The sequence below is a fragment of the Rhodococcus zopfii NBRC 100606 = JCM 9919 genome (assembly GCF_001895025.1).
Lineage (GTDB): Bacteria > Actinomycetota > Actinomycetes > Mycobacteriales > Mycobacteriaceae > Rhodococcus > Rhodococcus zopfii.
Genome location: NZ_BCXI01000035.1, coordinates 1 through 57671, shown reverse-complemented (window position 1 = coordinate 57671; position 57671 = coordinate 1). Strand labels below are relative to the sequence as shown.

Below are 57671 nucleotides of genomic sequence, written 5' to 3'. Positions count from 1 at the left end.
TCGATGTAGTCGGTGCCGAGGCGTCGCAGGCTGTCCTCGACGGCGCGAACGATCCAGCGTCGGGACAGGCCCGCGTTGCGCGGGTCGGCTCCGATCTGCCCGTTGAATTTCGTTGCGAGAAAAAGACTGTCGCGCCTACCTTTGATGGCCTTGGCGACGATCTCTTCCGAGACGCCCTGGGCGTACACATCGGCCGTGTCGATCGACGAGATCCCGGCGTCGAGTGCGGCGTCGATGATGCGGAGGCCCGCGGATTCCTCCTGCCAGCGGCCGAAGTTCATCGTGCCCAGGGTGAGCGGCGTCAGCCGAACCCCGGTGCGACCGAGTACGCGGGTGGCCTCGATGGTCATTGTGTCCTACCTTCTTGTATGCGGGTGGATCTGGTCATTCATAAGATCGGAGAGCCCCTGGGGGCTGCGGGTATGGCTGTCATTGCGGTGCGGCACGGACTGCTCAAAGGACATGGCCGCCCGCAGCCCTGCAACGACTCGACTGCTGATTGAGAATCGCGATTCATCGCTGCTGTAGGACTGAGCCGGGGAGGCCGTTGTCAGGGGCCCGCACGATCTAGGAACCGTCTCGATCGAAGGGTGGCGCTGGTGCCGAACGAGTTGTGGGCTGGAATCGATATCGGTAAAGAGCATCACCATTGCGTGGTGATTGATGAGACCGGTCAGCGGCTGCTCTCGACCCGGATCGCTAACGATGAGACTGCGTTGACGATCCTGATCGACGAGGTGCTTGCCTTGGCAGATGGTGGCGAAGTGCTGTGGGCGATCGACCTCAATCGAGGTGGCGCTGCATTGGTGATCGGGCTGCTGGCGGCCCGCAGTCAGCCGGTGGCGTATCTGACCGGCCTGATGATGCACCGGGCTTCTGCCGGATATCGAGGTGAGGGCAAGACCGATGCGCGGGATGCGTTCATCATCGCCGACCAGGCTCGTATCCGCCGAGACATCGGCCTGCTGCGGCCCGGCGACGAGGTAGCCGTAGATCTCCGTATCCTGACCGGACGCCGCCTCGACGTGGTCTTCGACCGCACCCGGCAGATCAACCGCCTCCGGGCCCAGTTGCTGGAAGTCTGCCCAGCGATGGAACGAGCCCTGACGTTGACGAACAAGGGCCCACTGATCTTGCTGACCCGTTTCCAGACGCCGGGCGCGATCCGTCGCGCCGGAGTCGCCAGGATCGAGGCGTGGCTGCGTGAACAGCACGTTCGTAGTGCAGCGGTCCTGGCATCTGAAGCCGTCACTGCGGCCCGAGCGCAGCACATCAGTCTGCCCGGAGAAGCAGTGAGCGCGCAGATGATCGCCCGTATCGCGCAGGGGGTGATTGTCCTGGACGCGGAAATCGCCGAACTCGACACCGCGATCGAGGAGCGGTTTCGCCAGCATCACACCGCCGAGATCATCGTGAGTCTGCCCGGTTTCGGTCCCACACTCGGTGCGGAGTTCCTCGCTGCTACCGGGGGTGACATGGACGCGTTCACCAGCGTCGACCAGCTCGCCGGATTCGCCGGCCTGGCACCACAACCGCGTGATTCCGGACGGATCAACGGAAACCTGCGGCGTCCCAGGCGGTACCACCGAGGCCTGCTCCGATCGATGTACCTGTCCGCGCAGATATCGATCAGCACGAGCCTGCAATCGCGCGCCTTCTACCAACGCAAGCGACTTGAAGGCAAGAGCCACAAACAGGCCGTCCTCGCCCTCGCTCGTCGCCGACTCAACGTTCTGTGGGCCATGCTCCGCGACCACACCATCTACCACGATTCACCTCCCTCGGAGTCGGCTATTGCTGCTTGACAACACGATTGAGATGTCCTTTCGGGAGGTGACGGGGGTGAGTCGTCCGGAGGTCAGAAGAGCCCGGAAGTGGGAGGTTCCTCGCCGGTGAGGTGGTATGCGCCGGCAACTGCGGCCTTCCACTGCCGCGGATTGTGGTTCGCGGCAGTGCGCGCGTTTCGCCAGTGGCGATCGAAGCCCAGGCTCCGGTCGGTGATCGAACCGCCACCGACATCGAAGAGGAGTTCGGCAGCGGCCAGCGCCGATTCGATCGCGATCATGCCGGCCTCGGCGACCTGGACCGCCGCCGCGGCCCCGGCCCGGCGTGCGGCTTCGCCGCTCGTCCCACGCAGGTTCTGGAGCGACTCCGCCGCCAACAGCACCACCGCGCGGGCGGCCCGTGCTCGGGCCCCGATCTCCCCCACGGTCTGGCGGATGTAGGGATCTTCGGCGCTCGTCGACGCCGTGCTGTGCTTGATCGGGCGTCCCTTCTCCCGCACGAACCACACCGCATCGTCCAGCGCCCGAGCGGCGATCCCGGCCTGCACTGCCGCGAGATACAGCTGCGGGAAGGCGCCTCTCCACGGGTTGTCGGGCAGGTCCTCCCCTGCCACCACGACCTCGTCGTCGGCGACCGGAAGATCGGTCAGCCGGGTGGAACCGCTCTGGGTCAGTCGCTGTCCGACCGCGTCGAAATCGTCGAGTCGCTCGATGCCCGGCCGGTCGGTGGGCACCGTGAACCGTATGACCTTCTCGTCTTCGGTGACCGCCTGCGTGGAGAAGTACGAGGCATACAGCCCGCCGGTCGAGTAGTACTTCGTCCCCGTGACGACGTACCCGCCTTCGACTCGCCGCGCCGTCGTCGACACGCTCCCGCCGGCTCCGCCGTTGCGCTCGTTGCTCGTTCCCGCGAACAGCGCACCGCCGCGCAGGCGCTCGAGGTTGACGGCGCGATGCGGCACGTCCTCGCGGGCCGCGAGCTGCTCTGCCATCAGGAAGGTCGGTCGCAGCGCCTGAGCGATGTTCGAATCCGCTCGCGCCACCTCGATGACGACGTCGATCACATCCCGGACCGAGCCGCCCGCACCGCCCTCGCTGCGCGCGATGCCTATCAGTCCGATCCTGCGCGCCGCCAGTTCCCGCACCTCGTCGAACGCGTAGTCGCGGGTGTCCTCGCGACCATGCGCCGTGGCGCCGATCCGCTCCAGGATCGGCGCAACGGCGGCGCGGATCCCGGCGACCGTCGGTGCCGGCTCGTTCGATTCCTCCGGCACCGTCTCGCTGATCTCCTCGGAAACGTGAATAGCGGTCACGCCCCCACCTCCGTGGACTCGGGGCGCCTCAGCGCCACCCGTAGTGGTGTTCGCGTCGAAGGTGCCAGGGCCGGGACCACTCGGCGCACGACATCGACGATGCTCGCCGGGTCGCCGGTCGGCGCGAGCACGAATCCGTCGACTCCCGATTCGGATGCCCACTGCTGCAACCGAACCGGATCACCGGAACCGTCGATCCGCGCGAGCAGCGCGACGTCCGCGCGGCTACGCCCTGCCGCCTCCAGCGCGGCGGTGAGGGCGCCGTCCGCCCCGGCGATGTCCGCCTCGTCCACGATCACCGCATCGGCGACCGCGGCGACCCGTTCCCATCCGAGCGCGGCGGTGTCGGCGACGAGCACCGCGGGGCGTCCCTGCGCCGACGCCGGACCGTCCAATGGTCCTGCGACGCGGTAGAACCGGCCGTCGTGGTTGATCGGGCGGATTCTCGCGTCGTCCGCGACCACCGCCGCCTCCTGGTCACCCAGCAGTGCCTCGCGCGGAAACGACTCCCACAGCGCGGTGAGGATGTCGACGTATTCGCTCCACCGCTCCGCCGGTTCCGTTGCCTGTGGATCGGGCGCGACGGCATCGCTCACCTCGTCGCCGGTGCCGGGCCGGAGGACCAGCCCGACACCGCGCTCGGTGGCACGATCGAACGAGAGGACGCGACGGGCCAGGTTGTAGGGGGCGTTGCGGGTCGTGGGTGCGTCGATTGCGTACGCCAACCCGCCGTACCGTCCGGCAAGTCTGGATCCGACGACGGACGGGTCCAGCGCGATCCGCCCGTCGGCGCGGTCCACGAGCCATAATCCTTTGGCGCCCAGCTCTTGTGCTATCTCGGCAATCGTCTCCGCGTCGGCCAGCGACACGTGCCGCGTGTCGGCATGCGGGTCGCCGACCGCCAATTCGATCAGAACGCTCATCTGTTTCTCCTCACCCTGCGCTCACGAGACGGAAGTCGGCCGACGCCGGTGCATCCGGCAGACCCAGGCCGAGGTGCCCCCGCAATGTCGTGTCCTCGTAGTCGGTGCGGAACAGCCCACGACGCTGCAACTCCGGCACCACGTGGTCGGCGAAATCGTCGAATCCCGAGGGCAACACGTCCGGCATGACGTTGAAGCCGTCTGCGGCCCCGTGCCGGAACCAGCGCTCGATGTCGTCGGCGACCTGCTCCGGGGTGCCGACGACGATCCGGTGCCCACCGCCGCCGGACAGCTTCGTCAGCAGCTGGCGGAGCGTGGGATTCTCCCGCTCGATGATGTCCCGCACCACCCGGTAGAAGGTCTGCGAGCCGCCCGCGACGTCGGGATCTCTCAGCAGTTCCGCCGGAATCGGCTCGTCGTCGGCGAGGCCGTCGAGCGAGAACCCGAGCTGGGCCGCCAGGCGAGCCCGCGCGTACGCGTCGGGCAGCAGGGAATCGAGCAGTGCGCGACGCTCTCTCGCTTCCGCTTCCGTGCTCCCCAGCACCGTCGACAGCCCCGGCAGTACGACGATCTCGTCCGGATTCCGGCCGAACTGCTCTGCCCCGTCACGCAGTTCGGACCGGAAGGCCCGCGCCTTGTCGATGTCCTGCTCGGCGGAGAAGATCACCTCGCCTACACGCGAGGCCAGCTTCTTGCCATCGCTGGATCCTCCCGCCTGCACCACCACCGGGCGTCCCTGCGGAGACATGTGCTCGGTGCGCGCCGCCCAGCTCGCTACCACACGCTCCACCAGGGTTGCCGCACGCCGATATCGCAGTGCGTGGTCGGGTTCGTCGTCCCGCCCGAAATTGCGGGCCGCGACGGGCCCCGCCGTCGTCACCACGTTCCAGCCGAACCTGCCGTCGCTGATGTAGTCGAGATCGCCCAGTCTTCTGGCGATTTCGTCGGGATCGTTGTACGACGACGAGAGTGTTCCGATCAATCCGATCCGCTCGGTCTGCGCCGCGACCGTCGCCAGTACCGTCGTCGGTTCGAGATTGTTGCCGGTGCGGTTCCGAATACTCGGGTCGAGGAGCGGACCGTCTGCGAGGAAGACCGCGTCCAGCTTGGCTTTCTCGGCACGCTTCGCGATCGACGTGTAGTGCTCGATGCCGTAGCTCGCCAGCCCGTCGGTGCCGGGAAAGCGCCACGAGCCCCCGAAGACGCCCGCGTTGAGGATGTTGACGTTCAAATGGAGCTGCCTGCTCACGACTGTGTCCTTCCGGTCCGGCCTGCGTAGTAACCCGACACCGGACCATGTGCGTTGACGAGGTAGTCCCCGATGACCCGGGGTTTGTAGACGACAGGGTTGTGCGATGCCAGGGTGCGCGCGTTGCGCCAGTGCCGGTCGAGGTGGACGCCGGACCGGGCCGTGGACGACCCACCGGCGTCGAATGCCCGAGTCGCGGCGTCGAGTACCGCCTCGATGACTCCCCGCTGCGCGGCCGACGTCTCGACGTAGGCGTCGACGTAGGCTTCCTCCGTTCCCGAGGCATACGCGGCTTCCAGTTGCGCCGCGGCGTGCGCGAGTAGTGCCTCCGCGGTCCGCCTGCGCACGTGGAGATCTCCGATGACTGCGAGTACATCGGGATCGGCGGTGGCCTCCTGTGCCAGGGCGTGGCGGCTCGTGCGTGTCCGCGCCCGCACGACGTCGATCGTCTCGGCGACAACGCTGCGTGCGATGCCGACGAGATTCGCCAGGTGCACGATCTGCACGAACGAGTCCAGCCCGCGCAACGCCTCCACTTCCCGGCCGACCTCCCCGTGGTCCTCGACCGGAACGTCGGTGAAAATTGTTGTTCCGCTACCTGTTTGCCGCTGCCCGATCCCGTCCCAGTCGTCGATGTGAACCACCCCGGGATGCCGGGCCGGGATGACGACGAAGGTGCGTCCGCCCTCGCCGTCGGAGACGGCGGCGCGGATGTAGTCGGCGAACCGGGCGCCCGTCGAGTAGAACTTGGAACCGGAGACCAGCCGTTCGCCGGTCTCGGTGCGCCGGACCGTGGTGGTGAGCGGCCCCCAGCCGTCGCCGGACTCGAGGGCGGCGACCTGCGCCGACGGCTCGGACTGCGCGTTCCCGAAGACCGCGCCCTCCACCACCTTTGCAAGCCACGTGCGTCGGACGTCGGGGTCGGCTTCCCTGCGCAGGATCTCGGTGGTGGTGAAATGCCCGCGCCAGATCTGCGTGACGTTCGAGTCCGCCTCACCGGCCTCCGCGAGCAGACCGACCAGCGTCGGCAGGTCGACGTCGAAACCACCGAACTCGCGGGGCACCCGCAGGCGTCCGAAGCCGGCGTCCGCCAGGCGCTGCACCAGCTCGTACGGATGCTCACCGGACAGATCGCGTTCGCCCGCGCCCTCGGCGAGTTCCGCGAGGATCAGCCGGATCCGGACCAGGGCCTCGTCGAGGGTGGCCGGTTGCCCGGCGTCCGCTGCCGGTGCCGGTGTGTGGGGGTGCGCAATGGTCATGAAGGTCCTCCGATGGTGGTCAGGTCACGGCCGGCGACCGCGTCGAGCAGGGCGATCGTGTACTCGTCCCGGGGAGCGGAGAAGATCTCGTCCGCGGTGCCCTGTTCGACGATGCGACCGTTGCGCATCACTGCGACACGGTCGGAGATCGCGGCGACGACCGCCAGGTCGTGGGAGATGAAGACGTAGGTCAACTCGAGATCGTCCTGCAGCTTCTGCAACAGTTCCAGGATCTGCGCGGCGACCGAGACGTCGAGTGCGGAGATGGGTTCGTCCAGCAACACCACCTTGGGCTCCAGAACCAGCGCACGGGCGATCGCGACGCGCTGTCGCTGCCCGCCGGAGAGCTCCCGCGGGTGCCGTCGGGCGAAGTCCGCGGGCAGGGCCGCCGCCTCCAGGGCCGCTGCCACACGTTCGGCGTTGCCCCGCCGCTCCCGGCGCCCCTCCTGGAACGATCGCAACGGCTCCTCGACGACGTCGAAGACGCTGAACCGCGGATCGAAGGACGAGTACGGATTCTGGTAGACGAACTGAACGTTGCGTCGCAACGGCCGGAACTCGCGGCGGCTCAGCCCGGTCACATCGGTGCCGAGGACCGACACCCGTCCCGACGTGGCCGAGGTCAGCCCGGTGAGGATGCGCGCGGTGGTCGACTTGCCGCTGCCCGACTCCCCCACGATCGAGAAGGTCTCGCCCTGCCGCACCTGGAACGAGATGCCGTCGACCGCCGGAATGTCGTCGAATTCCTTACGGAGGTCGGACACTTCGATGACGGTGTCCCGGACCTCCGGGACCGCCGGCTTCCTGGCCCGCGTGGTCCTCCGCGACGGCACGCTGGCCAGCAGGCGCTGCGTGTAGGGGTGACGGGGGTTCGCGAGGATCTCGGCTGTCGCGCCCGCCTCCACGAGGCGGCCGTCCTGCATGACGCCGATGACATCGGATCGGTCTGCGGCGACACCGAGATCGTGGGTCACCAGCACGATGCTCGTCGACGATCTCGCCCGGAGATTGTCGATCAGGTCGAGAACCTGCTTCTGCACGGTCGCGTCGAGACCCGACGTGGGTTCGTCGGCGACGATGAGATCGGGGCCGGTGGCGACCGCGGCAGCCACCAGGACCCGTTGCCGCATTCCACCGGACAGCTCGTGGGGGTATTGGCGGTAGCGACGCTCGGCATCGGTGAAACCGACGAGTTCGAACAGGTCGAGAACCCGCTCACGGCGGGCGTCGGCGTCGAGGTCGGTGTGCAACCGCAGGACGTCCTCCACCTGGTGGCCGACCCGGCGGACCGGATCCAGGGAAACCGTCGGGTCCTGCGGGATCAGGCTCACCGACCGGCCACGCAGGTCACGCCACCCCTTCGGACCCAGTGTGGTGAGGTCCTGGCCCTGGTACGTGATCGACCCCGCGATCACCTCACCGTTGTCGGGGAGTAAGCCCAGGACGGCGTGTCCGGTTGTGGTCTTGCCCGACCCGGATTCGCCGACCAGGGCGAGCACCTGACCGGCGCCGACGTCGAACGTCACGTCGTGCAGCACGGGCCGGAGCTTCCCGCCGGTGCGGTAACCGACGGTCAAGCCGCTCACGGACAACACCGGGCTCTGGCTCATCGTTCGCTCCGTTTCACGAGGTGCCGAGAGATGTGGTTGGTGGACAGCACGACCGCGACGATCGTCAGTGCCGGATAGAGCGTCAGCCATCCCCGGGTCGCGATGTATTTGCGGCCATCCGAAACCAGCAGTCCCCATTCGGGATCCGGCGGCTGAGCACCCAGACCGAGGAAGCTCAGCGACGCGATCCAGATGATCGCGATGCCCAGCTGCAGTGCGATCAGCGACACCGTGGGAGCGAGGGAGTTCGGGATGACATGGCGGCGCAGGATCGTCGCGGTCGATGCACCGCTGGTGGTCGCGGCCTCGACGTAGTTGCTGGTCCGCACCGCGAGCACCTCGGAACGGATCAGCCGGGCAAACGTGGCCGCCGACGTCAGTCCGACGGCGATCGCGGCGGGAACGAGTCCGGCGCTGCCGACCGTCGCGGAGTACAGCACGACGATCGTAATGGCGAGCAGGAATCCCGGGATCGAGAGAACCACATCGATCAGCCGCATGATCACGCTGTCGGTACCGCCCCCGAACCATCCCGCGACGGCACCGAGCGCCGAGCCGACCGCGACCGCGACGGCGACGGCCATGCTCGCGCCCAGCAACGATGCCCGCGCTCCGTATACGGTGCGCGCGTAGAGATCTCGTCCCAGCAGGTCGGTGCCGAACCAGTGCTCGGCGGACGGTGGCAGCAGCTTGCTGCCGTTGTCGATGGCGATCGGGTCGAAACCGGTGAAGGCGCCCGGGACGATCGCCCACAGCACTGCCAGGGTGAACACACCGACCGCCGGCACCAGCGTCCAGTTGCGGGCGAGCAGGCGTGACGCACTCCGCACCCGTGACTCGCGTAGTGTGCTCACCGGCTCGCCGGCGTTGCGATCGCCGGTCGTCGCATCGTGTTCGTCTCGGGTGATGGTCATGGCATCGACACCTCCAGCGACAGTTCACGCGGGGCGGGAACCGCGACGACACCGGTCTCCCGATGTCCGATGACGACGGGGATCGGGACCTTGCGACGGATCCTGGCGGCGGGGACACGCCGCGTCTTCCCCTCGACGAGGATGCGCGGGTCGATGAACGGATAGGCCAGGTCGACCACGAGATTGACCGACACGTACGCCACCGTCGCGACCAGGACGACACCCTGTAGAACCGGAAGGTCTTGGGTGCTCACGGCATTCACCGTCAGCTGTCCCAGGCCCGGTCGGGCGTAGACCGCTTCGGTGACCACCGACCCGGCGATGAGTTCACCGCACGCGAGCCCCAGGAGCGTGAGCACCGGCAGCGACGAGTTCCGCAGGACACCCCGGCGGAAGGCGTAGCTCTCGCTCGCACCCCGGGCGTGCAGGACGTGAACGAAGGGCATCGCACGGACTCTGGCGATGGATGTGCTCAGCACCTGGGCCAGCGGCGCCGAGATCAGGGCCCCCAGTGTCGCCGCCGGTGCCAGCAGCGCCACGAACGAGCCGTCGTCGGTGGACGGAATCAGGTGAAGCCCGAACGAAAGGAACTGCAGAGCAAGCACACCGACGACGAATGTCGGGACCGAACCGAACAATGCGGGTATCGAACCGGCGACACCGCGCAGCCACCGCCACGGCGCGTAGTTGATCACGATCGCGAGAACCGCGGCGACGACGATTCCGAACACCAACGCCAGGCCGGTCAACGCCAGCGTGCTCGGCAGCGCGTCCCCGATCAGTTCGGTCACCGACGTGCCGTTGGTGAGCGAGAATCCGAGATCACCGTCGAAAACGGCGATCAGACTGCCCAGATACTGTTCCCACAGAGGCCGGTCCAGTCCGTAGTACTCGAGCAGCGCCTGGGCCGACTCCGGCGAGATCTGCGCCTCGGGGTTCTGGACCCGGTTGGTCACCGCATCGCCCGGCAGCGCGCTGAGCAGCAGATAGGACAGCGTGTACGCCGCCCACAGGACCAGCACCGCCTGCCCGAGCCGTTTCAGGACATAGTTCCGCATCGCTGACGATCACTCCCCTACTGTGAGATCCAGGTGTCGTACAGCCATGACCGTGCGGTGGACTCGGTGACGAAACCGTGCACATTCGGGCCGATTCCGAAGACCTGCGTCTCGTCGTACAGCGGAATCGAGTAGCCCTCCGAGAAGATGCGGTCCTCGACCGCCTGCAGCGCCGCCTCGCGCCGGCTCGGATCGAACTCGGCCGCCTGCGCGGCGAGCAGGTCCTCGAGCGTGCGGTCCGGCGAGACGTTCCGTGTCACGTTCTGACGGTCGCTGCCGTAGGCGGTCCACAGCACGCCGGGCTCGGCCGTCGAGGTCTGCCCCTGGGCGAAGTAGAAGTCCGGGGCGGAGGCCAGCTGCGACTCGTACTCCGTCAGGGACGGCCTCGTAATCTCGATCTCGACGCCCGCCTTGCGCCACTGCGACTGCAGCACCTCCAGGACCGACTGGGACACCTGGTAGTAGGGCGCGACACGCAGGTCGAACGTCAACCGTTCGCCGTCCTTCTCCCGGATGCCATCCGCGCCGATCTTCCAACCAGCCTCGTCCAGAAGGGAATTCGCCTTGTCAAGGTCGTACGTGAGGTAGCTGCTCGCGTCGCCTCTCAGGGGTGTACCACTGACCAGCGCGCTGGTCGGGACGCCGTAGTTCTGGGAGAGCACCGCCTCGTTGATCTCCTGGCGGTCCGTCGCCGCCTGCAGCGCCAGGCGCACGTTCTTGTCCTGGACGGGCGACTGCGGATCGAAGAGCTGGACGGTCAGGTCGTTGGTCTCGCCCTGAACCGGGATCGCCAGCAGAACGCCGCCGCCCGCAGTCACGGTCTCCTCGTCGTAGGGCGCGATGTTGCGGGCGATATGGGCCTCACCGGACTGCAGTGCGCCGACCCGGGTGCCCGCTTCGGGAACGGACTTGAAGACGACGCGCTCCAGGTATGCCTCACCGGAGTGCCCCGAGCCCTCGGGTGCCCAGTTGTACCCCTCGCGTCGCTTCAGGGTGACTCCGCTGGTACCTGTGACCGATTCGACCACGAAGGGTCCGGTGCCGACCCAGTTCCGCAGGTCACTCTGTCCGTTGAGGTCACGTTCGAGTGTGGACCTGCCGAGGATCGAGCTTGCCCGATAGTTGGACAGGACCTGGATGAAACCGGCATTCGGCTGGGACAGCCGGACCACGACGGTGCGCTCGTCGAGGACGTCGGTGCCCGCGTAGTTGACCCAGAACGGATCCTTGGTGATCCCACGCCCGGGATCGCCGATGCCGTGCTGGTCGAAGTTCAGTTTCACCACGTCGGCATCGAGCGGCGTTCCATCACTGAAGGTGACACCTTCACGCAACGTGAAGGTGTAGGAGAGGTGGTCGTCGCCGACCTGGTACGACTCGGCCAGCCAAGGCTTGAAATCGCCGGTCGACGGGTCCTGCCACACGAGGCGCTCTGCCAGATTGTTGGTGACCTGGCTGTTGGACCAGAGGGAGTTCGTCGGCTTCCAGGCCGCATACTCGACCGGATCGTAGAAGGTCAGCGTGCCACCGGACACCGGAGGGCCGGAGTCGGCGGACGACGACGAGGTACCACCACCACACGCGGCGACGGACACCGCCACTACCACGGCCGACACAGACGACATCGCTGCGCGACGCAATTTCCTGGCGAACAACAGTGCTCATCCTTCTCGGTAATTCGGAACGGAAGACGCATTCGACGACCGGGCGGTCGGAAATGTCGGTACACGCCGCGAGTTCGGCGCCACGTCATCCACCCAAGCAGCCGGGCACCCGGCCGTCATCGATTCGAGTCACTGTGATTACAAGTCCGATTCGCGCCACGGTGATTTCAACTCTGTCGAACATTCCTGTTGCGCACTAATTTCCACCTTGATCCGTGCATCCATCGTTCACGGCACGGGCATTGCCCGACAACGCATCCGAGAGGATCCCGAGCTCCTATGACAGTCTCCGGCGTCACCACCCCGACCGCGGCTCAGGGGGCAACCGCCGCGGACGAGCATCCGTTCGTGTCACGGATCGCCGACTACGCCGACACGATCCTGCGCCCGGCTGCGCTGCTGACCGATCGCGAAGGCGTCCGCGCGGAGCGGATCGCGGATTTTGCGCAACTGGGCCTGCTCAACCATGTGGCACCAGAGCAATTCGGGGGTGCGGCGCTGAACCGCGACTGTGACCGTCGGCTACACGAAATCCTCTCGGGGGCCTGCCTCAACACCTACTTGGTGTGGGCACAGCACGCTCCGATCGTCGGCCGGCTCGCCAAGACTCTCGCCGAAGGTTCCGCCCTGCCCGGCATCGGCTACGAAATCCTACAGGGCCGGGTGCTGCTCGGCGCCGCGATCAGCGACGTCCGCCGGTTTCCGGACCATTTCATCACCGCGACAAGAACTCCCAGCGGATGGACCTTCTCCGGCACCGTGTCCTGGGTCAGCGGCTGGGGGCTGAACTCCGTGCTGACCGTCGCCGCCGTCGAACCGTCCACCCGCACTGTGGTGACCGCATTCGTGCCGGTCGACGACCGCACCCGAGCCGAGCCCCTGAATCTCAGTGCCCTCGGCGGAAGCCGAACCGAGCGGGTCGTTCTCGACGACGTCGCCGTACCGGACGGCAACGTCATCGGTACCCAGCCCCTGGCCGACTGGCGCAACGAGGACATCGGTACTGCCGGTGACGCCCGGGCTCATCATTTCGGTCTCGCCGACGCCGTTCTGCGCGAACTCGAGCAGTCGTCGAATCCGCAGGCGAACAAGGTCGCATCGGTGTGGCGCGTTCGGGTTGCGCAACTGCGCACCGACGCGTACGCACTGGCCGACGAGGCACTGGCGTCCCGCGACGGGCGACACCGGATCGACGAACGGCTCGCGACGAAGGCCGCCTGTGGAGAGGCGTTGACCACGTTGACCAGAGCCCTCGTCGTCGCTCGCGCGGGTCACGGCATCCGCCTCGACGACACCGCACAGCTGTACGCCCGATCGGCCCTCTTCATCCTCGTCCAGGGCCAGACCACCGACGTACGCGAGGTCCAACTCGCCCGGCTCGCACTCTGAGTGCGCCCGTTCACACCGATCAGGAAGACTGATGAGCTCCGAATTCCTTTGGTACATACCAAATCAGACCCATCCCGGGCACCGTGGCGACGACACGACCGACGGCCACAACAGCCTGCAGACGCTGACCTCCCACGCGCAGGCTCTGGAGAAGCACGGCTTCACCGGCGCCCTGATCGGCACCGGCTGGGGGCGCCCGGACACCTTCACCGTCGCGACCGCACTCGCCGCCCGCACAACCACCTTCGAGCCCCTCGTCGCGATCCGGCCGGGATACTGGCAGCCGGCCAACCTCGCGGCGTCGGCCGCCACCCTCGACCACCTCACCGGCGGCCGGCTGCGAATCAACATCGTCTCCGGCAAGGACGATCTCGCAGCGTACGGCGACGCCGAGGGCGACCAGGCCGACCGGTACGCCCGCACCCGCGAATTCCTCCAGCTCGTCCGCAGACTGTGGACCGAGGAGAACGTGACCTACCGAGGCGAGCACTTCCGAGTCGAGAACTCCACGGTGTCACCGCGAATCGTGCCGCGGCCGGGTCGGCGCCACCCGAAGCTGTATTTCGGTGGTGCCTCCGCGGCCGCCGAGCACGTCGCCGCGGCCGAGGCGGACGTCCAGTTGTTCTGGGGTGAGCCTCTCGACGATATCCGCGAACGTATCGATCGTCTCGAAGCGCTCGGCGAACAGGTGGGGCGCGAGCATCCTCCGCTCGAATTCGGTTTGCGCATCACGACATTCATCCGGGACACCACCGAACAGGCATGGGCCGACGCGGAAGCCGCCGTCGCGGAGATGGCCGCCCGCAATCCGGACGGTCCGGGCGGACGCGCCGCGGAGGGCGCCAACCCGCACCGCCGCACCGCCGTCGGTCAGCGGCGGCTGCTGAACCTCACCGAGCGAGGGGAAGTCCTCGACGACAACCTCTACACTGCACCGGGCAAATTCGGAGGTGGCGGCGCGGCTACCACCTGGCTGGTCGGCTCCGCGGAGGACGTCGCGAAATCGCTTCTCAAATACCAGGATCTCGGGATCACGCATTTCGTTCTCTCCGACACGCCGTATCTGAGGGAGATCGAACGCCAGGGCAACCAGTTGTTGCCGCTGCTGCGCGGATGACGGCCGACACCCACAGTCCGACCCTTCTCGCTTCCACCCACCGGCGCCTGCTGGTCGCCGTCTTCTCGGTGACCAGCACCATCGGCTTCGTCGCAATGGTGCAGATCCTCCCGGTGGTCCTCGTCCCGATCGCCGCCGATCTCGGCACGTCGCGCACGGCCGTGGCCGCGGCGTCCACCGTGTCCACACTGATGGGGGCACTGGTCGCGATCCCCGTCGGCCGGATCCTCGACCGTCACGGGGGACGTCTGGTGATGACCGGCGGATCCGCGATCGGAGCGGTCGCGGTGCTGTTGTGGTCCCAGGTGACGTCGCTGGCGATGCTGTACGTGGCGTTTGCGCTGATCGGCCTGGCCTTGGTGATGTCGACCTACGATTCGGCCTTCGCAGTACTCGTCGTCGCAACCGAACCGCACGAACGCGATCAGGCGATCCTTGCGGTGACGATGATCGCCGGCCTCGCCACCTATCTCGTGTATCCCCTACTGGGGTGGACGGTTTCCGAGTTCGGCTGGCGCACCACTCTGGTGATCTTGGCGGTGACGCTGGCCGTGACCTCGATACCGGCGCACCTGTGGGCAGTCCCGTCCCGTGAGACACATCTGAGCCGGGTTCGCAGGCGCGAAGGCTTTCCGGTCGCCGCGGCACTTCGGCGGAAGAGGTTCTGGTTGTTGCTGACCGCCTTTGTCGCGCAGGCCGGTTCGGCCGCCGCCTTCCTGCTGCTCATCGTCGCCTACCTGCTCGACGTGGGGCACTCGACGGCCGTGGCGACCGCGGTGCCGATCGCCGTCGGCGTCCTGCAGATCCTGTCGCGGCTGATCCTGACGACGGTTGCCCGTCGAGTGCCGATCGCGAAGGCGACCGCCTTCGCCTTCGCGGTGCAGGCAGCGGGTCTGCTCCTGCTGCCGCTCGCCGGACTGTCGATACCGCTGACCCTCCTGTGTGTCGCCGCCGTCGGCCTTGGGCAGGGGGTCGCGGTGATCGCACGCCCGTCGATCCTGGCCGACAGTTTCGGTGTCGTGCACTTCGCCAGTGTGCTGGCCGCCATCGCGGTTCCCACGGCACTGGCGCGGGCCGGGTTGCCGCTGGTCGCGTCGTGGCTGGGCGACTGGCGCTTCCTTGTGCTGTGCGGCGTCGTGAGCATTGTCGGGACCCTCGCCCTGGTGCCACTCCTCGGGCAGCGACGCGCCCACGCCGGATGAGTACACCGGCCATATCGCCGAACCACCCTTCGCACAGCACTGTGGCCGCCGCCCGAAGGGCAGCGGCCACAGTTGGTTCCGAACCGAGCGTCAGACGGTCGCCGGGACCGTCTCCTCGACCTCGGCCGGGCTGCTGGTGCGGATCAGGTGGTCGAACGCGCTGAGCGCGGCGGTCGCACCCGCGCCGGCGGCGACGATGATCTGCTTGAACGGGACGGTCGTGCAGTCGCCGGCGGCGAAGACACCCGGCACGGAGGTGCGGCCGTGGGCGTCGATGACGATCTCCCCGCGCGGGCTGAGATCGACGGTGCCGGACAGCCAGTCGGTGTTGGGCAGCAGACCGATCTGCACGAACACGCCGTCCAGGTCGACGGTGTGCGACTCGTCGGTGGTGCGATCGGTGTAGACCAGGCCGGTGACCTTGGAACCGTCGCCGAGGACCTCGGTGGTCAGGGCGCTGACGACGATGTCGACGTTCGGCAGGCTGCGGAGCTTGCGCTGCAGCACCTCGTCGGCGCGCAGCACCGAGTCGAACTCGATGAGCGTGACGTGCGCGACGACGCCGGCGAGGTCGATGGCGGCCTCGACACCGGAGTTGCCGCCGCCGATCACCGCGACGCGCTTGCCCTTGAACAGCGGGCCGTCGCAGTGCGGGCAGTAGGTGACGCCCTTGTTGCGGTACTCGTTCTCTCCGGGCACGTTCATCGAGCGCCAGCGGGCACCGGTCGCGAGGACGACGCTGCGCGAGAGCAGTCGCGCGCCGTTCTCGAGTTCGATCTCGACCAGACCACCCTCGGTTGCGGCGGGCGTCAGCTTCGCGGCGTTCTGCACGTTCATGATGTCGACGTCGTACTGGCGGACGTGGTTCTCGAGCTCGGCCGCGAACTTCGGGCCCTCGGTGTAGGGAACCGACGAGAAGTTCTCGATGGCCATGGTGTCGAGCACCTGGCCGCCGAACCGCTCGGACACGACGCCCGTGCGAATCCCCTTGCGGGAGGCGTAGATCGCCGCGGTCGCGCCGGCGGGTCCGCCACCGACGACGAGGACGTCGAAGGGATCCTTCTCGGAGATGGCGGCGGCGGTGCGCTCGGCGGATCCGGTGTCGAGCTTGCCGACGATCTGCTCGAGGTTCATGCGGCCGGAGCCGAACGGCTCACCGTTGAGGAACACCGTCGGCACGGCCATGACCTGGCGGGCATCGACCTCGTCCTGGAACAGGGAGCCTTCGATCGCGGTGTGCTTGATACGCGGATTCACCACGCACATCACGTTCAGTGCCTGTACGACGTCGGGGCAGTTCTGGCACGACAGCGAGAAGTACGTCTCGAAGTGCAGATCACCGTCGAGGTTGCGCACCTGGTCGAGCAGCTCGGCGGCTTCCTTCGACGGGTGGCCACCGACCTGCAGCAGAGCGAGCACGAGGGAGGTGAACTCGTGGCCGAGCGGAATGCCGGCGAACTGGACCTCGATATCGGAGCCGACGCGGCGGATCACGAAGGACGGGCGGCGCCGGTCGTTGCCGGTGCGCACGTGGGTGACCAGGCCGGACATACCGGCGATCTGGTCGAGGAGATCGGCGAGTTCCTTCGACTTCGGGCCGTCGTCGAGCGAGGACTCCAGCTCGATCGGCTGCGTGACCTTTTCGAGGAGCGCCTCGAGCTGGTTGGCGAGGGGGGCATCGAGCATGAGGATCAACTCCAGAGGTGGAAGAACAGTGACTTGTGAAGAAAGGGAGTCGGCGAACTTCTCAGCTCGAGCCGAGCAGACCCGGACGGTGCCCGGTGGCACGGGACAGCAGTCCCGTGCCACCGGAACGGATTCCGTCGACGAATCAGATCTTGCCGACGAGCTCCAGCGACGGGGCGAGGGTCTCGTCGCCCTCTTCCCACTTCGCCGGGCAGACCTCGCCCGGGTGCGAGCGGACGTACTGGGCAGCCTTGACCTTGCGGACGAGCTCGGCAGCGTTGCGGCCGATGCCCTCGGCGGTGACCTCGGTGAACTGGACGATGCCGTCCGGGTCGACCAGGAAGGTGCCGCGGTCGGCCAGGCCCTGGTTCTCGCGGAGGACCTCGAAGTCGGTGCTGATCTGCAGGGTGGGGTCGCCGATCATCGCGTACTTGATCTTCGCGATCGTGTCGGACGAGCTGTGCCACGCCTTGTGCGTGAAGTGCGTGTCGGTCGAGACGGAGAAGACCTCGACACCCAGGCGCTGCAGCTCCTCGTAGTGATCAGCGAGGTCGCCGAGCTCGGTCGGGCAGACGAACGTGAAGTCGGCGGGGTAGAAGAAGAAGATCGCCCACTTGCCCTTGATGTCCTCGTCGGACACGGTCACGAAGGCACCGTCCTTGAAGGCCTCCGCGGTGAAGGGCTTGATCTGCTTGTTGATCAGCGACATGTAGAGCCTCATTCGTTTTTCGATGGGGTTGACAGTTACCAACGTTAACGTCCAGTGATTGATTGTGCCAATCGATTGTTCCTAGAAGTTAGATAATAGAAACCTATCAAAGATGCGTTTCTGCAGGTAGTAGAGTTGTCCGATTTTTCCGATGTGACAGACGACACAGGTGCGGCTACGCCGCCCGTCCGTCTTACCGGCGCCTCCGCCCGCCCAAAGTGCACACCGGCGGCGGAGCCGCACCTAGGCTCGCGGCATGCGCGCACCGGCAGAGAACGTCGCCTCCCCCGAGGACCTGACGCGAAAGCTCGACCGCACCGGCTACCTCGCCGACGACGGGCTCGCCGTCTCGGCGTACCTCGCGCTGCGAATGGGCCGACCCCTGTTCTGCGAGGGCGAGCCCGGCACCGGTAAGACGTCCCTCGCGATCGCGCTCGCCGAGGCTCTCGAGCTGCCCCTGGTCAGGCTGCAGTGCCACGAAGGCATCGACGCCGCGCAGGCCCTCTACGACTGGGACTTTCCGCGCCAGCTGCTGCACCTGCGCACCCTCGAGGCCGCGTCGGCCGGCGCCCTCGACGCGGATGCCGCGGAACGCTCCCTCTACACCGAACGGTTCCTGCTCACACGACCGTTGCTGCGTGCCCTCACCGAGTCCCCGTGCGTGCTTCTCGTCGACGAGATCGACCGCGCCGACGACGAATTCGAGGCTTTCCTGCTGCAACTGCTCGACGAGAACGCCGTCACCATTCCCGAGCTCGGCGAGATCCGCGCGGCTGTTCCCCCGCTGGTGGTGCTCACGTCCAACCGCACCCGCGAAGTCCACGACGCCCTCAAACGACGCTGCCTGTACCTGTGGGTCGACCACCCGGACCTCGAACGTGAGATCGCGATCCTGCGCCGGCGCCTACCGGGAATCGACGAGACCCTCGCCCGGCAGGTCACCCGGGCCGTGCACACACTGCGCGAGATGGAACTGCTCAAACCACCGGGCGTCGCCGAAACCCTCGACTGGGCCCGGGCACTGCTCGAGCTCGACCGAACCGTGCTGGACGCGGCGACCGCGGCGGCGACCCTCGGCGCGGTGCTCAAGTACCGGGAAGACCTCGAACGGGTCGCCCGCGCCGGTCTCGACCGGCTGCTGGCCAGGTGAATCCACCGTGCCCAGCGCATCGGACACCAGCGGAGTCCTCGTCGGGCTCACCGGATTCACCCGCGCACTCGCCGCGGCGGGCCTGCCCGTCACCCCGGACGCGACCGCCGCGTTCACCACGGCTGTGACCCAGCTCGACCTCGCGGACCCCGGGCACATGTACTGGGCCGGCCGCGCCACGCTGTGCCACAACCCCGACGACCTCGCCCGCTACGACCTGGCCTTCGAAAGCTGGTTCGGCGGAACCGTTCCCACCCACTCCACGGTCGGAGCGGAACTGCAACCGAAGGTGTCGCACATCGCCGCCCTCACCGATGGCACCGCCCGGGACCCGGACGATGCCGCACCCGAGCTGCAGGTCGCCGCCGACGAGACCGAGGTGCTGCGGCACCGCGACATCGCCGAACTCACCCCCGCCGAACGCGCCCACCTCGACGAGCTCATCGCCACCTTGCGGCCGCGGCCGCCCACGCGCGCGGCACTGCGGGTGCGCCCGTCGCGGCGCGGCCCCGTCGACCCCCGCCGCACCCTGCGCGCGATGCTCGCCGCCGGCGGCGAAGCGGTGCGGCCGAGCCATCACCGCAAGACCACCCGCCCGCGTCGCGTCGTGCTGCTGATCGACGTGTCCGGATCGATGAGCCCGTACGCCGACGCGCTGCTGCGGTTCGCGCACGTCGTCACCCGGGCGAACCCGTCCGGCACCGAGGTGTTCTCACTCGGTACCCGGCTCACCCGGCTCTCGCGGGCGCTGCGGGCACGCGACCCCGAGATCGCTCTCGCCGGCGCCGGTCGGGCCGTTCCCGACTGGGCGGGCGGCACCCGGCTCGGTGAAACGCTGCGCGCGTTCCTGGACCGGTGGGGCCGGCGCGGTCTGGCACGCGGCGCCGTCGTCGTCGTGTTCTCGGACGGCTGGGAACGCGGCGACCCCACGCTGCTGGCCGAGCAGATGGCACAGCTGCGGCGCCTCGCCCACGCCGTACTCTGGGTTAATCCGCATGCGGGCGTCGCCGGCTATCAGCCCGTGCAGTCGGGGATCTCGGCCGCACTGCCCTACATCGACCGTCTGCTCGCGGGCCACAGCCTGGCCACTCTGCAGGCACTGCTGGAGGAGGTTCACCGTGCGTGAGGTTCTCGACGAACTCGACCGCCGCTACCGGCGCGGCGAGACCGTCGCCCTCGGCACCGTCGTGTCGACGTTCCGGTCGGCGCCGCGCGGTCCGGGGGCATCGATGCTGGTGGCCGCGGACGGCACCGTCACCGGCAGCGTGTCCGGCGGGTGCGTCGAGGGTGCGGTGTACGAACTGGCGCAGGACGTCATCGGCGACGGCACCCCGGTGCTGCAGCGGTACGGCGTATCCGACGACGACGCGTTCTCCGTCGGGCTGACGTGCGGCGGCATCATCGACGTGTTCGTCGAACGGATCGACGAGACGAGCTTTCCCGCGTTCACCGAGATGGTGGCCTCGGTGAACGCGGGCGAACCGGTGGCCGTCGCGACCGTCACCGAACATCCCGACGCCGCGACCGTCGGCCGGCGCGTGGTGGTGTGGCCGGATCGCGCCGACGGTGCACTCGGATCCGACCGCATGAACGAGGCCGTCATCGACGACGCCCGCGGCCTCCTGGACGTCGGCCGCTCCGGCACGCTGCACTACGGACCGGACGGGCAGCGGCGCGGCGCGGGAATGTCGGTGTTCGTGAACGTCTTCCAGCCGCCGCCGCGGATGCTGGTGTTCGGTGCGATCGACTTCGCCGCGGCGATGGCGAAGCTCGGGTCGTTCCTCGGGTACCGGGTGACGGTGTGCGACGCCCGCGGCGTGTTCGCGACCGCGGCCCGGTTCCCGGCCGCCGACGAGGTGATCGTGGACTGGCCGCACCGTTATCTCGCGGCAGAGGCCGAAGCCGGGCGGGTCGACGGCCGCACGGTCGTCGCGGTGCTCACGCACGACCCGAAGTTCGATGTGCCGCTGCTCGAGGTCGCGTTGCGGATGGATCTGGCGTACGTCGGGGCGATGGGATCGCGGCGCACGCACGACGACCGGCTCGCCCGGCTGCGGGAGGCCGGGATGAGCGAGACCGAACTCGCGCGCCTGTCGTCGCCGATCGGCCTGGACCTGGGGGCCCGCACCCCCGAGGAGACCGCCGTGTCCATCGCCGCGGAGATCATCGCGCTGCGATGGGGAGGCGGCGGGGAACGCCTCGTCCGGACCGAGGGTCCGATCCACGTTCACGAGGTGGCGCCGCCGCGGCAGCACGGCTGAGCCTCTGAACGGCCGGCGATTCCGCGATTCCGGCCATTCCGGCGGTGTCCGTAGAGCACAGTGTCAGTGATCCGGATCACCCGGATGCACGGCACGGGAGGCTCGATGCGCATCACTGTCACCGTCGACGGCACCAGTTACACGGACGAGGTCGAACCGCGTCTGCTGCTCGTCCACTATCTCCGCGACCACCTCGGCAAGGTCGGCACGGTCGTCGGTTGCGATACCAGCAACTGCGGCGCGTGCACCGTCCACCTGGACGGCCGCAGCGTCAAGTCCTGCTCGGTGCTGGCCGTGCAGGCCGACGGCAGCGAAGTCACCACCGTCGAGGGCCTCGCAACCGGCGGCTCGCTGCACCCCGTGCAGCAGGCGTTCCACGACAACCACGCCCTGCAGTGCGGTTACTGCACTCCCGGCATGATCATGTCGACCCTCGACCTGCTCGCCGAGAACCCGGACCCCGACGAACAGCAGGTCCGGCTCGGCCTCGAGGGAAATCTGTGCCGCTGCACCGGATATCAGAACATCGTCGCCGCCGCCCAGGACGCCGCGCGACGACTGCGTGACGCCGACGCGACCGCGGGAGGTGGACGATGACCAGCACCGTCGACCCCGGCACCACCACTCCGGAACCGGAGATCGGGAAGGCCAGGGCACGCAAGGAGGACGAGCACCTGCTCACCGGCCGCACGAAGTGGACCGACAACCTGGTGCTGCCCGGCATGGTGCACCTGGCGATCCTGCGCAGCCCGCTCGCCCACGCCCGCATCACCCGCATCGACGTCACCGAGGCCCGGAAGATGCCCGGCGTACTCGCCGTGTACACCGGCGCCGACCTGGCGGAGGAACAGGGCAGCCTGCCGTGTGCCTGGCCGATCACCCCGGACATGAAGGCGCCACCCGCTCCGTCGCTGGCGGTGGACACGGTCCACTTCGCGGGCGAGGCGGTCGCGGTGGTCGCCGCGCGCAGCGCCTACGAGGCGCACGACGCGCTCGAAGGCATCGACGTCGACTACGACGAACTGCCCGTCGTGCTCGATCTCGCCGCGGCCGCACGCGAGGGAAGCGATCTCGTGCATCCGGATCTGGGCACGAACGTCAGCGCCACGTGGACGTTCGATTCGGCCGAGGCCGGCACCGGAGGCAACGTGGAGGACGCGATCCGCGACGCCGAGGTCGTCGTCGAACGCACGTTCCGGCAGCAACGGCTGATTCCCGCGTTCATGGAGCCGCGGTCGACGGTGGTCGACCCGACCGGGCCGCAGATCACCATGTGGTCGGCGACGCAGGTGCCGCACGTGCTCAAGCTGATGCTCGCGATGAGCCTGGGCATCCCCGAACACAAACTGCGCGTGGTCGCGCCGGACGTCGGCGGCGGGTTCGGCGGCAAGCTTCAGGTCACCCCCGAGGAGGTCGTGACGCTGCTCGTGGCGCGGCGGCTCGGCAAGCCCGCGAAGTACACCGAGTCGCGCAGCGAGTCGATGGCGGCCGCGCATCACGGCCGTGACCAGATCCAGAAGCTCACCCTCGCCGCGCGCCGCGACGGCACCGTCACCGGGCTGAAGGTGGAACTGCTCGCCGACATGGGCGCCTACCTGCGTCTGGTGACGCCGGGGGTGCCGATCCTCGGCGCGTTCATGTTCAACGGCATCTACAAATTCGGTTCCTACCACTTCACGTGCACGAACGTGTTCACCACGAAGGTGCCGACCGACGCCTATCGCGGGGCGGGCCGGCCGGAGGCGACGTTCGCGATCGAACGGATCATGGACGAACTGGCCGCCGAACTGTCGATGGATCCGCTCGAGCTGCGCGAGAAGAACTGGATCCGCCACGAGGAGTTCCCGTTCGCGACGATCGCCGGGCTGACGTACGACTCGGGGAACTACGAGGCCGCCACCGCCCAGGCGACGGACCTGTTCGACTACGACGGGTTGCGTCGTGAACAGGCGGAGCGACGCGACCGCAACGATCCGGTGCAGCTCGGGATCGGGATCTCGACGTTCACCGAGATGTGCGGGCTTGCACCGTCCCGGGTGCTCGGATCCCTCGCCTACGGTGCGGGCGGCTGGGAGCACGCGTCGATCCGGATGCTGCCGACCGGCAAGGTCGAGGTGGTCACCGGGGCATCCGCGCACGGCCAGGGCCACGAGACGGCGTTCAGCCAGATCGTCGCGGACCGGCTCGGCATCCCGTTCGAGGACATCGAGGTGCTGCACGGCGACACCCAGACGTCGCCGCGCGGGCTGGACACCTACGGGTCGCGGTCGCTGGCGGTTGGCGGTATCGCGATCGTCGCGGCTGCCGAGAAGGTCGTCGCCAAGGCCCGGCCCATCGCCGCGCACCTGCTCGAATGCGCCGAGGAGGACCTCGAGTTCACCGAAGGCCGGTTCCGGGTCGCGGGCACCCAGAAGGCCGTGGCGCTGACCGACGTGGCGCTGGCCGTGTTCGCCGCGCACAACCTGCCCGACGGGATCGAACCGAACCTCGATTCGGAGGCCACCTACGATCCGGACAACTTCTCGTATCCCCACGGGACACACCTGTGCGCGGTCGAGGTCGACACCGAGACCGGCTGGGTGCGGATCCGTAAGTACGTGTGCGTCGACGACATCGGGCACGTCGTGAACCCGCTGATCGTCGACGGTCAGGTGCACGGTGGGCTCGCGCAGGGCATCGCGCAGGCGTTGTACGAGGAGGCCGTGCACGACGAGACGGGCACGCTGCTCAGCGGATCGTTCGCCGAGTATCTGCTGCCGTCGTCGGCGGATCTGCCGACGTTCACCACCGGCCGCACCGAAACCCCGGCGACAGGGAATCCGCTGGGCGTCAAGGGCGTGGGCGAGGCGGGCACGATTGCCTCGACCCCGGCGGTGGTCAATTCGGTGCTCGACGCGGTGCGCCACCTCGGTGTCCGCGACATCGACATGCCGTGCACGCCGATGCGGGTGTGGCACGCGATCGAATCCGCTCAGGGAGGTGCCCGATGATTCCGTCCGTGTTCGACTACGTCGCCCCGGCGAGCCTCGACGAGGCCGTCGCCGCGCTGGCCTCCGCCGGTGAGGACGCGAAGGTCATCGCCGGTGGCCAGAGTCTGATGCCGGTGCTGCGGTTGCGGCTCGCGGCGCCGACGGTGCTCGTCGACCTCGGCCGTGTCCCCGAACTGCGCGGGGTGCGCGAGGACGGTGACGAACTCGTCATCGGCGCGATGACCACCCATCACGACGTGATGCACGACCCGTTGGTCGGCGAGCACGCCCGCCTGCTCGCCGAGGCCGCCAGCACGGTCGCCGATCCGCAGATCCGGCACCGCGGCACGATCGGCGGTGCCCTGGTGCACGCCGATCCGGCCGGGGACATGGGCGCGTCGGTGCTGGCGCTGGACGGCACGTTCACCGCCGTCGGACCGTCCGGACGCCGCAACGTCCCGGCCGCCGATTTCTTCGAGGACTACTTCACCACGGCGCTCGCCGACGACGAGATCCTCGCCGAGATAAGGATCCCGAAACACACCGGCTGGGCAGCGCACTACGAGAAGTTCAACCGGGTCGCACACGCGTGGTCGATCGTCGGTGTCGCGGCGACCGTCGCCGTCGAGAACGGCACGGTCACGCAGGCTCGGGTCGCGTTGACCAACATGGCGTCGGTCCCGATTCGAGCCCGCGGAGTCGAAGAGCTACTGACCGGTCGCCCCGCCGACGCGGATACGATCCGAACAGCCGCCGAGCACGCCGCCGAGGGCACCAGCCCGATCGGCGACGGCAACGCGGACGTCGAATACCGCACCCACCTCGCCCGAGTCCTCACGCGCCGAGCCGTGACGACCGCAGCCGGGCTTTGACATCTAGGGGGATCGACCCATGCAACTGGAACACCAACTGTCCGTGCCCGCCCCGATCGACGAGGTGTGGTCGGCTGTGCTCGATCCGGAGAAGGTCGCACCGTGTATGCCCGGCGCGACCCTCACCGGTGTCGACGGTGACACGTTCACCGGCACCGTGAAGGTGAAGATCGGGCCCGTCGCACTGACCTACAAGGGCACCGGCGAGTTCGTGGAGAAGGACGAGGCCGCCCGGAAGGTTGTGCTGCTGGCCAAGGCGAAGGATTCCCGCGGCAACGGCACGGTCGACGCGACCATCACCATCACCCTCACCGAGAACGGGGAGAACACCGACGGCGTGGTGGCGACGGATCTGGCCATCACCGGCAAGCCGGCCCAGTTCGGGCGCGGCATGATCTCCGATGTCGGCGGCAAGATCATCGAGCAGTTCGCGGCGTGCCTGTCGAAGAAGCTCGGTCCGGCCGTCGAGGAACCGGTTCCCGCAGCCGAGCCGGCCGCGCCGGCTGCCGCCGAGGCCGCGGCCCCTGTGGCCACACCCGAGGCGGTCGCACCCGCACCCGCGGCCACCCGGGCACCGGTGGTTCCTGCCCCCGAGGCCGAGCCGCTCGACCTCATGGAGTACGCGCGGGGTTCGGCGATCAAACGCATCCTCCCGGTCGTCGGGGTTGCGGCGATTCTCGTTCTGGTGCTCGTGGTGCTGCGGCGCCTGCTCGGCTCGCGCGAGTGACGCTTCCGGCCGCCACCTGTGCGGTGGCGGCCGGGGCGCCGGGTCGTTCAGGACTCCCCGGCCGGCTCGTTCAGGGCTCCCCGCCCTCGGGTCACTGACCGCCCTTGTATTCGACGACGTACTCGCCGGAGATGATCTTCTCCCGGTACTCGTCGAACAGCGCCATCGCCTCGGGTGAGATCTTGTCGGCGAACGCCGGGTTGATCGCGACGTCGACGCCGCCCTCCGCGAAACTCACGTCGTAGTACTTCGCCGGATTCACGGTTCCGGCCTCCACGTCGGCGACCATCGCCCGCAGCACCTCGTCGAGGTTCCACACGATGGACGAGACGACGTTCTCGGGCGCGAGGGGCGTCTGGTCCATGGCGTATCCGACGACGTCGACCCCGCGCTGCTTGGCACCCTCCACGGTCGCGGCGTCGACACCGCAGCTGGTGAACTGGTCGGCGCCCTGGTCGACGAGGGCATTGACGGCCTCGAGGGTCTGCGCGGCCGCATCGGACCACCCGCCGATGTAGGCCGGTTTCAGGGTGATCTCGCCCGGACCCTTGTAGGTCAGCCTCGCGCCGTCTGCGAACGATTCGATCTGGGCCTTGCACACCGGAATTTCGAACCCTGCTGTGCCACCGAGAATCCCGGTCTCGCTCAGCGATCCGGCGAGAATGCCGGTCAGGAACGAGGCCTCGTAGAACGGCTGGCTGTAGTCGGCCATGTTCTCGGTGATGTCACCGAACCCCCCGGCGTACGCGAAGAGCACGTCGGGGTAGTCGGCGAGGATGTTCTTGATCGGCTCGCCGTAGTTGAAGGAGTGGCCGACGATGAGCTGGTTGCCGTCCTCCGCGAGATCCGTCGCAATCTGGGCGATCTGGTCTGAGGTTGCACCCGAGTCCTGCTGCACCACAGTAAGATCGATGAGACCTTCATTGTCGAGCTTCTGCGCGCCCTCCACCATGCCCTGGTTCCAGCCCAGGTCGTTGACCGGTCCGGAGGTGATGACGGCGACCTTGATCGCCCCGTCGGCGGACGCATCGCTGCCCGAATCCGAGCTCGAACATCCGGCGACGGTCACGGCCATGGCCGCCGCTGCCGCGAGGGCGGTACCCAACTTCTTCACAGAATTCTCCTAACCAGGGGGAAATTCGGGACGTGTGTTGCTATTTCGCCGGGACGAAGGGGGTCCCCAGCGCGGTGGGGGCATTGCTGCGGCGGAACCGCACGGTCGTGACGACGACCGCGATCAGCGTCACCGCGTACGGCAGGGCCTGGAACAATTCGTAGGGCACGACGGTGGCCTGCCCACCGGACGCGGACTGAACCCGGAGCTGGAACGCATCGACGAGACCGAACATGAAACCACCGGCCATGGCACCGAGCGGGTTCCACCGGGCGAGGATCACCACGCCGAGCGCAACCCAGCCGCGGCCACCGGTGATGCCGTCCTGGAAGAAGCCCAGGCCGTCGACGACCAGCGCACCGGCGAGACCGGCGGTGGCACCGGACACGAGCAGCGCGGCCCACCGCGCACCCGGAACCGAGACGCCGACCGAGTCCGCGGCGTCCGGGTTCTCGCCCGCCGCGCGAACCGACAGACCGAATGCGGTGCGCCCCAGCACCCACCACAGAGCGACGACGATCGCGATCGACAGGTAGACGAGAGGGGACTGTGAGAACAGCACCGGCCCGAGCAACGGGAGGTCCGACAGCACGGGGATCTCGATCGGTCCGGTGCCCTGCGTGCGCGGCGGTGTGCCGCTGATCCCGAACGTCTGCAGGTACAGGAAGGAGGCGAGACCGCTGCCGAGGATCACCACCGAGATGCCGGTGATGATCTGGTCGATGCCCATCGTGATGGTCGCGGCGCCCACGACCGCGGCGACCGCCACGCCGGCCGCGGCTCCGATGGCGGCGCCGAGCAGAGGGCTGCCGCTGTAGTAGGTTGTGACGAACGCGGCGACGGCACCCATCATCATCTGCCCTTCGATGCCCAGATTGAGCACCCCGGACCGTTCCGCCAGGCACGCACCGGCCGCGGCGAGAACGATCGGCATCGCCAGCCGCAGGGCAGCGGTGAGCAGCGGCACGAGGGCACCGGCACCCAGGACATCGGACCAGTTCATCGGGCACGCTCCACAATTCGATTCGCCACCAGCACGGTCAGGATCATCACTGCCTGCACCACGGTGCCGATGGACGCCGGTATCTCCTGCGTCCGCTGCACCGCCTGGCCGCCGAGTGTCAGCCCGGACACGAGGGCCGAGGCGAGGACGATCCCGAAGGGGTTCCGCCGGCCCAGCAGCGCGACGACGATCGCTGTGAAGCCGATTCCCGACGAGATCGCCAGGGAGAGCCGGAACTCGCTGCCGAGCAGCATGATTGCACCCGCGATCCCGCCGAGCGCACCGCTGATCAGCGCCGCCGTGACCACGGTGCGGGCCACGCCGATACCGTTGGCCGCGGCGACCGTGGGGCTCTCCCCCACCACCTGCGACGCGAAACCGAACCGGGTGGACCGCATCAGCCACCACACCGCGGGCACGGCGAGCACGGCAACGAGGACACCGAGATGGATCCTGGTGCCGGGGAACGTCGCCAGTTGCGCCCACTCGGGGATCCGTTCCGATTCGGGGGTGAACCCGTTCGGGTTCGCGAGCGGTTTGCGCACGGCCCACGCCAGACCGTAGAAGACCAGGTAGTTGAGCATGAGCGACGAGATGATCTCGTTGACGCCGAGCCGGGCCTTCAGGACACCGGCGACCGCGCCGACGAGCGCGCCGGCCGCCGCGGCGGTGACAGCGACGACCGGGATCGCCACCCAGCCGCTCCCGAGCGGCATGCTCAGCACCACGGCGGCGGCGGTGATCGCACCGACGTCGTAGTGTCCCTGCGCCCCGATGGTGACGAAGCCCGTGCGATAGGCGACCGCGTAGCCGAGACCCATGAGCACGAGCGGGGTCATGCCGGTCAGCAGCCGCCCGAGCTGGGTGTCGCCGCCCAGCGCGGCGTCGAGCATGGTGGCGTAGGCCGCCATTGGTGAACCGCCGGCCAGGAGGATCAGCACGGCACCGACCGCCAGGCCGACGATCACGGCGAGCATCGGCACCGCCGCCGCGGTCGCGGCGGCGCGCACGCGGGAGGTGCCCGGAGCATCCGGGGGTGCCTGCGGGGCGGGCGGAACGGTAAGCGTGCCCGCGCTCACGCGGCGCTCTCCCGAACCTGCCGCCCGCCCATCGCGGAGCCGATGGCTTCGCGGTCGAACGGACCGTCGGCGAACTCGGCGACGATCCGGCCCCGGTAGAGCACGACGACGCGGTCGGCGAGACTGCAGATCTCGTCGAGATCCGACGAGATCAGCATGATCGCGGCTCCCCGCTCGCGGTGTCGTTCCAATGTGTCCCATACGAATTCGGTCGCACCGATGTCGAGGCCGCGGGTGGGCTGGGCGACCAGCAGCACGCTCGGCTCGCCGTCGAGCACACGACCGAGCACCACTCGCTGCGCGTGGCCACCGGACAGCGTGCCCGCTGCCACGGCCGGGCTCGCGGTCTTGATGGACAGGGCCTCGATGATCCGGGTGGCCCGCTTCCGGATCGCCGTGCGCGACACCCGGCCCCAGCGCCGCGCGACCGGTGGTCGAGCGGCGGCGTCGACGGACAGGTTCACGTCGATACCGAGGGTCTTGACGAGACCACGGGTGTAGCGGTCGGACGGGACGATCCCGACACCGGCAGCGCGGACCGCAGCGGGTGAGAGCTGCACGACGGCCTCACCGCCGATCCGGACGGCGCCGTCGGCATCCGGGGCGAGCCCGGACACGACGTCTTCGAGGGTGGACTGGCCGTTGCCCTCGACACCGGCGACGGCGACGAGTTCACCGGCTCGCACGGTGAGATCCAGGTCGTGCAGTTGTCCCGGCACGGACACACCCGCGAGTTCTAGCGCCGCGGTCCCGGGCGGCGAGGTGGCGGCCCGGCGCACACCCAGCCCGACCTCACGGCCGACCATGTCACGGGCGAGTTCGGCGGTGGTGACCCCCGAGACGGCCTTCTCGGCGACCAGTCGGCCGCCCCGCAGGACACTGACGCGGTCGCACGCCTCGAGAACCTCGTCGAGATGATGGGTGATCAACACGATCCCGACACCCAGGTCGGCTGCGAGACAGCGAATCCGGGACAGCAGCGCGTGCACTTCGGGGGGAGCCAGGTTCGCGGTCGGTTCGTCGAGAAGCAGATACCGAGCGCCCTGGTGCAGGGCCCGCAGGATCTCGACGCGTTGCTGCTCACCGACCGACAGTGTGTCGATGCGCGCGCGGGGGTCGCAGCTCAGCCCGGTTTCCTCTGCAAGCGCCTCGATTTCGCGCGACACCTTACGGATCCGCGAGCGGCCGACGACACCGCGGGACCTGCCGAGCAGAAAATTCTCGGCGACGGTCATGTTCGGTACGAGCATGAAATGCTGATGGACCATCGCGATCCGGTCGCGATTGCCGTCGCCGAGTTCCGCGCCGTCGAGTTCGACGGCGCCCTCGTCGGGAGGCAGCAGTCCGGTGAGGATCCGCATGAGGGTGGATTTGCCGGCACCGTTCTCCCCGAGCAGGGCATGAACCTCGCCCGGACGCACGTGCAGCGAGACGTCGCGCAGGACGACGTTGTCGCCGAAGGCCCGTCGGATGTTGCGCATCACGACGCCCGGTTCGGCATGGCGCACACCGGGTCCGGTACCGATCTCCAGTGCCGCGCCAGGCAGGGGTGGAGCAGTCATCATGCGGTGTACGACCTTCCGCGCAATCGCTGGTTGTTGCCATCAGACGATGCAGCCCGATGGTTGAACGGTGATGTCCGGTCGGTGACGATTGTGTTTCGCACGACCGAAGGTGGACTTCGGGAGGTGTGCCGAGTCCGCCCCGACGCATTCGTAACGTCGATCTCACGGGGCGGAGACCGTTCCGCAGCATGACCGAATTCAACTGGGAGCGAAAAATATCCGTCATCCCCGGAGGCTTCATGGACTCGCTCCCCGTCATCGACCTACGTCCGCTGCGCGACGGCAGCGATCCCCTGGCGGTCGCCGGGGCACTCGACACCGCCTGCACCGATCTCGGCTTCTTCGTCATCACCGGGCACGGCCTCGATCCCGCGCTGCGGGCCGCGGCCGTGGATCAGGCGAAACGGTTCTTCGCCCTTCCGCTGGAGGCGAAGATGGACATCGCCATCGCAAAGTCCTGCTGCCACAGCGGATATGTCGCGGCGCGGGCAGAAACACTCGACGACACCGCCGGTGCCGACACCAAGGAAGCTCTCGACATCACCACCGACCGCGGACCGGACCATCCCGACGTGATCGCCGGGACACCCCTGCACGGCGCGGCCCAGTGGCCGGCGACCCTCATGCCCGGGTTCCGCGACGTGGCCGACGCCTACGCGGCCGCCTGCCTGGACATCAACACCCATCTCATGCGGGGACTCGCGCTCGCGCTCGGCCTCACGGAGGACTGGTTCGTGCCGATGTTCCGGGATCCCCTTGCGTCCCTGCGGATGCTGCACTACGCACCGGTTCCGGCGGAGGAGACGGCGCCGGCTGCGGGTGCCCACACCGACTACGGCTCGCTGACTCTGCTGGCACAGGACGATGTCGGTGGGCTGCAGGTCGCGGCGCGGGGCGGCGGCTGGATCGACGTGACGACGCCGCCCGATGCCTTGATCGTCAATCTCGGCGACATGATCGCGCGGTGGACGAACCACCGCTACGTCTCCACCCGTCACCGGGTACTGGCTCCCGTCGACCGCGACCGGTACTCGCTGCCGTTCTTCGTGGCGCCCGATTTCCACGCGGTCGTCGAAGCGATACCGACGTGTGTCGAGCCGGACACCGAGCCGTTGTACCCGCCGATCGCCGCCGGGGAATACATGCTGTCCCGGTTCGACGCGACGCACGACTACCTGAAGGCGAAGGCCTGAAAGACGACGTGAACCCTGCCGGGGCGGAAGGTACGACCTCCCGCCCCGGCACCGGTCACACCGTCATGCACACCGTCTTGTTCTCGAGATAATTGTCCAGCCCGGCAGCACCGTTCTCGTAACCCCACCCGGACTGCTTGTGGCCGCCCTTGACCAGCTCCGGCGAGAAGTACGAGTGGCAGTTGATCCACACCGTGCCGGCCCGGATCCGCCCGGCGACCCGGTGTGCCGTCGACAGGTCCCGCGTCCACACGCTCGCGGCGAGACCGTATTCGGTGTCGTTGGCGACACCGATCACCTCGTCGAGGTCGTCGAACGGGGTGACCGCGACGACCGGGCCGAAGATCTCCTCCCGCATCATCCGCAGGTCCGGCGCCGCGTCGACCACGACGGTCGGCGCGTAGAAGCTGCCGGCCTCACCGACGGCGCGTCCGCCGGACACGACGGTGGCTCCGCCGCGCACCCCGTCCTCGACGTACGCGGCGACACGGTCGCGGTGCTGCGGGCTCACCAGCGGACCGAGATCGGCGTCCGGATCGAGTCCGTGGCCGAGCCGCATCGCTCCGGCGGTCTCCGCGAGTCCGTCGACCAGCCGCTCGTACACCGACCGCGCCGCGTAGACCCGCGACCCCGACACACAGACCTGACCGCAGTTCGCGAAGATGCCCCGTGCCACACCGGGAATCGTCTCGGTCAGATCGGCGTCGCCGAGCACGACCACCGGTGACTTACCGCCCAGTTCCAGGGTGAGCCGCTTGAGGTTGCTCGCCCCGGCCGCAGCGGTGAGCTTCTTACCGACGTCGGTGGAACCGGTGAACGTCACCTTGTCGACGTCGCGGTGCATCGACAGCAGGCGCCCGACGGTCCCGTCGCCGGTGAGGATGTTCACGACGCCCGCCGGCATCCCGGCCTCGCCGAGCAGCTCCCCGAATCTCAGCGCGGTCAAGGACGTGTCCTCGGCGGGCTTGAGCACCACGGCGCATCCGGCCGCGAGCGCGGGCGCGAGCTTCATCGCTGCCATGAGCAGCGGTGAGTTCCACGGCACGATCGCCGCGACCACCCCGACGGGTTCGCGGACCGTGTGGGCGATCACCTTCCGGCCCTTCGGCTGATACGTGATCGATGGGGACACCGTCGTTCCGGTGATCTTGGTGGCCCAACCCGCGTAGTACCGGAACTGCTCGGCTGCCGACGGAATCTCCGCGAACCTCGAGGTGGCCCAGGACTTTCCCTGGTCTAGGGTTTCGAGTTCGGCGAGCTCGTCGGCGTGTGTGTCGATCAGCTCGGCCAGACGCCACAGGATCCGGCCTCGTGCGCTCGGTGTGCAGGCGGCCCAGCTGCCGTGCAGCGCCGCCCGGGCCGCGGCGACCGCCGCGTCCACGTCGGCCTCGTCCGCAGACGACAGCACGGCCAGTTCGCCGCCGGTGGCCGGGTCGGCGGAGGCGAACTCCGATCCCCCGCCGGTGACCCACTCCCCGTCGATCAGAAGCTTCTTCGCCGGACCCGCCAGGAACGCGGTGGCGTGTCGCACGGTGACCGCCGCTGCGGTCGACAGAACGGTCATGCTCGTACCCCTCGCTTCGCGGCCGAGTCGGACGGTACTGTGCCCCAACGTAATCCCTTCGCCCGCAGCCAGCGCCGATAGCCCACCGACGACCCGTCGGCGCGGGTCGGGAACTCGTCGCGCGGCGCGAGCGGCAGCAGCAGCGGACGCTGGTTCTCGACGATGATGCGGTCCTGCAGGAAGATCACCTGCTCGAACTGCAGCAGGTCGGTGTGCTCGGAAACGGGATCAACGAGGTACATCACCGGCTGGGCACGGCACAGTTCCTCCTCGATCGGCTGGATGAACAACGCGATCGCGTCGAGCCGGCTCGGATCCGACGGCGAAACCCGGTACAGCATCACCATGTACGGCGCGGGGACCCGATAGGTCAGCTGGGCGAAGGCGCCGTCCGAGGCCGCCGACACCTGAGGCTGGAAGAAGCGGCAGTTCGTCGCCCACACCTCGTCGACGTCGCGACGCACCTCCCACTCGTACTTGGCGACCTCCGTGTTCGCCTCGCCGCCGAGAATCCCGCTGTGCACGAACGGGAAATGCGCCATGTCCAGGAAGTTCTCGACCACGCGGCCCGGTGAGGTGCGCATCGTCACCCACCCGCACTGCACGTACCGCCGGTCGGGCTCCAGTGCCTCGGCGATGTCGAACACGTCACCCGCGGGGGAACCCATTGTGGTCCACACGAATCCGTAGCGCCGGCGGACCGGGAGGACCTGGCCGTCCGCGCGGACCGACGGGGATCCGTCGACCCCGAGCACGCAGTCGAGGTCGACGCCGAGCAGCCGGGTGGAGATCAGTCCCTCACCGAGTTCGAGTTCGCTGCACACGGCGTACCACTGGTCCAGCACCACCGGGTCGTCACATCTGGTCATGAGAACACTCCTTTCGGCTCTCCGTCGTGGGAAGCCAGCCATTGCGCGCGGCGCGCGAACAATCCGGGAACCGCGGCGCGGGCGCGGTCGATGATCGCGGGAAGGTCGTTGCCCACCAGCATCCCGTCGCGGACCACGACGCGACCGTCGATCATCGTCAGGTCGACATCGCTGCCGCGGACGGCATGAACGAGGTTGTGGTGCAGGTTCGCGAACGGGCCGTCCCGCAACAGCGGGGTCATGCGCGGGATTTCGGTGCGTACCGCGATCAGATCCGCCTTCTTGCCCGGCTCCAGGGAGCCGATGTCGGCCTCCATCCCGAGTGCGCGGGCACCGCCGGCCGTCGCCGCCTCGAGCACCGTCCAACTGTCCATCGCGGACGCATCGTTCGCGGCGAGCTTGCCGAGCAACGATGCGACCTTCATCTCCTCGAACATGTCGAGGTTGTTGTTCTCCTTCTCTCCGTCGGTGCCGATTCCGACCGCGACGCCCGCGTCGAGCATCGCGGCGACCGGTGCGATGCCGCTCGCGAGCTTCATGTTGCTCACCGGGTTGTGCGCCACGCCGACACCGCGTTGCGCGAGGTGCTCGATCTCGGCGTCGTCGAGCCACACCGCGTGCGCGAGCAGCGTGCGCGGGGTGCCGAAGAAGCCGAGGCGTTCGAGCGCGAACATCGGGCGGCACCCGAATCGGCGGTCGAACTCGGCGAGCTCGATCTCCGATTCGCTGCAGTGCGTGTAGAAACCGGTGTCGTAGTCACGGGCCATGTCGACGGCGCGACGGCGGCCGGCGTCGTCGGCATAGAAGACGTGCTCGAGACCCACCCACACGTTCACGCGTCCGTCGGCCGCTCCCTGGCACCGCTGCAACAGCAACTCGTTGGCGTCGAGGGAATCGAAGTAATCGTGATCCGGGTGGGCTCCGACGTAGCTGACGGTGACGAGCCGGTTGCCGATGCCGGCCGCCGCGGCGACGCTACGGTCCATGAACCGCCACATGTCGACGACGGTCGTCGTGCCCGCCAGCACACTCTCCGCGTAGCACAACCACGACGCCGCCTCGGCCTCATCCGCGGTCAGGACCCGGTGCATCGGGTCGATGTGCACCCGCAGCCACTCCCACACCGGCAGGTGCTCGGCGGTGCCGCGCAGCAGCCCGGAATGCGAGTGCGTATTGACCAGGCCCGGCATCAACAGCCGCCCGGACAGGTCCGTCTCGGTGGCTTCCGGGAAGCGCAGCCGCAGTTCGGCGGCGGTGCCGACCCCGGCGATGCGGTCGCCGGTCACCACGACCGCACCATCGGGAATCACCGTGCGCGCGGCGTCCATGGTGACGACGGCGTCGGCGAGCAACAGCGTGGATGCGGGCACGTGTCACTCCTCTCCGCGGATGAGTGCAGCCGCACGCTCGGCGAGCGCGATCACCGGCGCGTTGGTGTTGCAGGACGGAAGCACGGGCATGACCGACGCGTCCACGACCCGCAGGCCCTCGACCCCGTGGACACGCAGGTCGGAGTCGACGACCGCGTCCGGCCCGTACCCCATCGAGCAGGTGCCCGCGGTGTGGAAGAACGTCGCGCAGCTCGTCCGTACGAACTCTTCCGCGTCAGCCCCGGACAGCCGCCGGTCCGGTGCCGCGGGATGCTCGATCAAGGCGCGGTAGGACGCGGTGTCGGCGAGGTCGAAGATGCGGTCCAGACCCGACACCAGTGCGGCCAGGTCGCGGGGATCGGACAGGTACCGCGGGTCGATGCGCGGTGCGACCGCAGGGTCCGCCGACTGCAACGTCAGCTCCCCCACACTGTGGGCGCGCATCAGTCCGGGTGAGACCGCGAACACGTCGCCGGTGACGTCGTATCGGGCCGCGACCTCGGGTGTCGCGTGGGAGCCCTGCACGACGAACGCATGCAGATCCGGTTGTGGTAGCGACGGATCGGATTTCCAGTTCAGGATCGCGCCGCCACCGTTGTCCCTGGCCGGGCCGAGCGGTGTCCGCGCCCGGAAGTTGACGCCCATCAGCAGCGGATGATCCTGCAGGTTCCGGCCGACGCCGGGCAGCGCGACCCGTACGTCGATCCCGTGCCTTCGTAACTGCGTGGGGTCGCCGATCCCCGCGAGCAGCAGTAGGTGCGGACTCGAGATCGTACCGGCACACAGGAGGGTTTCCGTCTCGGCCCGCACCTCGCAGGCACCGGCACCGTCGTCGTACCGCACTCCGACGCAGCGGCTCCCGTCGAACACCAAGCCGATCACGGTCGCGTCGGTGCGCACCGTGAGATTGGGGCGCCCGGCGGCCGGATCCAGATAGGCCCGCGCGGTGCTGACCCGACGGCCGTCCGCGACCGTCAGGTTCGCGAGCGAGGCACCTTCGATGTCGGGGCCGTTCGAGTCGTCGAGCACCGCCATCCCGAGTTCCGATGCGGCGCCGAGCAATCCGGCTGCGATCGGGTGCGGATCCGTGGGACGGGTGATCCGCAGGGGACCTCCCGAGCCGCGGAGTTCGGTTGCACCGCCCTCCCAGTCCTCGGCGCGGCGGAAGTACGGCAGCAGGGTCCGGAAGTTCCAGCCTTTCGCGCCCGCGTCCTCCCACGCGTCGTAGTCGTCCGCACAGCCGCGGTACCACAGCATCGCGTTGATGCTGCTCGACCCGCCGAGCACACGACCGCGCGGGATGGGCACGGCCCGCCCGTCCAGCAGCGGGTTCGGGGCGTAGCTGTGGCCCCAGTCGTACTCGCCGCCGAGCAGCGTCGCCCAGGTCGCCGGCCGGTCCACCGACTCGGCTCCGGCGTGGTCCGGACCCGCTTCGAGGAGGAGGACGGTTGCGCAGGGGTCTTCCGACAGTCGTGCTGCGAGAATGCATCCTGCGGAACCGCCGCCCACGACGACGTAATCGTATGCAACGAGGTGTTGCTCAGTTGTGTTCACTGGGCCCCATGATGGTGATGTTCTCCGTCGCCTCCACGTGACGCACGAAGATGTACTTGTCCTCCCGGCCGTCACTGTGCTTGCGCTTGATTCCCGGCTGCACGATGCTCGAGACCTTTGCCACCAGGATGTACGGCTCGTCGGCCGTCAGCCCGGCGACGCAGTGCTTCTCGAACTCCTCCAATGTCGTAGCGGTGTAGGAATGTTCGATTCCGGCGCCACGTGCGATGGCAGCGATGCTCACGATGCCCTTCGCGGTGTGCGTGGGCGGGCCGCCGATCGACTGGTAGCACTCGTTGTCCCAGACGACGGTGAACAGGTTGCGGGGCTGCTCGTTGGCGAGGGTCGCGAGGATGCCGAGGTTGAACAGCATGCCGCCGTCGGTGTCGAGGGAGACGATCCGCCGGTGCGGCAGGCCGGTCGCGAGACCGAATGCCTGCGGGGTCACGCACCCGAGTTGCTGCTGGAACAGGCTGGCTTCGCGCATGTGCGGCGCGGCGTTGTACCACTCGTCGACGCTGGCGCCGAGCGAGACGATCACCAGTTCGTCGGACAACTTGTCCGCGAGCAGTTTCATGCATTCGAATCGTGTCATGGTCATCGGACCAGTCCTCCACCCAGTGCGACAGCGGAATGGTGATATGCGGCGTAGGACCATTCGAACGCGTCGCAGATGGCGCGTTCGATGTGGTCCTCCTCGCGGACGATGCGGTACGGGATGCGCAACGCGTCGAGGATCGGTTCCATGGTGATCCCGTGCGGCACGGCCCACCAGTTGTTCTCGCCGAGCTCACCCCGGTAGCTCATCAGCATGATCACGGGGATGCCGGCGCCGAGACCCATCCGGGCGAGAGGTTCGACCGAGGCACGCAGACCCGAGTTTTCCATGATGAGGGCGGCGCGCTTGCCGGACAGGAAGATTCCGCCGCAGATCGCGGCTCCCTCCCCCTCGTTGGTGACCTGGATGGTGCGGATGTCGGGATCGGCGTCCAGCGCCGGGTACAACTCCTTGAACAGGGAGTCGGGCAGGTAGCAGACGGTGCTCACACCGGCCCGCTTGAGTCCGCGGATCACCGCGTCCACGGTTGACGAGTCCATGTCGGATCGGACCCTTTCTCTTCGACGGTCAGGGGAATACAGGAATGCCGGGCATCTCCACGAATCCCGGGAGGGATTTGACGCGGCGCAGCCAGTGCCGCAACGCGGGAAAGGTGTCGTGGTCGATGCCGATGTCGCGGCTCAGCGCCGCGGCGGGGTAGAGCGCGAGGTCGGCGACGGTGGGGTGCTCCCCGACCACCCAGAACCCGTGCAGTCGCTGGACCGCGAGATGGTCGTCGAGTGTGCGCAGCGCCGCGACCGCGTCACCGGTGTCGAGCGGTTCGGTGGTGTAGAGGGCGATGTCGCGGGTGGCGTACAGGGTCTCCAGCGGCCCGGTCGCGAAGGCGAGCCATTCGTCGACTCCGGAGCCGATCCACGTCCCGGCGGGATCGTGTGCCCGCGCCAGGTGGGTCAACACATCCGCGGTGCCGATGGCGACGACGTCGTCGCTCTCGAGCACCGGCAGCAGTCCGGCCGGGGTGAGCGCCCGATAGGTGGCGCCGAGGTGTTCCCGGCCGGGGTAGACGTCGACCGACCGCACCCGATGCTCGACTTGGAGGATCGACAGGGCGAGACGGGCTGCGTAGCAACGGGCGTCGAGGGGGAAGTCGTGCAGCACGGTCTCGGTCACGATGCCACCGCTTCCGCTGCGCCGAGCCGCTCCCGCAGCTCGCGCGCCCAGCGGACGACGAGCGCGACGGTCTCGGCGGCGGGGGTGTCGCCACGGACCGCGACGTGCAGGGCTGTCCGCTCCGCGGTGACGGTCTGGATCGCCGCCAGCACCGGCACACCGTCGACCTCTCCGGTCATCACGTTGCCGGAGATCTCGAATCCCTTTTCGGACACTCGGATTCGTTCGAGCGCTTCCGACCGGTCCGTGTCGAGCCACACCGAACGGGCCGGCACCGCCGGCCCGTGGTCGACCGGAATCTCGTCGGACGTCTCCTCGGCACCCGGCACCGGTGCGACCCAGACGATCGCGCTGTCCTCGCGTACCCGGTACGACACCGTGCGTGCGACCGACGGTGGTGTGAGATCGGGGTGGGCCGGGATGTGACGGCACGATCCTTCGGTGTCGAACTGCCAGCCGTGGTAGAGGCAGACGAGCCGGTCGTCGTGGACGAAACCGAGGCTCAGTCGCATTCCCCGATGGGGGCAGCGATCCGCCCACGCGTGGACGGTGCCGCTTCCGCTCCGCCACAGGGCCAGGGGTGTACCCGCGACCGTCGTGGCGGTCGCGGCGCCGGCCTCGATGTCGCGCGCCAGCGCGACCGGGACCCACTCGGTCATGAGTCGTCCTTCCTTTCGTAGTTGTCAGAGCATGTCGAGGATCGAGGTGGTGAACAGCTGGTCCGCGTTCACCTCGAGCCCGTTCGCCCTGAGGGTCCGGATGTTCTGCTCGATCAGTGCCGGGGGGAGCGTCAGCAGTCCCGACGCATCGGTGTCCGGGGAGACCATGATCCGCGGCAAAGTCTGCGATTCGAGCAGCTGCTGCACGCGGTCGAAACCCTGGTCCTTGCCGAACACGTCGACGGTGAGATCGGCGCCGAGCCGGGGATCGGCGATGTTGGCCTCCCATCCCCGGCGTTCCGCTCGAAGGAACGCGGCGAGCTGTTCGGCGTTCTCCTCCAACGTCTTCCGCTTGGCGAAGTACACGCCCGAGAACACCGCGTAGCCGTGGTCGGCGAACAGGAACGTGTGGGTGGCGATGCCCTTCGCCTCGAGCTGGGTGGGTTCGTTGATCACGAATACCATCTGACCGTCCACCTCCCGGTTCGCCACCGGCGACGGATCGAACTGCACCGGAACCACATCGACCTGCGACGGATCGATGTCGTTGATTCTCAGCAGCAGGTTGAATGCGGTCTCGTTGATCGCGGCGACACCGATCTTCTTGCCCACCATGTCCTGCGGCGAGCGGATCGGAGTGTCGGCGAGGGACAGAATGCAGAAGGGGCTCTTCTGGAAGCGGGTGGCGAACACGGTGAGGTCCGCGCCCTGCAGAATCGCCTTGGACACCACGTCGGCATTGCTGCCGCCGACGAGGGCCTTGCCGGACATCACCACCGTGTCGGGGCTCGTGTTCGGGCCACCGTTCAGGAAGTTCACGCTCAGCCCGCCCTCGCGGTAGTAGCCGCGGTCGGAGGCGATCCAGCTTCCCGAATGCTCCGTGGTGGGCAGCCAGCTGAGCTGGTAGTCGATCGCGGTCGTCCCGTCGGCTGCCGCGGAGGTTCCGGAGCCGGACGAGCAGGCGGACAGCAGCGCGGGACCGCCGAGGGCGAGCGCACCGATACCGAGGCCGCCACGGAGCAGCGACCGGCGCGAAAGTGGTGTACTTGCAGTGTTCATCGACATACTCCTAGTGGAAACGATTGCGGCTCAGTGCATTCTCGGCGGCGGCGGCGAGTGCGTAGGCGATCAGGGATACGGTGGTCACCAGGACGACCGAGGACCACAACCGGTCGTAGTTCGCGCTGGTGGAGGCGCGCAGCATGAGGAATCCGATGCCGTCTCCGGTCGCGAGCCACTCGGCGAGCAGCGCGCCCATCACGGCGGACGGAGCTGCGATGCGGGCCGCGGCGAAGACGCTGGGCAGTGCGTACGGGATGCGGGCCCGGACCATCACGCCGAGGGTCGACGCACCGTAGGCGGTGAGCAGGTCGACGGCACCCTGCGGTACCGATCGCAATCCGGTGACGATCGTGACCAGCGACGGGAAGAACGTGACGATGCCCGCGATGACGACGACCGTGGCGACGCCGCGGCCGAATACCAGCGCGATGAGCGGGGTCATCGCCACGAGTGGGACGGCGCGCAGCGCGATCGCCACCGGCATCACGGCCGCATCCACCGCGGGCCAGGTCAGCACCGCACCCGCGACGAGCAGAGCCGCGACGGTGCCGGCGAGATAGCCGTACCCGGCATGCAGCACCGTCGTACCGAGAGCGGCGAGCAGTTGGGAGCGTTCGTCGCCGGGCGTGGTCAGGTAGGCCCAGACATCGGCGGGCCCCTTCGCGAAGTACGGATCGAGGCCACCGATCGCCAGCTGCCACAGCGCCACCGAACCGGCGGTCGCCCCCAGTGCGGTTCCGATCGTCGCGGCGGCTCGCCGGGCCATCGAACGCGGTTTCGTCTCGGGCGCAGCATTGTTCATGCTGGCCGACCAGTGGCACACCCGCCGCTCGACGACGGCCGTGATCGCGTAGGCGGCGCCGGCCAGCAGGGTCGCGTACAGCGCCAGCGCCCACGTGCGCTCCACGTCGAGGGACTGCTGCGCGTACACCATCGCGACACCGAGACCGGAATCCGCGCCGAGATATTCGCCGATGATCGCGCCGAGCACTGCCGCCGGCGCCGCGATCCGCAAGCCCCCGAACGTCGCCGGCAGTGCCGCGGGGAGCCGCACATGCAGGAACTGCTGCCATTTCGATCCGCCCGCGGTGCTCACGACGTCCAGTGCGGAGCGGTCTGCGGACTTGGCACCGAGCATCAGCGCAACCAGCGTCGTGAAGAACACGCCCTGCGCGGCGATGACGATCTGGGGGTGATCCCCGTCCAGCACCGCGGTGAGGATGGGGGCGATCGCGATCACGGGCAGGCAGTACAGCGCGAGCGCCACCTGCGTCGCGACCTTCTCGACGGGACGCACGGTCAGGAACACCAACGCCAGCGCGAACGCGAGAGCATTGCCGAACAGCCAGCCCAGGCTCGCTTCCCGTGCGGTCTGCAGCAGGTTCGGCCACACCATCGGCCAGTCGGTGACGGCCTGCGCCACGATCGCCGTCGGGGTCGGCAGCGCATAGTAGGACGCGAACACCGTCGCGGCGAGCGCCTGCCAGACCACGAGCAGAACCGCGATGCCGCCGACGCGGTGCAACCAGCCGGTCAGCCGGTCCCGGACCGTCGCGCTCACGCCGGGCGGCACGACCCGGCCTCCGGCGACGGCCATCGGCACGGCGGTCATGCCGTGTGCTCCGGTGTCCGGATCGGCCGGTGCGGTGAGGTCTTCTCGTCGATCCACATCGGTGTGGTTCCTCCCATCGTCGTTCGAAACCTGCGGGCAGTCAGTTCACGAATGCGCTCTGCATGCGGGTCGCGATGCGGCGGTGGTCGGCCAATGCTTCGGGTAGGCCGCGCAACCGGAGCTCGCCGGCGTCGACGAGGACCCGCCCGTCGACGACCGTCGTCCAGGCCCGCGCCGGTCCACAGCGCAGCAGCGCCTCGACCGGATCGGTCAGCGCTCCGGCGAGCGACACCGGATCGAGGTGCCAGGCCACCAGGTCTGCTACCGAACCCGGTGTGAGCCTGCCGAGTTCGTCGTCCCATCCGAGACAGCGTGCGGACCCCACCGTGGCGATCTCCAGTGCATCGCGGGCGGTCATGGCGGTCGGGCCGCCCGCGAAGCGGCCGAGCAGCAGCGCGGTGCGCGCCTCGAGCCACAGCGACGCGTGATCGGTCGAGGCCGAGCCGTCGCACCCCAACCCGACGGCCGCGCCGCTCCGGCGAAGTTCGGCGACCCGGGCGGTGCCGGCGCCGATGAGCATGTTCGAGCTCGGGCAGTGCGCGACACCCACGCCGGCTGCGGCGAGCCGGCGGGCCTCGTCGTCGGACGGGTGGATGAAGTGCGCGACCCACGAGCGGTCGCCGGCCCAGCCGAGCTCTTCGAAGTGCTCCACGGGGGTGCGGCCGTACCGCTCGAGACAGTAGGCGTGCTCGTCGCGGTCCTCGGCCAGATGGCTGTGCATCCGGACACCGGTGTTTTCGGACAGCTCCGCGGTCTGCCGCATCAACGTCTCGTCCACGGAGAACGGTGAGCACGGGGCGAGCGCGATCCGCGTCATCGCGCCCGGCGCGGGATCATGATAGGTATCGATCAGCCGCCGGCTGTCGGCGAGAATGGTGTCACAGTCCTGGGTGACACTGTCGGGCGGGAGTCCACCATCCTTGGTGGACAACGACATCGAGCCGCGGGTCGGGTAGAAGCGGAATCCGATATCCCGCGCGGCGCAGATCTGCGCATCGATGAGCTTCGGCCGCGGATGCACGTAGAGATGGTCGGTGGACGTCGTGCAGCCGCCGAGCAGCAGTTCGGCGAGCCCGACATATGTCGAGACGTACACCGCTTCCTCGTCGAGGCCGGCCCAGATCGGGTACAGGCCGGTGAGCCAGTCGAACAACGATCCGTTGACGACCGGACCGTAGGAGCGGGTCAGGTTCTGATAGATGTGGTGATGCGTGTTGATCAGGCCCGGCGTCACGATGCGCCCGCCGACGGAAATAGTCTGCTGTGCATGAGGTTCCGTTCCGGATACGCCGACGGCGGCGACGCGGCCCGATGACACCGCCAGCCAGGCCCCGGACAGCTCGGAGCCCGGTTCGAGAACCAGATGTCCGATGTCGCGGATCACGAGATCATGCACGAGGAACCTCCACCGACAGACGTATGTGTCTGTGACGGCCCTCGCACCCGTCACCGGAAGTTCGAGTCCTCCTCCGGAGGGGAGCTCCGGATCGTTGACCGGCGGAGCCGGACGGACTGTGCAGGCACCCTGGATGCCTTTATGACGCAAGAATTTACGGAGCTCGATGAACGATCCGTTTGCGCTGCTGTTAACGATGCGTAACGCGAGCGATCAGCTTGACAGGGCGCGACGGGGGCGGCACGGTGAGAATTCGCACCGGACCCGAACCCGCGCCGTGATCCCGGCCGCGTCCCGTCCCGGTCGTTCCCGAATCGCCCATGGATCGGAGTTGCGCCATCGTGACTGCTACCTCTTCACCGGCCACCACAGGTTCACGGCCCCTCGGCACAGGCCTCGACATCACCGGCCTCTCCCGCCATTTCAGGTCCGGCCGGAACACGGTCACCGCTCTCGACAACGTGGACCTGCGCACCCCCGAGGGACAGTTCCTCTCCCTTCTCGGACCGTCCGGGTGCGGCAAGTCGACGGTTCTGCGGATTCTCGCGGGCCTCGACCGCCCGGACGACGGCACCGTCCTCGTCAACGGCATGAGCCCGCAGGAACTCCGCGAAGCGCACGAACTCGGCGTGGCCTTCCAGGATGCGGCGTTGCTGCCGTGGCGCACCGTCGAGGCGAACATCGCCCTGCCCCGGAAGGTGGCCGGACTTACCGCCGAACCCGAATCGGTGCGTGAACTCATCGAACTCGTGGGACTGCGCGGCTTCGAGAAAGCCAAGCCCGCACACCTTTCCGGCGGCATGCGGCAGCGCGTCTCCATCGCGCGGGCGCTGGTGCTTCGCCCATCGGTGCTGCTGCTCGACGAACCGTTCGGCGCCCTCGACGACATGACGCGCCAGCGGCTGAACCTCGAGCTGCAACGCATCTGGACCGAGAAGCCCGCGACGACCCTCATGGTCACCCACGGCATCGCCGAGGCCGTGCTGCTGTCGGATGCGGTCGCGGTGATGAGTGCGCGGCCGGGCCGGGTGCTCGACGTCGTGCCGATCGACCTGCCGCGGCCCCGCACCGCCGAGACGATGCGCAGCCCGGAGTTCCACGCCTACGTCGATCGGCTATCCGGGTTGCTGTTCCACGGCGCCGAACTCGTCGACGCCTGAGAAGGGTCGGGCACGACCGGGCCGCGAGTCCGGCCCGTCTATTCCTGCAGCAGCCGCCAGATCCGGTCGCGGGAGATCGGCAGTTCGCATGGCCGCACCCCGATCGCGCGGCGCACCGCGTTCGCCAGCGCCGCGGCGACGGGGTTGAACGGCGCCTCGCTCATCGACTTCGCACCCATCGGGCCGATCGAGTCGAAGGTGTCGACGAAGTGCACCTCGGTGCGCGGCACGTCCGCGTACTGCGGGATGTGGTAGTTGCGGAGCACATTCGTCGTCACCCGGCCACACTCGTCGGTGATGAGCTCCTCGTAGAGGGCCGTGCCGAATCCCTGCGCGACGCCGCCTTCCACCTGCCCGCGGCACTGCTCCGGGTTGACGACCGTGCCGGCGTCGGCGGCCTGCACCGACTGCAGGATCCGGAGCTCGCCGGTACGCACATCCACCGCGACCCGGAAGCCCTGCACATTGAACGACAGCGACCGAGGCAACCCGCCGTGGTTGCCCTCGGCGCGCAGCGGTTCACCGGCCGCCTCGAGCAGTTCGGCGGGTGTCACCAGCACGTCCCCGGACCGCGCTCCGTCGGGTTCGAGCACGATCGTTTCGGCGTCGGTGCCGGTCAGTTCGGCAGCGAGCTTGCGGATGCGGCCGTGCAGTTCCCGCGCCGCGGCCAGCAGCGCCTTGGCGGCCACGACGGTGCCGGAGGATCCGTAGGCGCCGGTGTCGTGGGTGGTGACGTCCGTGTCGGATTGCCGGACCCGGATCCGGTCGGGGCTGGTGCCCAGTTCGGTCGCGGCGATCTGGGTGTGCACCGTGGTGGTGCCGTTGCCGAACTCTGCGGTGCCGACCCGTGCGAGATACGTTCCGTCGGAGAGCAGTTCGATTGAGGTTTCGGCGAAGTGGCCGCCGGGCGGGTTGGACGCGATCATCGACAGCGCCATGCCCTCACCGATACGCCACTGCGCTCCGGGCGGAGCCACGACGTCGTTGCCCCGCGACAGGGCGTCCTGCACGACGTCGAGGCACCGGTCGAGGCCGTAGCTGCCGAACACGAGGTCGGCGCCCTCGGGGTGCGCTCCGATCAGATCGTCGCCCGGAACCACGACGTTGCGCCGACGCAGGTCGTACGGGTCGATGCCGAGTTCCAGCGCGAGTTCGTCCATCGCCGACTCGACGGCGAAGACCACCTGCCCGAGGCCGTAGCCGCGGAACGCCCCGGACGGCCGGTTGTTCGTGTACACGGATTGGGCGTCGACACGCTTGTTCGGGCACCGGTACACCTCGACCGATTCGCCGCACCCGTGGAACATGACACTCGCCGAATGGTTTCCGTACGCGCCGCCGTCGTTGAGCACGTCGATGGCCAGCGCGGTGAGAACACCGTCGGCGTCCGCGGCGATGGTGACGTCGACGCGCATCGGGTGCCGGCACGGCGCGACCGTCAACTGGTCGCTGCGCGTGAACTCCCACTGCACGGGACGTCCGGTCCGCAGCACCGCCGCGGCGACGACGTCCTCGACCAGGATCTCCTGCTTCCCGCCGAACCCGCCGCCGATCCGCGCCGTGAACACCCGCACCCGGTCGCGTTCGAGGCCGAACACGTGGCACAGCTCGTCGCGGACGAGGAACGGCACCTGCGTGGAGCTGCGGATCACCAGGCGCCCGTCGTCGTCGATCCAGCCGATGGCGCCGTGGGTTTCGAGGTGGGTGTGCTGCACGCGCTGGGTCTGCCACCGGCCGCGCACGACCGCGGCGGCCGCGGCGATCCCGGCCTCGATGTCCCCGACCCCGCCGTGCACCTCGCCGATGAGGTTGCGGGCGGGGTCGGCAATGCGGGCGTCGGGTCCCTTGTCCGCGTGCAGCAGCGGCGCCCCGGGCGAGCGCGCCTCGTCCGGGTCGAGCACGAACGGCAGTTCCTCGTATTGGACGGCGAGCAGGCGGCAACCCTGCTGTGCGATCGCCGGCGACTCGGCAACGACCGCGGCGACGCGCTGTCCGTGGAACCGCAGCACCCGATCGAACAGGACGGTGTCGTCGGGGTCTTCGGTTCTGTTCTCGTGTCGCGCTGTCGAATACGCGATGTCGGGCGCGTCCCGATAACAGAGGACCGCGTGGACGCCCGGCAGGGCTTCGGCCGCCGTGGTGTCGATCGCCGCGATGCGGGCGTGCGCGTGCGGGCTGCCGAGCACCGCGATGTGCAACGCGCCGTCCACCACGGTGTCGAAGGTGTATTCCTCGGTGCCGGTGACCACGCGCGGACCGGCGGGCGCCGGCTGTGACCGGCCGCACGACGGTGCGGCCCCGAGGCGTTCGACGTTGGTGACACCGTGCAGGGCATCGTCGATGGACCGGTAGCCGGTGCACCGGCACAGGTTGCCCTTGAGCCGGTTCGGCAGGTCGTCGAGATCGTCGTCGGTGAATGTCGAGGCGGTGACGATCATTCCGGCGGTGCAGAATCCGCACTGGAATCCGGCGGCGTCGACGAACTTGCGCTGCACCGGGTGCAGGTTCCCGGGGGTGCCGAGCCCGGACACGGTGGTGACGACACGGCCGTCGGCGCGCTGCGCCGGGTAGAGACACGAATGCACGGCTTCGCCGTCGACGAGGACCGAGCAGGCGCCGCAGTCGCCGGCGTCGCACCCCTTCTTCACCTCGAAGTGGGCGTTCTCGCGCAGCAGGGTGCGCAGGCACTGCCCGGGCCGTGCGGGGGTGTCGATCTCACGACCGTTGACGGTGAATTTCACGACAGCTCCTCACAGATCTCACCGGCGAGCACGGTGGTGACCGCGCGCCGCCAGTCCGCGGCGCCGTGGGCATCGGTGTAGTACGCGGCGTCCGGAATCCGTTCGCGCAGTGTCGCATCCAGTTCTCGCCGGTCGGGAATCCGGTCGAGTACGAGCACGCGCGGCCGGTCCGTGGCGGCGGTGACGGACAGCGTGACTCTCCCGTCCCGGTCCTGCCGGCCGATCACGACCACACCCGACCGGCCGAGCGGGGACAACGCGATCTTCCGGAACGCGGTGCGCGCCTGCAGCGCCCGGACGGGAAGGTGAATGCTGCGCAGAACGTCCCCGGCGCCGAGGACGTTGGTGGCGATACCGGTCACGAAGTCCACCACCGGTAGCCGTCGCTCGGTGCCGTCCGCGGACCAGATGAGCACCGTGCCGTCGAGGGCGGTGGCGAGGGAGATCATGGCACCGGCGGGGAACGACAGGCACAGGTTGCCGCCGACGGTCGCGCGCTTCCAGATCTTCCACGACGCCAGCAGCGCCGACGCGCACTGCCGGAACAGGGGTGCAGCGGTCCAGATTCCGGAATCGGACAGGTCTGCGATCCGTTCGACGGTGCACGTCGCGGCGATCTCGAGACCGTCCTCGGTGACGGTGAGTGCGGGCCATTCCAACCCGGTCAGGTCCACCAGCCGGGTCAGGTGCGGTTGCGGCTCGGAGAACAGCCACGTTCCCCCGCCGACGTAGGCGGTTCCGGGACCGGCCACGAGATCGGCGCGCTCGCGGGCCACCCGATAGTCGGTGACGGTGTGCAGATCCACGGCGCTCACCCCGCTTTCGCGACGAGCACCCGATGGGCGGCGGCGACCTCGCCTGCGACGGTGTCCTCGTCCACGGTGAGGACCTCGTCGCGGCGCACCACCTCGCGGCCGTTGATCAGCAGCAGTTCGAGCGGAGGCTGCGAACCCAGCACGATCGCCGCGACGGGATCGGTGATCCCGGAATGGGCCAGCGTGTCGATCCGCCACAGCGCGAGATCGGCGAGCTTACCGACCTCGACGGATCCGATCTCGTTCTCCCGCCCCAGCACCCGGGCCCCGCCGATCGTGGCGAGTTCGAGGCTCTGGCGCACCGTCATCGCGCGGGGACCGCTGCGGGCGCGCGCGAACAGCGCCGCGTGGTGGGCTTCCTCGAGCATGCAGCACGATTCGTTGCTCGCGGCACCGTCGACGCCGAGACCGAGCGGCACCCCGGCGGCATACAAGTCGGCGGCGCGCGCGATGCCTGCGCCGAGCCGGCCGTTCGACGTCGGGCAGTGCGCGGCGCCGGTGCCGGACGCGGCGAGCACCCCGATGTCGCGGTCGTCGAGGTGCACCGCGTGCGCGTACCAGACGTCCGGGCCGGTCCAGCCGAGCGACTCCATGTACTGCACGGGGTTGCAGCCGAACCGCTCGAGGCAGAAGTCCTGTTCGTCGAGCGTCTCGGCGAGGTGTGTGTGCAGCCGCACCCCCAGGTCGCGGGCCAGCACCGCGGACTGCCGCAGCAGCTCGGTGCTGACGGAGAACGGGGAGCACGGCGCCAGCGCGATCCGCAGCATCGAATCGAACGACGGATCGTGCCACCGCTCGACCGCCTGCCGGCTGCCGTCGAGGATCGCGTCGAGGCCCTCGACGATGTGGTCCGGCGGCAGGCCCCCGGCGCTGGTGCCCAGGTCCATCGAACCGCGGCACGGATGGAACCGGATGCCGACCTCGGCGGCCGCGGCGATCTCCGCCCCGAACACGTCACCACCGTCGCGGGGCACGACGTAGTGGTGGTCGGTGCTCGTGGTGCACCCGGTCTTCGCCAGGTGCGCGAGCGCACCCTTCGCGGCGACGTGCACGGCGTCGGCGTCGATCCCCGCCCACACGGGATAGAGCGTGGTGAGCCATTCGAACAGGGTGTGGTCCACGGCGAGCCCGCGGGTGATCCACTGATACAGGTGGTGATGGGTGTTGATCAACCCGGGTGTCAGCACGCATCCGCTGCCGTCGACGATCGTGGCGCGGTCGTATCCGGCCGGTTCGCCCGCCCCGACCTCCGTGATGCGATTGCCCTCCACGACGACGTATCCGCGTCGGTGTTCGGTGCGGGCGGCGTCCATCGTGACCACGTAGGCGTCGCGGATCACGATCGACGCGGTCGACTCTTGCGGATCCATCGGTGCTGCTCCTCACCCTCGTGAACAGTTCCAGTGAACCCCCGAATCGACCGGGACATCGCGGGCAGCATCGACGAAACCGAATCGAAACAGCGGTTTCCTATTGTGCGATCGTCCAAACCCGCGGATCCGGCGGCCACGACCGCCGATCCTCGCCCGGAAGGGGTGACGATCGTGCTGCTGCAGGACGTTCTCGACGCACCCGAACTCGGTATCCGGCTGCTCCACGGCGACGCCGCGGCGCGCACCCTCCCGCTGCACCGCGCGTGCACCACCGACATGCCCGACCCGACCCGCTACGTCAGTGCCGGATCACTCGTGTTCACCGGGCTCGTGTGGCGCCGCGCACCGGAGGATTCGGAGGCGTTCGTCGCGCACCTGGCCCGCGCCGGGGTCGCGGCCGTCGCCGCCGGGGAAGCCCTGTTCGGCGAGGTACCCGCGGACGTCGTCGACGCCTGCGCCCGGCACGGATTGCCGCTGCTCGCGGTGCCCGACGATGTGCCGTTCAGCAGCGTCATCGAATTTCTCACCCGCCGGTGGTCCGGTGCCCGCATGGACCGGCTGCAGACGGGACTGGCCCGCCAGCGCAGATTGCTCGCCGCGTTCGCGGACGGTCACGCGCTCGACGAACTGCTCGCCCGGGTGTGCCGCGAATTCGACGTTCCCGCGTGGTTGTTCACCGCCACCGGCACACTCGTCGCCGGCCGCGACACGATCGGCGAACCGGTGATCGATGCGTGTTGCGCCATCGCACTGACCGCACCGCGTCTCCCGGCCGAGACTGCGGACGGTCACACGGTGCTGCCGGTCGGTGCGGCACTGCGTGACCGCACGACCGCGTGGTTTCTCGTGCTGGGAGCGGGCGCCGCCCGCAGCGAGGACTGTGTCGACGCGTTCACCGAACTGGCGACGGTCGCCGCGCTCGAGCGTGTGCGGCGCGAGGACCGGTTGCGCGCGGTGTGGGACACGGCCGACGCGCGGGGCGTCGCGGACACGGCCGGTGCGACCCACCCCGCCGGTACACCCCTCGTCGCGGTCGTCGTCGAGCGGGCACCCACCGGGACCCCCGAGCAGCGCATCGCCCTGCGCGCCGCGGTGCACGACGTTCTGCCGTCGTGCGTGACCGGTCTCGATGCGGCCGGGCGCACGGTCGCGGTGGTGGCAGGCACCGAATCCGCTGTCGTCGCCACGCTGACGCGCCGCCTCGGCCGGCTCGCACCTGCGCTCGCCGGTGCCCGGATCGTCGCGGGGGTCTCGAGCACGTGTGCCGGCGAGTCGATCGACGGGGGGATCCGCTCGGCCGAGTCCGCCGCGGCCATCGCGCGGGGGGACGCGGGGCCGGTGTCGGTGCGGGCCGCGGAACTGGATTCGGCGGTGGGTTTGCTGTCCGCGGTGCCGGACCGGGTGCGTCGCGCGTTCGCCGACCGAACCCTGGGGCGGGTCCTCGACTACGACCGGCGGACCCGGGCCGATCTGATGACGACGCTCGAGACGTTCCTGGACTGCGACGGTTCGTGGCGGCGCACCGCCGATCGGATGCACCTGCATCCCAACACCGTGCGCTACCGGATCGGGCGGGTCGAGGCGCTCACCGGGCGCAATCTCGCGCACATCGGCGACCGTCTCGACGTGTTCCTGGCGATGCGCGCCCTCGGCTGAGCTGCTGCCGGTGCGCGGTTCTGGTAGTCCGCACTACCGAAATCGCGCACGAGCGGGCGAATTCACGCGGCACCGGTGTACTCGTCCCAGGCGCTGCCGGCATCGGGGGCGTCCTCGCGTTGCACGGTCACGTGCATGAGTCCGTACGGCCGGTCGTCGGCGTGGAACACCTCGCCGCGGTTCGGGATGCCGAACCGGTCGAGGTCGAACAGGAAATGGTGCTTGTTCGGTGCCTGCAGGCGGATCTCCGCGAGATACGGGAACGCCTCGAGGACCGCGCGTCCCATCTCGAAGAGGGTCTGCTGCAACGCTTTCGATTGCAGGGCCGCGAACCGGTCGAGCATCACCTCCCGGACGCCCGCGTAGGTCCGGTCCCAGGCGGCGGCGGTGTCCGCGTAGCGCCACCGCGCGACGAGACTGGTCGCGAGAACCCGGTCGTCGGTGGGTTCGAGGACCGTGAACGGATCCTCGAGGAACCCGGCGAACCCGGATCCGGTGGACTTGAGAACCACCAGATCCTTCAACCCGGCGACGACCCATTCCCGGCGGGTGTCCCCCGCGCCGGTGACGGTGATCGCGGCGGTGCGCACCTCCGGTCCCGTGCGGGTCCACGTGTGCGGATGATCGCCGACCCGCTCCCACGGGAAGTCCTCGATTTCGATGCGCGCGGAGGACACCGGGCCGATGTCGTCGACGAAGTGCCGGGCGAGCGCGAGCCCGTAGTCCTCGACGGACCCGCCCGAATGCGTTGCGGCGTAAGCGAAGATCGTCTGCTTTTGGCTGTCGGTGGGCAGCACGGCGCGCTGGTCGCCCGCCGTGTGCGCCGCCTCGAAGTCGCCGCGCAGGCTCGACGTGACGTTCAGGTCGCGGATCTCGTGCCGGACGGTGTCGCGGTAGATGCGCACGACCCGATTCTCGGCCTTGCCGTAGCGGTTCGGACCGAGGACGATTCGGCCGGTCAACGGGTCCATGGTTCAGCTTCCCCGGTAGGTGGAGTACGCGTACGGCGACAGCAGCAACGGAACGTGGAAGTGCCTGTCTCCGTGCGGAATACGGAAGGTCACGACGACCTCCGGATAGAACGACTCGAGACCGCGCGCGTCGAAGTATCCGCCGGTGGAGAACGTCAGCGTGTAGGTGCCGGGCTCGAGCGGGACATCGCCGAACGATCCGATGCGGCCGTCGGCGTCGGTGACCCCGGATGCGAGGGGCGTGTCCCCGAGGGCGAGTGTCACCGTCACTCCGTCGGCGGGGGTGCCGGCGGTGGCGTCGAGGATGTGCGTGCTCACGGTGTTCACTCGGTGCCTCCGGTCTCCTCGGGTCCGGCCGCGCCGTCGATCAGCAGTTCCAGCCGCAGGCGGGTGATGTCGGCGAGCGCGGCACGAACCTCGCCGCGTTCGGTCGCGGCGTCGTGGTCGAGCCGCCGGTGCAGGATCCCGAGCAGTTCGCCGGCGGAGCGGCCCGCGGCACGCACGAGGTACACATGCCCGAACTTCTCCTCGTAGGCGCGGTTCCCGGCGGCGAGCGCCGCACGGACCTCGGTGGTCGCGGTCGCCACGGACGACTGCTCCCGCCGCGATGCCGCGCTGTCGCTGCGCTCCCCGATCCGGGGATGTCCGGCGAGGGCATCACCGAGTTCCAGGTCGCTCAGCGCCAGAGCGAGATCGGTCGCGGTCCGCAACAGGGCGGCACGGTCGCCGTACGGCCGGGCCGCGGCCACCCGGTGCGCCCAGGCCGGACTGCTGCAGCAGGTCTGCAGAAGAGCGACGGCGTCGTCGGCGGGCAGCGCATCGAATGTCGCACAGTCCACGGGTCCTCCGATCGGTTCCCTCTCCACCTTGACGGATCGGCGACCGCGATGGCGGAAACACCGCGACAAAGTTCACCGGGCATGCCCCGGCACGTTTTGGAGGATCAGCCAACCCGCGCCACGAGACCGGACATCTCGACGATCTGCCCCCGCAGCCAGGTGTGCGCGGGATCGGACTCGTGCACCTCGTGCCAGACCGCGAACTGCCGCACCGCCGCCAGCGGAAACGTCGGTTCGAGGATCCGGATGTCCGCGCCTCCGGCGAGTCGCGACGCCATCCGCTCCGGGAGGAGGGTGACCAGGTGGGTTTCCTCCAGGGCGTACGGAATCACCGCGACGTTCGCGGTGGTCGCGCCGGTCCGGGCGTGCACGCCGACGCGCGCGAGCGAGCGGTCGAGGTGGCTGATGCCGTCGTGGGGTGCGTACGACAGCATCGGGTAGCGAGCGAGCACCTCCGGGGTGAGCTCGGTTCCGCGGTAGGGGTGTCCGGTCCACACCGCACCGACGAACCGGTCGGAGAGCACGAGTGCGCGGCCGCATCGATCGAACTGCGGTTGCTCGAGCAGATGTTCGGGCAGGACCGCCAGATCCACGTCGTGCCGATGGAATGCGGCGAGGCCCCGACCGGTGACGGGGCGCAGGTCGAACTGCACCGCGGTCGTCCGATACCGGTCCGATTTCATCAGCACCCGGAGCAATGCGACCTCGGCGTAATCACCCGCCAGCACGGTGAATACCCGCGTGTCACGGGCCGGGTCGAATTCCGGGGGACTGAGAATCGACCGTTCGACGGTCGCCAGCACGCTGCGCAGCGGCTCGACCAACGCCAAGGCGCGAGGCGTCGGGCGCAATGAGCGTCCGTCCTTGACGAGGATCGGGTCCTCGAGCTGTCGTCGTAGCCTCGCCAGAGCGGTGCTCGTGGCGGGTTGCGACATGTGCAGGCGGCGCGCGGCCCGGGTCACGTTGCACTCGGCGAGCAGCGCGTCGAGCACTACCAGCAAGTTCAGGTCCACCCGCCGCAAATCCACCATGTCTCCCCCCAGACCTGCCCGGCTGTGAAATTCCACCGATCCTAACCTGTGCGCAATCCGGTTCAACCCATATGTCCGGAGATATAGCTGCTATTCGAATGTGCCCGGCGCCTTGCGCGCAACCTGCGCCGTTCCTACTCTGACAGCCTGAATCCCCCCGAAATCTATTTCGACATCGCCATTTTCGTGTATACCGCCGTTTCGGCCGGCGCGGTGGTGCCCGAAGATCGAAAGGAGCCGGCCCTTCCATGAGCCGCTCAGCGCGACCGTCCCGGTCCTATTCGCCGCAGAACTGGCGCCTGTGGCGCAAGGTGACGGTGGTGCTGTGTCTGCCGGTGATCGCGGCAAGCCTGTTCGGCGCGTCCCGGGTCAACCTGCTGGTGAAGGAATCCTCGCACTACTCGGCGCAGTCCGAGCAGGTGGCGATCCTTCCCGCGCTGACCGAGTACGGGACCGGTGTCGCGGGTGCCGGCGCCGCGACGATCCTGTCGCTGCCACCGGACAACGGCGCCCAGATCGCCGAGGAGGCCGACGACTCGATCATCGAGTTGCTGCGCAACGGCGACCTCGATCCCGAGATCGCGGCGCCGCTGGCCCGGGTCCTCGAGGACGGCAAACTGCTGCTCGCCAGTGCCATGTCCCGGCAGATGACCCCGCTCGCCGCCAGTGAGCGCGTCCGCGAGTTCGTTTCCCGGATGACTCACGCGTACCGGACGATCATCAACTCGTCGGCCAACCCGACGGTGCTGACCGAAGGCGACATCCTCCTCGACAGCTGGTCGATCCAGTGGGTGCTGCTCGATCAGGTCGTGGCGTTCTCGGCGCTGCGCGACCAACCCGATTCGGCGCTGCTCATGTGGAACAACGCGATGGGCACCGAGCTCGCCGAGCTGCGCGTGCTCGCCGATACGGTTCCCGACCGCGCGCCGGTGGATGCGCTCATTGCCGAGGTCGAGAACCGGCGCGCGCTGACCGCGACTCTCGACGACGCGAACGCCGATGTCGGCACGTTGCGCAACTCCCTGTTCACCGCCCTGATGGCGTACAACGAGTTCGTCGACGCCTCCGCTCAGAAGATCGTCGTCACCCTCGACGATCTCGCGTCCCGGACGCGCGCGGAATCGTGGCGTGACGGCATCGCCGTCGTCACGGTGCTCGGTCTCGCGATCGCCCTCGCCGTTGCCATGTCGATCTCGCTCGTCCGGCCGCTGCGACGCCTGCGTGACGACACGCTGCGCGCTGCCGAGCACGACCTGCCCGGCGCGATCACCAGCATCCGCGAGGGTGCCGACATCGAGGCGGTGACCCTGCCGCCCGTCGGGGTGCACACCCGGGAAGAGGTCGGTCAGGTGGCGCGCGCCGTCGACGCCATGAAGTCCGAGGCCCTGCGCCTCGCCGGTGAGCAGGCACACCTGCGGCGGCAGGTCGACGAGATGCTCGAAACCCTCGCCCGCCGCAACAAAACCCTCGTCGAACAACAGCTTTCGCTGATCGAGTCCCTCGAGTTCGAGGAGAAGGACCCGAATCGCCTGCACAGCCTGTTCTCGCTGGACCATCTGGCCGCCCGGATGCGGCGCACGGGCGATTCCCTGCTCGTCCTCGCCGGAACACGACAGCGTCTCGGCCGCATGCCCGACACCCCGCTCGGTGATGTGCTGCGGGGATCCGCGTCCCAGGTGGAGAACTACGAGCGCGTGCACATCGGGTCGGTGCCGGCCGGGAACCTCGTCGGCAGCGCCGTCGCCGACGTCGCCCATCTCGTCGCCGAACTGCTCGACAACGCGCTGCGCGCGTCACCGCCGAACAGCACGGTCAGGTTCGTGTTCTCCGGCGCCGTCGACGGCGGGATGCTCCTGGAGATCGCCGACCAAGGCATCGGGATTCCCCCCGATGATCTCGCGGACATCAACGCAAGACTGGCCTCCGACACCGAGAACGCCACCGGCGCGACCCGGCGCATGGGTCTGTTCGTGGTGGGCCGGCTCGCCGAACGACACGGCATCACCGTCCGGCTGCGCCCGACCTTCGATTCGCCGACGAACAGCGGGATCACCGCCAGCGTGTACCTGCCGCCGAAACTTCTCACGGGCACGAGTCATTTCGTCGATCCGTATCGTGTCGAGCCGCGGCGACTGCCGGACGAAGGCTGCGATCCGGTTGCCTACAGCGGTGCCGTCGAGCCGTACGACGGGGTGGTCGCCGAGAACGGCGGATCGAACCCGATGGAGCCCACGCAGCAGTGGCAGCCCGTCGGTGCCGCAACCGGTGCGGAATACCGCAACCCGTCCGAACCGTGGCCGCCGCAGAACCCCGACACCGGCCGGTGGGCCCTGCGGCGGTGAGACCGCGTCGTTGACACGGCGCCGGGTTCTGCGACCGTGGAGCCATGAGCGCACTGCGGATCGACATCCACCAGCACGTGTGGCCGGAGCCGTTCCTGGCCGCGCTGCGGGCCCGCCGGTCCACACCGCGGCTCGACGGCTGGATCCTGCACACCGGCGGGGAGCCGCCGTACCGGGTGGAGCCCGGCGATCACTCGGTCTCGGCGCGGGCCGAACTCGCCGCCGCGGACGGCATCGACCTCGCGCTGGTGTCGTTGTCGAGTCCGCTCGGTATCGAGTCGCTGCCCGCCGATCAGGCCCGGCCGCTGCTCGATGCCTATCACGAGGGGGTGCTGGCGCTGCCCCGCCCGTTCCGGGCGTGGGCGGCCGCGGGGCTCGACGATCCCGATCCGGCTGCGCTGCGTGACGTCCTCCTCGCCGGATGCGTAGGTCTGCAACTTCCCGCGAACGCGATCGCCGACGAGGCCGGGTACGAGCGTTGCGGTCCGCTGCTGACAGAACTCGAACGGCGCGACAAGCCCCTGTTCGTGCACCCCGGCCCGGACTTCGCGGGTGCAGGCGGCCCGTCGTGGTGGGCCGCGATCGTCGGGTATGTGGGGCAGATGCACGCGGCCTGGTTCGCGTGGCACGAGTACGGCGCGCCCCGGTACCCGCGGTTGCGGGTGGCGTTCGCGATGCTCGCCGGGCTCGCACCGCTGCACTCCGACCGCATCGCCGCGCGGGGCGGACCGGAGGGACTACCCGGTGCCGGCGTCTTCGTGGAGACGTCCTCGTACGGGTCGGGGATCGTCGACGCGGTGGCAGCGCGGCTCGGTGCCGACCGGATCGTGCTCGGCTCGGACCGCCCGTACGCGTCACCGCTGAGCGTCGGCGCCGGGGACCGGCGGTTGCGGATCGACAATCCCGCGACGCTGCTGGGGCCGCAATTCCCCGCGCGAAACCATTGACATGGCGAACGATCGCCGATGACATGGTCGCCATGCATCCTTCGGCGACCCCGCGACCGCGCGGGCATCATGTGGACCTCGTCCACGTCGCCGGTGGCTCCCGTTGCTGTT

Annotated in this window: 49 protein-coding genes (1 of these 49 running past the window's edge); 16 read left to right on the top strand and 33 right to left on the bottom strand. The window is 68.8% G+C overall.

Annotated elements, in window-relative coordinates; genetic code table 11:
- Positions 1–350, bottom strand: partial view of an aldo/keto reductase gene (locus RZ1_RS20780; RefSeq protein ID WP_072814405.1) — the 5' portion only. Its footprint begins 679 nt before the window's first position; 350 of the gene's 1029 nt are visible here — the first part of the coding sequence; it begins with the start codon at positions 348–350; its stop codon lies off the left edge, out of view.
- Positions 351–599: 249 nt separating this feature from the next.
- Here RZ1_RS20780 and RZ1_RS20775 point away from each other — a divergent pair, with 249 nt between their 5' ends.
- Positions 600–1805: an IS110 family RNA-guided transposase gene (locus tag RZ1_RS20775; protein WP_072814430.1), complete on the top strand. Its 1206-nt coding sequence runs from the start codon at positions 600–602 to the stop codon at positions 1803–1805.
- A gap of 53 nt (positions 1806–1858) precedes the next feature.
- On the opposite strand, the gene RZ1_RS20770 is transcribed toward RZ1_RS20775, so the two are convergent.
- From RZ1_RS20770 to RZ1_RS20735, 8 genes are read right to left on the bottom strand one after another with little or no spacing between them, the layout of a single operon-like run.
- Complete coding sequence (locus RZ1_RS20770) at positions 1859–3097, bottom strand: acyl-CoA dehydrogenase family protein (RefSeq protein WP_083583817.1); 1239 nt, start codon at positions 3095–3097, stop codon at positions 1859–1861.
- On the bottom strand, positions 3094–4020 hold the full coding sequence (locus RZ1_RS20765) for an LLM class flavin-dependent oxidoreductase (RefSeq protein WP_072814404.1): 927 nt from the start codon (positions 4018–4020) through the stop codon (positions 3094–3096). The genes RZ1_RS20770 and RZ1_RS20765 overlap by 4 nt, the downstream gene beginning before the upstream one ends.
- A gap of 10 nt (positions 4021–4030) precedes the next feature.
- Positions 4031–5269, bottom strand: a complete 1239-nt coding sequence (locus tag RZ1_RS20760; protein WP_072814403.1) for an LLM class flavin-dependent oxidoreductase — start codon at positions 5267–5269, stop codon at positions 4031–4033.
- Entirely contained in the window at positions 5266–6528 is a 1263-nt protein-coding gene (locus tag RZ1_RS20755) for an acyl-CoA dehydrogenase family protein (protein WP_072814402.1), read from the bottom strand. Before RZ1_RS20755 ends, RZ1_RS20760 begins: the two co-directional genes overlap by 4 nt.
- Positions 6525–8138, bottom strand: a complete 1614-nt coding sequence (locus tag RZ1_RS20750) for a dipeptide ABC transporter ATP-binding protein (RefSeq protein ID WP_072814401.1) — start codon at positions 8136–8138, stop codon at positions 6525–6527. The genes RZ1_RS20755 and RZ1_RS20750 overlap by 4 nt, the downstream gene beginning before the upstream one ends.
- Positions 8135–9052, bottom strand: coding sequence for an ABC transporter permease (locus RZ1_RS20745; RefSeq protein ID WP_072814400.1), 918 nt, complete (start codon positions 9050–9052; stop codon positions 8135–8137). Before RZ1_RS20745 ends, RZ1_RS20750 begins: the two co-directional genes overlap by 4 nt.
- Entirely contained in the window at positions 9049–10110 is a 1062-nt protein-coding gene (locus tag RZ1_RS20740) for an ABC transporter permease (protein ID WP_072814399.1), read from the bottom strand. The genes RZ1_RS20745 and RZ1_RS20740 overlap by 4 nt, the downstream gene beginning before the upstream one ends.
- A 17-nt stretch (positions 10111–10127) precedes the next feature.
- Positions 10128–11735: an ABC transporter substrate-binding protein gene (locus tag RZ1_RS20735; protein ID WP_072814398.1), complete on the bottom strand. Its 1608-nt coding sequence runs from the start codon at positions 11733–11735 to the stop codon at positions 10128–10130.
- Positions 11736–12053: 318 nt separating this feature from the next.
- On the opposite strand from RZ1_RS20735, the gene RZ1_RS20730 reads away from it, so the two are divergent.
- The 3 genes from RZ1_RS20730 to RZ1_RS20720 are packed head-to-tail and all read left to right on the top strand — an operon-like array spanning position 12054 to position 15482.
- The gene (locus RZ1_RS20730; protein WP_072814397.1) at positions 12054–13163 is read left to right on the top strand and encodes an acyl-CoA dehydrogenase family protein; all 1110 of its coding nucleotides are present in this window, start codon (positions 12054–12056) and stop codon (positions 13161–13163) included.
- A gap of 31 nt (positions 13164–13194) precedes the next feature.
- Complete coding sequence (locus RZ1_RS20725) at positions 13195–14280, top strand: LLM class flavin-dependent oxidoreductase (RefSeq protein WP_072814396.1); 1086 nt, start codon at positions 13195–13197, stop codon at positions 14278–14280.
- Positions 14277–15482: an MFS transporter gene (locus tag RZ1_RS20720; RefSeq protein ID WP_072814395.1), complete on the top strand. Its 1206-nt coding sequence runs from the start codon at positions 14277–14279 to the stop codon at positions 15480–15482. Before RZ1_RS20725 ends, RZ1_RS20720 begins: the two co-directional genes overlap by 4 nt.
- A 90-nt stretch (positions 15483–15572) precedes the next feature.
- Here the strand turns inward: RZ1_RS20720 and ahpF are convergent, their stop codons facing one another.
- Both ahpF and ahpC read right to left on the bottom strand, forming a co-directional pair.
- Complete coding sequence (ahpF, locus tag RZ1_RS20715) at positions 15573–17168, bottom strand: alkyl hydroperoxide reductase subunit F (protein WP_072814394.1); 1596 nt, start codon at positions 17166–17168, stop codon at positions 15573–15575.
- 145 nt (positions 17169–17313) lie between these two features.
- Entirely contained in the window at positions 17314–17877 is a 564-nt protein-coding gene (ahpC, locus tag RZ1_RS20710) for an alkyl hydroperoxide reductase subunit C (RefSeq protein ID WP_072814428.1), read from the bottom strand.
- A gap of 256 nt (positions 17878–18133) precedes the next feature.
- Here ahpC and RZ1_RS20705 point away from each other — a divergent pair, with 256 nt between their 5' ends.
- The 7 genes from RZ1_RS20705 to RZ1_RS20675 all read left to right on the top strand — a co-directional run bounded on the left by RZ1_RS20705 (position 18134) and on the right by RZ1_RS20675 (position 25856).
- A complete protein-coding gene (locus RZ1_RS20705) occupies positions 18134–19027 on the top strand; it encodes an AAA family ATPase (RefSeq protein ID WP_072814393.1) in 894 nt (297 codons plus the stop codon).
- A gap of 7 nt (positions 19028–19034) precedes the next feature.
- Entirely contained in the window at positions 19035–20153 is a 1119-nt protein-coding gene (locus RZ1_RS20700; RefSeq protein WP_072814392.1) for a vWA domain-containing protein, read from the top strand.
- Positions 20146–21288: an XdhC family protein gene (locus RZ1_RS20695; protein WP_072814391.1), complete on the top strand. Its 1143-nt coding sequence runs from the start codon at positions 20146–20148 to the stop codon at positions 21286–21288. The genes RZ1_RS20700 and RZ1_RS20695 overlap by 8 nt, the downstream gene beginning before the upstream one ends.
- Before the next feature lie 105 nt (positions 21289–21393).
- Positions 21394–21885: a (2Fe-2S)-binding protein gene (locus RZ1_RS20690; protein ID WP_072814427.1), complete on the top strand. Its 492-nt coding sequence runs from the start codon at positions 21394–21396 to the stop codon at positions 21883–21885.
- Positions 21882–24278: a xanthine dehydrogenase family protein molybdopterin-binding subunit gene (locus RZ1_RS20685; protein WP_072814390.1), complete on the top strand. Its 2397-nt coding sequence runs from the start codon at positions 21882–21884 to the stop codon at positions 24276–24278. The genes RZ1_RS20690 and RZ1_RS20685 overlap by 4 nt, the downstream gene beginning before the upstream one ends.
- Positions 24275–25129 (top strand): FAD binding domain-containing protein, encoded by an 855-nt coding sequence (locus RZ1_RS20680; protein WP_072814389.1) that lies wholly within the window; start codon positions 24275–24277, stop codon positions 25127–25129. Before RZ1_RS20685 ends, RZ1_RS20680 begins: the two co-directional genes overlap by 4 nt.
- A gap of 19 nt (positions 25130–25148) precedes the next feature.
- Complete coding sequence (locus tag RZ1_RS20675; protein WP_072814388.1) at positions 25149–25856, top strand: SRPBCC family protein; 708 nt, start codon at positions 25149–25151, stop codon at positions 25854–25856.
- A 91-nt stretch (positions 25857–25947) separates the two neighbouring features.
- On the opposite strand, the gene RZ1_RS20670 is transcribed toward RZ1_RS20675, so the two are convergent.
- From RZ1_RS20670 to RZ1_RS20655, 4 genes are read right to left on the bottom strand one after another with little or no spacing between them, the layout of a single operon-like run.
- Positions 25948–26970, bottom strand: coding sequence for a BMP family protein (locus tag RZ1_RS20670; protein ID WP_238071805.1), 1023 nt, complete (start codon positions 26968–26970; stop codon positions 25948–25950).
- A gap of 40 nt (positions 26971–27010) precedes the next feature.
- On the bottom strand, positions 27011–27973 hold the full coding sequence (locus RZ1_RS20665) for an ABC transporter permease (protein WP_072814387.1): 963 nt from the start codon (positions 27971–27973) through the stop codon (positions 27011–27013).
- On the bottom strand, positions 27970–29052 hold the full coding sequence (locus RZ1_RS20660) for an ABC transporter permease (RefSeq protein ID WP_072814386.1): 1083 nt from the start codon (positions 29050–29052) through the stop codon (positions 27970–27972). Before RZ1_RS20660 ends, RZ1_RS20665 begins: the two co-directional genes overlap by 4 nt.
- Positions 29049–30617 carry an ABC transporter ATP-binding protein gene (locus RZ1_RS20655; RefSeq protein ID WP_072814385.1) on the bottom strand — a complete coding sequence of 523 codons (1569 nt, stop codon included), beginning with the start codon at positions 30615–30617 and terminating at the stop codon, positions 29049–29051. Before RZ1_RS20655 ends, RZ1_RS20660 begins: the two co-directional genes overlap by 4 nt.
- Before the next feature lie 188 nt (positions 30618–30805).
- Here RZ1_RS20655 and RZ1_RS20650 point away from each other — a divergent pair, with 188 nt between their 5' ends.
- Entirely contained in the window at positions 30806–31810 is a 1005-nt protein-coding gene (locus tag RZ1_RS20650; RefSeq protein ID WP_238071806.1) for an isopenicillin N synthase family dioxygenase, read from the top strand.
- A 55-nt stretch (positions 31811–31865) separates the two neighbouring features.
- Here RZ1_RS20650 and RZ1_RS20645 read toward each other — a convergent pair whose 3' ends face one another.
- From RZ1_RS20645 to RZ1_RS20595, 11 genes are read right to left on the bottom strand one after another with little or no spacing between them, the layout of a single operon-like run.
- Entirely contained in the window at positions 31866–33374 is a 1509-nt protein-coding gene (locus tag RZ1_RS20645) for an aldehyde dehydrogenase family protein (protein WP_072814384.1), read from the bottom strand.
- Positions 33371–34243: an aromatic ring-hydroxylating oxygenase subunit alpha gene (locus RZ1_RS20640; RefSeq protein WP_072814383.1), complete on the bottom strand. Its 873-nt coding sequence runs from the start codon at positions 34241–34243 to the stop codon at positions 33371–33373. Before RZ1_RS20640 ends, RZ1_RS20645 begins: the two co-directional genes overlap by 4 nt.
- Positions 34240–35613, bottom strand: coding sequence for an amidohydrolase family protein (locus RZ1_RS20635; protein ID WP_083583816.1), 1374 nt, complete (start codon positions 35611–35613; stop codon positions 34240–34242). Before RZ1_RS20635 ends, RZ1_RS20640 begins: the two co-directional genes overlap by 4 nt.
- Positions 35614–35616: 3 nt before the next feature.
- On the bottom strand, positions 35617–37167 hold the full coding sequence (locus RZ1_RS20630; protein WP_072814382.1) for a GMC family oxidoreductase: 1551 nt from the start codon (positions 37165–37167) through the stop codon (positions 35617–35619).
- Positions 37154–37768, bottom strand: coding sequence for a thiamine pyrophosphate-dependent enzyme (locus RZ1_RS20625; protein ID WP_218020476.1), 615 nt, complete (start codon positions 37766–37768; stop codon positions 37154–37156). Before RZ1_RS20625 ends, RZ1_RS20630 begins: the two co-directional genes overlap by 14 nt.
- Positions 37765–38265, bottom strand: a complete 501-nt coding sequence (locus tag RZ1_RS20620) for a thiamine pyrophosphate-binding protein (RefSeq protein WP_072814380.1) — start codon at positions 38263–38265, stop codon at positions 37765–37767. Before RZ1_RS20620 ends, RZ1_RS20625 begins: the two co-directional genes overlap by 4 nt.
- Before the next feature lie 28 nt (positions 38266–38293).
- On the bottom strand, positions 38294–38896 hold the full coding sequence (locus RZ1_RS30620; RefSeq protein WP_072814379.1) for a glutathione S-transferase family protein: 603 nt from the start codon (positions 38894–38896) through the stop codon (positions 38294–38296).
- Positions 38893–39555 carry a Rieske 2Fe-2S domain-containing protein gene (locus RZ1_RS20610; protein ID WP_072814378.1) on the bottom strand — a complete coding sequence of 221 codons (663 nt, stop codon included), beginning with the start codon at positions 39553–39555 and terminating at the stop codon, positions 38893–38895. Before RZ1_RS20610 ends, RZ1_RS30620 begins: the two co-directional genes overlap by 4 nt.
- 24 nt (positions 39556–39579) lie before the next feature.
- Positions 39580–40614, bottom strand: coding sequence for an ABC transporter substrate-binding protein (locus RZ1_RS20605; protein WP_072814423.1), 1035 nt, complete (start codon positions 40612–40614; stop codon positions 39580–39582).
- A gap of 10 nt (positions 40615–40624) precedes the next feature.
- Entirely contained in the window at positions 40625–42286 is a 1662-nt protein-coding gene (locus RZ1_RS20600) for an ABC transporter permease (protein WP_083583814.1), read from the bottom strand.
- Between the two features lie 43 nt (positions 42287–42329).
- A complete protein-coding gene (locus RZ1_RS20595; RefSeq protein WP_072814377.1) occupies positions 42330–43685 on the bottom strand; it encodes an 8-oxoguanine deaminase in 1356 nt (451 codons plus the stop codon).
- Between the two features lie 341 nt (positions 43686–44026).
- On the opposite strand from RZ1_RS20595, the gene RZ1_RS20590 reads away from it, so the two are divergent.
- Complete coding sequence (locus RZ1_RS20590) at positions 44027–44845, top strand: ABC transporter ATP-binding protein (RefSeq protein WP_238071807.1); 819 nt, start codon at positions 44027–44029, stop codon at positions 44843–44845.
- Between the two features lie 38 nt (positions 44846–44883).
- Here the strand turns inward: RZ1_RS20590 and RZ1_RS20585 are convergent, their stop codons facing one another.
- Genes RZ1_RS20585 through RZ1_RS20575 form a run of 3 tightly spaced genes read right to left on the bottom strand, consistent with a single transcriptional unit; the run spans position 44884 to position 49771 of the window.
- Complete coding sequence (locus RZ1_RS20585) at positions 44884–47586, bottom strand: molybdopterin-dependent oxidoreductase (protein WP_072814375.1); 2703 nt, start codon at positions 47584–47586, stop codon at positions 44884–44886.
- Positions 47583–48392: an FAD binding domain-containing protein gene (locus tag RZ1_RS20580; protein WP_072814421.1), complete on the bottom strand. Its 810-nt coding sequence runs from the start codon at positions 48390–48392 to the stop codon at positions 47583–47585. Before RZ1_RS20580 ends, RZ1_RS20585 begins: the two co-directional genes overlap by 4 nt.
- A 5-nt stretch (positions 48393–48397) precedes the next feature.
- Positions 48398–49771: an 8-oxoguanine deaminase gene (locus RZ1_RS20575; RefSeq protein WP_072814374.1), complete on the bottom strand. Its 1374-nt coding sequence runs from the start codon at positions 49769–49771 to the stop codon at positions 48398–48400.
- A 105-nt stretch (positions 49772–49876) separates the two neighbouring features.
- Here RZ1_RS20575 and RZ1_RS20570 point away from each other — a divergent pair, with 105 nt between their 5' ends.
- Positions 49877–51430, top strand: coding sequence for a helix-turn-helix domain-containing protein (locus RZ1_RS20570; RefSeq protein ID WP_244899366.1), 1554 nt, complete (start codon positions 49877–49879; stop codon positions 51428–51430).
- A gap of 62 nt (positions 51431–51492) precedes the next feature.
- Here RZ1_RS20570 and pucL read toward each other — a convergent pair whose 3' ends face one another.
- The 4 genes from pucL to RZ1_RS20550 form a co-directional block, all read right to left on the bottom strand.
- Positions 51493–52401, bottom strand: a complete 909-nt coding sequence (pucL, locus tag RZ1_RS20565) for a factor-independent urate hydroxylase (protein WP_072814373.1) — start codon at positions 52399–52401, stop codon at positions 51493–51495.
- A 3-nt stretch (positions 52402–52404) separates the two neighbouring features.
- Positions 52405–52728: a hydroxyisourate hydrolase gene (gene uraH / locus RZ1_RS20560; protein WP_072814372.1), complete on the bottom strand. Its 324-nt coding sequence runs from the start codon at positions 52726–52728 to the stop codon at positions 52405–52407.
- The gene (gene uraD / locus RZ1_RS20555; protein WP_238071786.1) at positions 52725–53240 is read right to left on the bottom strand and encodes a 2-oxo-4-hydroxy-4-carboxy-5-ureidoimidazoline decarboxylase; all 516 of its coding nucleotides are present in this window, start codon (positions 53238–53240) and stop codon (positions 52725–52727) included. Before uraD ends, uraH begins: the two co-directional genes overlap by 4 nt.
- 104 nt (positions 53241–53344) lie before the next feature.
- Complete coding sequence (locus tag RZ1_RS20550; protein ID WP_238071785.1) at positions 53345–54253, bottom strand: LysR family transcriptional regulator; 909 nt, start codon at positions 54251–54253, stop codon at positions 53345–53347.
- 266 nt (positions 54254–54519) lie between these two features.
- Here RZ1_RS20550 and RZ1_RS20545 point away from each other — a divergent pair, with 266 nt between their 5' ends.
- Entirely contained in the window at positions 54520–56613 is a 2094-nt protein-coding gene (locus RZ1_RS20545) for a sensor histidine kinase (protein WP_072814371.1), read from the top strand.
- Between the two features lie 44 nt (positions 56614–56657).
- On the top strand, positions 56658–57560 hold the full coding sequence (locus tag RZ1_RS20540) for an amidohydrolase family protein (RefSeq protein WP_238071783.1): 903 nt from the start codon (positions 56658–56660) through the stop codon (positions 57558–57560).
- Positions 57561–57671 lie beyond the last annotated feature (111 nt).

Coding starts and splice junctions, on each gene's coding strand:
- RZ1_RS20625 (WP_218020476.1), bottom strand. CDS start 37,768: ATGACCATGACACGATTCGAATGCATGAAACTGCTCGCGGACAAGTTG.
- ahpC (WP_072814428.1), bottom strand. CDS start 17,877: ATGTCGCTGATCAACAAGCAGATCAAGCCCTTCACCGCGGAGGCCTTC.
- RZ1_RS20575 (WP_072814374.1), bottom strand. CDS start 49,771: ATGGATCCGCAAGAGTCGACCGCGTCGATCGTGATCCGCGACGCCTAC.
- RZ1_RS20690 (WP_072814427.1), top strand. CDS start 21,394: ATGCGCATCACTGTCACCGTCGACGGCACCAGTTACACGGACGAGGTC.
- RZ1_RS20680 (WP_072814389.1), top strand. CDS start 24,275: ATGATTCCGTCCGTGTTCGACTACGTCGCCCCGGCGAGCCTCGACGAG.
- RZ1_RS20650 (WP_238071806.1), top strand. CDS start 30,806: ATGACCGAATTCAACTGGGAGCGAAAAATATCCGTCATCCCCGGAGGC.
- RZ1_RS20705 (WP_072814393.1), top strand. CDS start 18,134: ATGCGCGCACCGGCAGAGAACGTCGCCTCCCCCGAGGACCTGACGCGA.
- pucL (WP_072814373.1), bottom strand. CDS start 52,401: ATGGACCCGTTGACCGGCCGAATCGTCCTCGGTCCGAACCGCTACGGC.
- RZ1_RS20655 (WP_072814385.1), bottom strand. CDS start 30,617: ATGATGACTGCTCCACCCCTGCCTGGCGCGGCACTGGAGATCGGTACC.
- RZ1_RS20730 (WP_072814397.1), top strand. CDS start 12,054: ATGACAGTCTCCGGCGTCACCACCCCGACCGCGGCTCAGGGGGCAACC.
- RZ1_RS20610 (WP_072814378.1), bottom strand. CDS start 39,555: ATGACCGAGTGGGTCCCGGTCGCGCTGGCGCGCGACATCGAGGCCGGC.
- RZ1_RS20745 (WP_072814400.1), bottom strand. CDS start 9,052: ATGACCATCACCCGAGACGAACACGATGCGACGACCGGCGATCGCAAC.
- RZ1_RS20675 (WP_072814388.1), top strand. CDS start 25,149: ATGCAACTGGAACACCAACTGTCCGTGCCCGCCCCGATCGACGAGGTG.
- RZ1_RS20665 (WP_072814387.1), bottom strand. CDS start 27,973: ATGAACTGGTCCGATGTCCTGGGTGCCGGTGCCCTCGTGCCGCTGCTC.
- RZ1_RS20755 (WP_072814402.1), bottom strand. CDS start 6,528: ATGACCATTGCGCACCCCCACACACCGGCACCGGCAGCGGACGCCGGG.
- RZ1_RS20725 (WP_072814396.1), top strand. CDS start 13,195: ATGAGCTCCGAATTCCTTTGGTACATACCAAATCAGACCCATCCCGGG.
- RZ1_RS20735 (WP_072814398.1), bottom strand. CDS start 11,735: ATGTCGTCTGTGTCGGCCGTGGTAGTGGCGGTGTCCGTCGCCGCGTGT.
- RZ1_RS20645 (WP_072814384.1), bottom strand. CDS start 33,374: ATGACCGTTCTGTCGACCGCAGCGGCGGTCACCGTGCGACACGCCACC.
- RZ1_RS20620 (WP_072814380.1), bottom strand. CDS start 38,265: ATGGACTCGTCAACCGTGGACGCGGTGATCCGCGGACTCAAGCGGGCC.
- ahpF (WP_072814394.1), bottom strand. CDS start 17,168: ATGCTCGATGCCCCCCTCGCCAACCAGCTCGAGGCGCTCCTCGAAAAG.
- RZ1_RS20740 (WP_072814399.1), bottom strand. CDS start 10,110: ATGCGGAACTATGTCCTGAAACGGCTCGGGCAGGCGGTGCTGGTCCTG.
- RZ1_RS20545 (WP_072814371.1), top strand. CDS start 54,520: ATGAGCCGCTCAGCGCGACCGTCCCGGTCCTATTCGCCGCAGAACTGG.
- RZ1_RS20540 (WP_238071783.1), top strand. CDS start 56,658: ATGAGCGCACTGCGGATCGACATCCACCAGCACGTGTGGCCGGAGCCG.
- RZ1_RS20765 (WP_072814404.1), bottom strand. CDS start 4,020: ATGAGCGTTCTGATCGAATTGGCGGTCGGCGACCCGCATGCCGACACG.
- RZ1_RS20720 (WP_072814395.1), top strand. CDS start 14,277: ATGACGGCCGACACCCACAGTCCGACCCTTCTCGCTTCCACCCACCGG.
- RZ1_RS20640 (WP_072814383.1), bottom strand. CDS start 34,243: ATGACCAGATGTGACGACCCGGTGGTGCTGGACCAGTGGTACGCCGTG.
- RZ1_RS20685 (WP_072814390.1), top strand. CDS start 21,882: ATGACCAGCACCGTCGACCCCGGCACCACCACTCCGGAACCGGAGATC.
- RZ1_RS20605 (WP_072814423.1), bottom strand. CDS start 40,614: ATGAACACTGCAAGTACACCACTTTCGCGCCGGTCGCTGCTCCGTGGC.
- RZ1_RS20750 (WP_072814401.1), bottom strand. CDS start 8,138: ATGAGCCAGAGCCCGGTGTTGTCCGTGAGCGGCTTGACCGTCGGTTAC.